The sequence below is a fragment of the Flavobacterium faecale genome (assembly GCF_003076455.1).
Taxonomy (GTDB): Bacteria; Bacteroidota; Bacteroidia; order Flavobacteriales; family Flavobacteriaceae; genus Flavobacterium; species Flavobacterium faecale.
The window spans coordinates 2,517,501-2,575,171 of the sequence record NZ_CP020918.1; the positions used below are offsets into that span (position 1 = coordinate 2,517,501).

The 57,671-nt window shown below is 35.0% G+C and carries 45 protein-coding genes (2 of these 45 cut by a window edge); 15 read left to right on the forward strand and 30 right to left on the reverse strand.

From position 1 onward, the window contains the following. Positions 1-1,355 carry the 3' portion of a MutS-related protein gene (locus FFWV33_RS10875; RefSeq protein WP_108740917.1) on the forward strand. 418 nt of this gene lie to the left of the window's left edge, so 1,355 of the gene's 1,773 nt are visible here — the last part of the coding sequence; its start codon lies beyond the left edge, outside the window; its stop codon occupies positions 1,353-1,355. A 407-nt stretch (positions 1,356-1,762) separates the two neighbouring features. Here FFWV33_RS10875 and FFWV33_RS10880 read toward each other — a convergent pair whose 3' ends face one another. Next, positions 1,763-2,680: a GDSL-type esterase/lipase family protein gene (locus tag FFWV33_RS10880; RefSeq protein WP_108740918.1), complete on the reverse strand. Its 918-nt coding sequence runs from the start codon at positions 2,678-2,680 to the stop codon at positions 1,763-1,765. A 405-nt stretch (positions 2,681-3,085) separates the two neighbouring features. Here FFWV33_RS10880 and FFWV33_RS10885 point away from each other — a divergent pair, with 405 nt between their 5' ends. After that, a complete protein-coding gene (locus FFWV33_RS10885; RefSeq protein WP_108740919.1) occupies positions 3,086-4,570 on the forward strand; it encodes a sulfatase-like hydrolase/transferase in 1,485 nt (494 codons plus the stop codon). 530 nt (positions 4,571-5,100) lie between these two features. On the opposite strand, the gene FFWV33_RS10890 is transcribed toward FFWV33_RS10885, so the two are convergent. The 5 genes from FFWV33_RS10890 to clpB all read right to left on the reverse strand — a co-directional run bounded on the left by FFWV33_RS10890 (position 5,101) and on the right by clpB (position 13,132). Continuing rightward, a complete protein-coding gene (locus FFWV33_RS10890) occupies positions 5,101-5,535 on the reverse strand; it encodes a BLUF domain-containing protein (protein WP_108740920.1) in 435 nt (144 codons plus the stop codon). A gap of 52 nt (positions 5,536-5,587) precedes the next feature. Continuing rightward, positions 5,588-6,142, reverse strand: coding sequence for a toxin-antitoxin system YwqK family antitoxin (locus tag FFWV33_RS10895; RefSeq protein WP_108740921.1), 555 nt, complete (start codon positions 6,140-6,142; stop codon positions 5,588-5,590). 342 nt (positions 6,143-6,484) lie between these two features. Then, complete coding sequence (locus FFWV33_RS10900) at positions 6,485-8,503, reverse strand: tetratricopeptide repeat-containing sensor histidine kinase (RefSeq protein WP_159086008.1); 2,019 nt, start codon at positions 8,501-8,503, stop codon at positions 6,485-6,487. A gap of 1,050 nt (positions 8,504-9,553) precedes the next feature. Further along, positions 9,554-10,093 carry a GNAT family N-acetyltransferase gene (locus FFWV33_RS10905; protein WP_108740923.1) on the reverse strand — a complete coding sequence of 180 codons (540 nt, stop codon included), beginning with the start codon at positions 10,091-10,093 and terminating at the stop codon, positions 9,554-9,556. Between the two features lie 432 nt (positions 10,094-10,525). Then, the gene (gene clpB, locus FFWV33_RS10910; protein WP_108740924.1) at positions 10,526-13,132 is read right to left on the reverse strand and encodes an ATP-dependent chaperone ClpB; all 2,607 of its coding nucleotides are present in this window, start codon (positions 13,130-13,132) and stop codon (positions 10,526-10,528) included. A gap of 151 nt (positions 13,133-13,283) precedes the next feature. Between clpB and ytxJ the strand changes: the two genes are divergently transcribed. Continuing rightward, positions 13,284-13,667 (forward strand): bacillithiol system redox-active protein YtxJ, encoded by a 384-nt coding sequence (gene ytxJ, locus FFWV33_RS10915; RefSeq protein ID WP_108740925.1) that lies wholly within the window; start codon positions 13,284-13,286, stop codon positions 13,665-13,667. Positions 13,668-13,869: 202 nt separating this feature from the next. Here the strand turns inward: ytxJ and FFWV33_RS10920 are convergent, their stop codons facing one another. From FFWV33_RS10920 to FFWV33_RS11010, 18 genes are all read right to left on the reverse strand, one after another. Beyond that, entirely contained in the window at positions 13,870-15,036 is a 1,167-nt protein-coding gene (locus FFWV33_RS10920) for a hypothetical protein (protein WP_108740926.1), read from the reverse strand. Then, entirely contained in the window at positions 15,033-16,022 is a 990-nt protein-coding gene (locus tag FFWV33_RS10925; protein ID WP_108740927.1) for a DUF2157 domain-containing protein, read from the reverse strand. The genes FFWV33_RS10920 and FFWV33_RS10925 overlap by 4 nt, the downstream gene beginning before the upstream one ends. Before the next feature lie 562 nt (positions 16,023-16,584). Next, a complete protein-coding gene (gene argH / locus FFWV33_RS10930; RefSeq protein WP_108740928.1) occupies positions 16,585-17,865 on the reverse strand; it encodes an argininosuccinate lyase in 1,281 nt (426 codons plus the stop codon). A gap of 65 nt (positions 17,866-17,930) precedes the next feature. After that, complete coding sequence (locus tag FFWV33_RS10935) at positions 17,931-18,308, reverse strand: VOC family protein (RefSeq protein ID WP_108740929.1); 378 nt, start codon at positions 18,306-18,308, stop codon at positions 17,931-17,933. A gap of 140 nt (positions 18,309-18,448) precedes the next feature. Continuing rightward, positions 18,449-19,519 (reverse strand): M20 family metallo-hydrolase, encoded by a 1,071-nt coding sequence (locus FFWV33_RS10940; protein ID WP_108740930.1) that lies wholly within the window; start codon positions 19,517-19,519, stop codon positions 18,449-18,451. A gap of 80 nt (positions 19,520-19,599) precedes the next feature. Continuing rightward, the gene (gene argB / locus FFWV33_RS10945; protein WP_108740931.1) at positions 19,600-20,385 is read right to left on the reverse strand and encodes an acetylglutamate kinase; all 786 of its coding nucleotides are present in this window, start codon (positions 20,383-20,385) and stop codon (positions 19,600-19,602) included. Continuing rightward, a complete protein-coding gene (locus tag FFWV33_RS10950; RefSeq protein WP_108740932.1) occupies positions 20,375-21,322 on the reverse strand; it encodes an N-acetylornithine carbamoyltransferase in 948 nt (315 codons plus the stop codon). Before FFWV33_RS10950 ends, argB begins: the two co-directional genes overlap by 11 nt. A 311-nt stretch (positions 21,323-21,633) precedes the next feature. After that, positions 21,634-22,023, reverse strand: coding sequence for a GxxExxY protein (locus tag FFWV33_RS10955; protein WP_108740933.1), 390 nt, complete (start codon positions 22,021-22,023; stop codon positions 21,634-21,636). Positions 22,024-22,210: 187 nt separating this feature from the next. Beyond that, positions 22,211-22,969, reverse strand: a complete 759-nt coding sequence (gene proB, locus FFWV33_RS10960) for a glutamate 5-kinase (protein ID WP_108740934.1) — start codon at positions 22,967-22,969, stop codon at positions 22,211-22,213. A 107-nt stretch (positions 22,970-23,076) separates the two neighbouring features. After that, a complete protein-coding gene (locus FFWV33_RS10965) occupies positions 23,077-24,273 on the reverse strand; it encodes a glutamate-5-semialdehyde dehydrogenase (protein WP_108740935.1) in 1,197 nt (398 codons plus the stop codon). A 33-nt stretch (positions 24,274-24,306) separates the two neighbouring features. Beyond that, positions 24,307-25,320 (reverse strand): PDDEXK nuclease domain-containing protein, encoded by a 1,014-nt coding sequence (locus FFWV33_RS10970; protein ID WP_108740936.1) that lies wholly within the window; start codon positions 25,318-25,320, stop codon positions 24,307-24,309. 260 nt (positions 25,321-25,580) lie between these two features. Continuing rightward, entirely contained in the window at positions 25,581-26,720 is a 1,140-nt protein-coding gene (locus tag FFWV33_RS10975) for an aspartate aminotransferase family protein (RefSeq protein ID WP_108740937.1), read from the reverse strand. Between the two features lie 156 nt (positions 26,721-26,876). Further along, positions 26,877-27,854: an N-acetyl-gamma-glutamyl-phosphate reductase gene (gene argC / locus FFWV33_RS10980; RefSeq protein WP_108740938.1), complete on the reverse strand. Its 978-nt coding sequence runs from the start codon at positions 27,852-27,854 to the stop codon at positions 26,877-26,879. A 287-nt stretch (positions 27,855-28,141) separates the two neighbouring features. Further along, positions 28,142-29,335 (reverse strand): argininosuccinate synthase, encoded by a 1,194-nt coding sequence (locus FFWV33_RS10985; protein WP_108742529.1) that lies wholly within the window; start codon positions 29,333-29,335, stop codon positions 28,142-28,144. A gap of 99 nt (positions 29,336-29,434) precedes the next feature. Further along, entirely contained in the window at positions 29,435-30,064 is a 630-nt protein-coding gene (locus FFWV33_RS10990) for a GNAT family N-acetyltransferase (RefSeq protein ID WP_108740939.1), read from the reverse strand. Between the two features lie 536 nt (positions 30,065-30,600). Further along, positions 30,601-31,782, reverse strand: a complete 1,182-nt coding sequence (locus tag FFWV33_RS11000) for a hypothetical protein (RefSeq protein ID WP_108740941.1) — start codon at positions 31,780-31,782, stop codon at positions 30,601-30,603. A 182-nt stretch (positions 31,783-31,964) separates the two neighbouring features. Beyond that, positions 31,965-35,930 carry a PAS domain-containing sensor histidine kinase gene (locus tag FFWV33_RS11005; protein WP_108740942.1) on the reverse strand — a complete coding sequence of 1,322 codons (3,966 nt, stop codon included), beginning with the start codon at positions 35,928-35,930 and terminating at the stop codon, positions 31,965-31,967. An 18-nt stretch (positions 35,931-35,948) separates the two neighbouring features. Further along, positions 35,949-36,386 carry a response regulator gene (locus FFWV33_RS11010; RefSeq protein WP_108740943.1) on the reverse strand — a complete coding sequence of 146 codons (438 nt, stop codon included), beginning with the start codon at positions 36,384-36,386 and terminating at the stop codon, positions 35,949-35,951. A gap of 402 nt (positions 36,387-36,788) precedes the next feature. Between FFWV33_RS11010 and FFWV33_RS11015 the strand changes: the two genes are divergently transcribed. Continuing rightward, a complete protein-coding gene (locus tag FFWV33_RS11015) occupies positions 36,789-38,567 on the forward strand; it encodes an OmpA family protein (RefSeq protein WP_211316254.1) in 1,779 nt (592 codons plus the stop codon). Positions 38,568-38,648: 81 nt separating this feature from the next. On the opposite strand, the gene FFWV33_RS11020 is transcribed toward FFWV33_RS11015, so the two are convergent. Together FFWV33_RS11020 and FFWV33_RS11025 are read right to left on the reverse strand one after the other, a co-directional pair. After that, on the reverse strand, positions 38,649-40,742 hold the full coding sequence (locus tag FFWV33_RS11020; protein ID WP_108740945.1) for an outer membrane beta-barrel family protein: 2,094 nt from the start codon (positions 40,740-40,742) through the stop codon (positions 38,649-38,651). A 234-nt stretch (positions 40,743-40,976) separates the two neighbouring features. Then, on the reverse strand, positions 40,977-41,189 hold the full coding sequence (locus tag FFWV33_RS11025) for an SdpI family protein (protein ID WP_245891488.1): 213 nt from the start codon (positions 41,187-41,189) through the stop codon (positions 40,977-40,979). A 198-nt stretch (positions 41,190-41,387) separates the two neighbouring features. Between FFWV33_RS11025 and FFWV33_RS11030 the strand changes: the two genes are divergently transcribed. After that, a complete protein-coding gene (locus FFWV33_RS11030; protein ID WP_245891490.1) occupies positions 41,388-42,692 on the forward strand; it encodes a DUF3095 domain-containing protein in 1,305 nt (434 codons plus the stop codon). 235 nt (positions 42,693-42,927) lie between these two features. Here the strand turns inward: FFWV33_RS11030 and FFWV33_RS11035 are convergent, their stop codons facing one another. Continuing rightward, positions 42,928-43,890, reverse strand: a complete 963-nt coding sequence (locus FFWV33_RS11035; RefSeq protein WP_108739654.1) for an IS30 family transposase — start codon at positions 43,888-43,890, stop codon at positions 42,928-42,930. Positions 43,891-44,296: 406 nt separating this feature from the next. On the opposite strand from FFWV33_RS11035, the gene FFWV33_RS11040 reads away from it, so the two are divergent. Then, positions 44,297-45,913 carry an ABC-F family ATP-binding cassette domain-containing protein gene (locus FFWV33_RS11040; protein ID WP_108740947.1) on the forward strand — a complete coding sequence of 539 codons (1,617 nt, stop codon included), beginning with the start codon at positions 44,297-44,299 and terminating at the stop codon, positions 45,911-45,913. Between the two features lie 65 nt (positions 45,914-45,978). Here FFWV33_RS11040 and FFWV33_RS19385 read toward each other — a convergent pair whose 3' ends face one another. Then, a complete protein-coding gene (locus FFWV33_RS19385) occupies positions 45,979-46,152 on the reverse strand; it encodes a hypothetical protein (protein WP_170111548.1) in 174 nt (57 codons plus the stop codon). Positions 46,153-46,349: 197 nt separating this feature from the next. Between FFWV33_RS19385 and pyrR the strand changes: the two genes are divergently transcribed. The 8 genes from pyrR to FFWV33_RS11080 all read left to right on the forward strand — a co-directional run bounded on the left by pyrR (position 46,350) and on the right by FFWV33_RS11080 (position 52,878). Next, on the forward strand, positions 46,350-46,889 hold the full coding sequence (gene pyrR, locus FFWV33_RS11045) for a bifunctional pyr operon transcriptional regulator/uracil phosphoribosyltransferase PyrR (RefSeq protein WP_108740948.1): 540 nt from the start codon (positions 46,350-46,352) through the stop codon (positions 46,887-46,889). 39 nt (positions 46,890-46,928) lie between these two features. After that, the gene (locus FFWV33_RS11050; protein ID WP_108740949.1) at positions 46,929-47,855 is read left to right on the forward strand and encodes an aspartate carbamoyltransferase catalytic subunit; all 927 of its coding nucleotides are present in this window, start codon (positions 46,929-46,931) and stop codon (positions 47,853-47,855) included. 35 nt (positions 47,856-47,890) lie between these two features. Continuing rightward, the gene (locus FFWV33_RS11055; RefSeq protein ID WP_108740950.1) at positions 47,891-48,223 is read left to right on the forward strand and encodes a ribonuclease Z; all 333 of its coding nucleotides are present in this window, start codon (positions 47,891-47,893) and stop codon (positions 48,221-48,223) included. Positions 48,224-48,311: 88 nt separating this feature from the next. Next, on the forward strand, positions 48,312-49,217 hold the full coding sequence (locus FFWV33_RS11060; RefSeq protein ID WP_108740951.1) for a ribonuclease Z: 906 nt from the start codon (positions 48,312-48,314) through the stop codon (positions 49,215-49,217). A 62-nt stretch (positions 49,218-49,279) separates the two neighbouring features. Next, positions 49,280-49,936, forward strand: a complete 657-nt coding sequence (gene pdxH, locus FFWV33_RS11065; protein WP_108740952.1) for a pyridoxamine 5'-phosphate oxidase — start codon at positions 49,280-49,282, stop codon at positions 49,934-49,936. A gap of 288 nt (positions 49,937-50,224) precedes the next feature. Beyond that, a complete protein-coding gene (locus FFWV33_RS11070; protein WP_108740953.1) occupies positions 50,225-50,743 on the forward strand; it encodes a CAP domain-containing protein in 519 nt (172 codons plus the stop codon). A gap of 599 nt (positions 50,744-51,342) precedes the next feature. Continuing rightward, a complete protein-coding gene (locus FFWV33_RS11075) occupies positions 51,343-51,858 on the forward strand; it encodes a CAP domain-containing protein (protein WP_108740954.1) in 516 nt (171 codons plus the stop codon). Between the two features lie 504 nt (positions 51,859-52,362). Then, positions 52,363-52,878: a CAP domain-containing protein gene (locus FFWV33_RS11080; RefSeq protein WP_108740955.1), complete on the forward strand. Its 516-nt coding sequence runs from the start codon at positions 52,363-52,365 to the stop codon at positions 52,876-52,878. A 670-nt stretch (positions 52,879-53,548) separates the two neighbouring features. Here FFWV33_RS11080 and FFWV33_RS11085 read toward each other — a convergent pair. Continuing rightward, the gene (locus FFWV33_RS11085) at positions 53,549-54,694 is read right to left on the reverse strand and encodes an alpha-hydroxy acid oxidase (RefSeq protein ID WP_108740956.1); all 1,146 of its coding nucleotides are present in this window, start codon (positions 54,692-54,694) and stop codon (positions 53,549-53,551) included. A 238-nt stretch (positions 54,695-54,932) separates the two neighbouring features. Beyond that, positions 54,933-55,805 carry an AraC family transcriptional regulator gene (locus FFWV33_RS11090; protein ID WP_108740957.1) on the reverse strand — a complete coding sequence of 291 codons (873 nt, stop codon included), beginning with the start codon at positions 55,803-55,805 and terminating at the stop codon, positions 54,933-54,935. Between the two features lie 760 nt (positions 55,806-56,565). Here FFWV33_RS11090 and bglX point away from each other — a divergent pair. Continuing rightward, a protein-coding gene (gene bglX, locus FFWV33_RS11095; RefSeq protein ID WP_108740958.1) for a beta-glucosidase BglX crosses the window boundary here: on the forward strand, positions 56,566-57,671 show its beginning. Its footprint extends 1,177 nt past the window's final position; only the first 1,106 of its 2,283 coding nucleotides appear in the window; the start codon lies at positions 56,566-56,568; its stop codon lies beyond the right edge, outside the window.

Here is a 57,671-nt window from a genome sequence, read left to right on the forward strand (position 1 = left end):
CTTTAGCCGAAGAGTTGTTAAATGTGAGTTCTATTCGTGAAATTGAAGACAATCAAGAGGCCATTCACGAACTAACTTCTAAATTAGAATGGAGGCAAGATTTTAATGCTTTTGCTAAAATTGCAAATGACAATGAAACTGTATATAAAGAGTTGCTCTATTGGAGTAAATTTAATAGCCGACCATTACCAAAGTGGGCGATTTGGTTTTCCTATTTAAGTCCTATATTTTTTCTTATATGTTTGATTGGGAATATTGTAAGTTCAAATAGTATGTTTGGAAATGCCATGGCATATATAGTGGTATTTAACTTGATGGTTTTGGGAGCATTTATGAAGCGAATTCAGATTGAAGTTGCAAATTCTGGTGCTATTGATAAAATTTGTAAGCAGTATAGTTTTTTATTGCAAAAGATAGAAAATGAAGATTTTAAGTCTTTGAAGTTAAAGGACATGCAGCAAATATTAATTCTACATGGTCAAAACTCTAGTGTGCATTTAGAAAGGTTGTCTGGACTGTTTAGTAACAATGATGCCATTTCAAATTTGTTTACAGCTGTTTTGTTTAATGGAACATTTTTATTTAATCTGCATATTTTGAATAGGTTAATAGCGTGGAAAAAAGAGCATGCACATGCACTCGAAGAATGGTTAGTTACTATAGGTAAATTTGAAGCATTAAGCAGTTTAGCCAATTTTGCATATAATAATCCTGATTTTGTTTATCCACAGCTAAATGATAAGTTCGAGATTCAGTTTAAAGAGTTAAGTCATCCGTTGCTTAATTCAAAGACTAGGGTAGGTAACGATGTTAGTTTCAACCCTCAGTCGTTTATGATTTTGACTGGTTCAAACATGTCGGGTAAAAGTACATTTTTGCGCAGTTTGGGTATTAATATGGTACTATCTGGAGTAGGTTCTGTTGTGTGTGCCTCGGAGGCAAAAGTTCATCCTCTGCCAGTGCTAGTTTCTATGCGATTATCGGATTCTTTAACAGACAGTGAGTCTTATTTTTATGCGGAAATAAAACGTTTGAAACAAATTATGGACGCTCTTGAGGAGCAGCCTGCATTTGTGCTTTTAGACGAAATTTTGAGAGGAACCAATTCTGATGATAAACGTAACGGTACCATCGAGGTTGTGAAAAAAGTAATTGCTCAAAAAGCTGTTGGAGCAATTGCTACGCATGACATTGAAGTTTGCTTAACTACCAATGAGTTTCCGGATACTTTAATTAACAAATGCTTTGAGGTCGAAATTGTAAATGACGATCTACATTTTGATTATAAGTTACGTGATGGTGTTTGCCAAAACAAAAGTGCTTCCTTCTTAATGAAGAAAATGGGAGTGATTTAGAAAGTCGCTTCACAGAGATTTGCTTAGGAATTATAGAGAAGCGTTAAATTCTTTTTATAATAAAGGACATTTTTTTGTCAAGAATAAAATGAAAAGCTGAAGTACTACTGTGTGTTTAGTTGTTAAATTTTATCAGAATTAGAACTTAAAAAGTTTTTTTGCTCAACCAAAATCTCGAAAGTTATTACTACTAATAGTTTGTCCTGACATTCGAGGAAGCTATCAGATCAATACGAGCAAGAATAGTTTATCGCAAGTTATAATTGCAAATTAATTTCTTGTTGTGCGTCGGACCACGTTGAAAATGCTACAATGAGTTTAATACTAATCTGCTATTCATCTTAAATTAGTAACAGATTAGCTTCTTGGTTTGAAGTTTCATTTTTATTGTACAATTTACTCTTTTGTTAGTGATTAAGTTCTAGTAATTTTTTTCTAATTATTGGATCCCAAATTGTATATCCCAATGTATTTAGGTGCATACCATCTTCGATAAAGATATCTGTTCGTAATTTTCCATCTTTTTTTAGCATTGGTGTTGCAAGGTCGATAAATGCTACATTTTTTTCTTTTTCGCTATAATTCAAAAGTTGTTTATTGGCAAGCATTTTATTCATGCGAATATCCTTTCCTATGAAATCATCAATCATAACCGGTTTCATTGAAAGTAGAAGTACAGTGGCTTTTGGGAAATCCTTTTTAATTTTGGTTACTAATTCAGTAAATGCTTGTACTGCTACTTCTGGTGACTTTCCTTGTTCGATATCGATATCACAGTAAATAGCTACAATAGATGGAGTGTATTTTTTAACAAGGTTGTCATAATAATAAAGTATTTCAGGAATATTCATGCCCCCGATTCCTCTGTTGATTATAGGAAATTCAGGGAAAGATAGAGCGGTTTTCCAACCAGCAATACTAGAACTTCCAATGAATAAAATAGACTTTTTTGGAAATGAATTTCGGTCATCAAAATCTTGAAAATTTTCAACGGCTTTGTCCATTCTTTTTTTTCGAATAGTATCTATTTGTTCTTTTTCCTGTTTAAATTTTTGTTGGGTTTCATGGTATAAGGTTATTGCTTTCAAATATTTTTCTGGATGTAAGTTGTAGTCCAGTTTTCTAGCATTCCAATAGACTCTAGATTCCTTTGCAACATTGACTTTAGACTCCTTATTGTTTGGGTTATTTTCTAGTGATCTCTCTAATAGATCAATATATTTTTTATTTGTATTCGTATCAAATTGCTCTTGCGCGTATATAGTGCATGAAACCAATGAAAAGATTGTCACAGCAATTCTAATTTTTTTATTTATATAAATCATCAGTTCTATTTTACATTTTGGTTATGGTCAAATTTATGTCCTTTATCAAAATTAAAGAACTTTTTCTATTTTACTGATTATATTCAAGGTATTTTCTGATAATTCCAAGGAAGACCAAATTACTGCCTAAATCCCGCGTGAGGGATAGAAACGACATCCTTTTATGAAGCGATAGCGGAATAAAAGATATAGTGTATAGCCCGGCCCGTAGTTTTTACGGAGGGACACGCCCAAATAGATATAAATTATATTCTAAGAGTGATTATTTCAGTTAAAATAAATTAACTTAAGGGTAATATTAAGATGTAAAACTGTAGTTTTTGGTTGTTACTTTGTAATAGGACTGTTTAATTTTGATTAAATTGAACTAGGCTAGGAATATCGTTTAATACAAAAGAATAAAAAATGAAAATTAAAATTGCTCTAGGAGGATTTGCGCTTCTACTTGTAACTGCTTGCGGTGCTCAAGTGAAACCTACTTCAAAACCCAATATTTTGGTTATATTATGCGATGATTTAGGTTATGCCGATGTCGGTTTTAATGGGTCGCCAGACATCATTACGCCAGAGTTGGACAAATTGGCCAAGGAAGGTACTATTATGACATCAGCTTATGTTGCACACACCTTTTGTGGGCCTAGTAGAGCTGCTTTACTCACTGGGCGATACCCAGCAGAAATTGGTACACCTTATAACTTGCGTGACGATGGGAGAGCCACTACTAGTGGAGTACCAGTAGAGGAAACCTATATGAGTAATATGATGCACGATGCAGGTTACTATACCTCCTGCATAGGAAAATGGCATTTGGGTGATAATACCCAATTTCAACCAAACAAGCGCGGATTTGATGATTTTTATGGTTTCTTGGGAGGTGGACATAAATACTTTCCCAACCTTTTTCAGCCTTATTATGAAAAACAAAAGAAAGCAGGAGCGTATCCTATTAATGTGTATTTCACTCCTTTGTTGCACAACACAGAAGAGGTTGTTGAAACAGAATATATTACAGATGCTTTTTCTAGAGAAGCAATTCGTGTAATCAAAGAGTCTGATAAAAAGAAAAAGCCTTTCTTTATGTACCTTGCTTACAATGCGCCTCATGTACCCCTGGAAGCTAAGCCAGAAGACATGAAAGTCTTTGCCAATATCAAAGACAAAGACCGTCAAACCTATGCGGCTATGGTTTATGCAGTGGATAGAGGAGTGGGCGAAATTGTAAAAAGTTTAAAAGAAACCAATCAATACGAGAATACATTAATTGTATTTTTGAGTGATAACGGTGGTAATTTTGACCATGGAGCAAACAATTACCCTTTAAAAGGAACCAAAGGAGATACCTTTGAAGGCGGTTTCCGTGTGCCAATGTTCTGGCATTGGCCAAACAAAGTAGCAGCTGGTGCTCGTTTTGACCACCCTGTTTCGGCACTGGATTTATACCCAACTTTTGCGCATCTTGCCAAAACCAATTTGCCTAAAGGGAAAAAAGTGAGTGGAAAAAATATATGGAATGATTTGGCTGCCAATACTAGTCCGCACAAAGACGAAATGATTTTTGCATATCGTTACCGTGAAGGTTATACTGATGTAGCGGCTAGAAAAGAAGATTGGAAATTGGTACGTATGGCCAACGAGCCATGGCAATTATTTAATATCACCAAAGACATAGGCGAAAAGCATGATATGGCAGGTCAATTCCCAGATCGTGTACAAGAAATGATTACCGAAACTCAAAAATGGACTAAGACACATGTTAAACCGCTATGGTTTTATTCTCAAAAAGATGCAGAGTATTGGAAATCGGGTCAATTACCTAATTTTGATGATACATTTGAAGTCGAAAAACTTAGAATGTCTCCTATAGAATGGGAGGAGAAAAACGCAAAATAAATACTATTTGCAATTAATAATAAAAGGTATTCAAGACATTAAGCTGTTTTGAGTACCTTTTTTTATACCAAAATACGAATGTGGGCATACCGTAACCTCTCACTATCGTTCTGGTTTGCGTCGGGTTGTTGGCTATATTTTTTTTTGATTAAAAAAAACTAAAAAAAGGATGCTGCCTGAAAGTTCGGGACTATCCTTCATGCAAATCAAACAGTACTATTAATGATAATGAATTACGTATTGGATTAGAGAATAACTATATATTAACATCAAAGGTGCTTTTATTCCATTATAATTCTTGATTTTGTTACTAATTTGGATAAAAAAACAGCAACTTATACAAAGGCAGTAGAATATTTAACCATAAGAATTTTGGAAATAAAAATCGTGAATCGGACTCTTAATTTTGATGTAGTAATTATCAAAAATTGATTGTATGAGCTTCTTATTGAATTGAAATTATTAGAGTTTACTAATGACCTACAGTAGCTAATTTTAGTAAATAAACCTCTTAGTATTTGAGTAGAAAATTATACTCTTTCTAAAGGAGTCGCCATACCATCATCAAGTATTTTGCGTACCGAAGCCCAAAAGCTCAATAATGTTCCTGTAGATCTGTCTGCAAGAGTTGCGAGATACATAAAATTTGCAACAAACTGTTTCATGTTATTTTCCTCAGGTTGATAGAACGCCATATTCCATTCTTCAAAATGTCTACTATCAACACTGTTTTCCCAAAGTAAAGTGACTGAATGATGTTTTTTATCTTTTTTAATTTTTTCATATAGGTCTAGTACGGCTTGTTTATCACCTTCCAGTATTTGAACGAAATAATTGTTGTGATAAATGAGACAACCAGTAATGTTTTTTACTGCATTGCGTTTAATTGCAGTGTTCAAAATCTCGTTTAGATCCTTTAAATCTGCACCGGAACTTGCAATGGAACAGTAATTTAATTGATACATATCGATTTTTTTAAAGATGATTTAACTAGGTAGATGTTTGCAAATATAGCGCTTATTTTACGTATTCTCCATTTTCATATTGCACTGTTTCTAGTAATTTACCGCTACTGTCATACATTTTCATTGTTCCGTTACCATTCTCGAAAGTTCCTTTGTCCATTTTATTCCCTTTACCATCATAGTAACTAGTTATTTCAGTTAGTTTTCCGCTATTCCATTTTCTTTCAGTTTGAAGTTGACCATTATCATAAAACCATTTCCAAATTCCAATTCTCTTTCCATTATCTAAAGTTCCTATTCCTTGTTGGTTGCCGTTGGAATGAAAAAACAGCCATTCTCCATCTTGCTTTCCATTATTGAATTTTCCAATTTGATGTATTTTTCCGTTTTCATATAATATTTTCCATTCGCCACTTTCTTTCCCTTTGGAATATGATCCAATTTGATATAAAGAACCGTTTTCGAAGAAAATCTTCCATTTGCCAATTTTCTCATTGTTTGTTACTTTTCCTTTGGCTTTAATATTTCCATTTTCATAAAGTTCCTTTTGAGAGTTACATGAGAACAAAGACAAAAAGACTGTTATGATAAATACTATTCTGTACATGATTTGTGGGGTTAATTTCGACCTATATTATCCTGTTCCAAAAATAAAGAAAATAAAAGAACATGCTTAAAGAAAAGTAGAACATATGAATAGTCTGCGTACTTGGGTAATTATTTAAAATAGAAATTCGATGTAGTCAAGAATTAGCATTAAAGGGATACGAGCGAGATGGCAACTGTGCTTTTAGACGAGCAGGAGGCACAGCTTCGCTTTTTTAATTATTATATCGCTTCAATGTAGTTTGTTACTGATGGTTTTCTTTGATTTTATTGTTCTATATTTTCTACTGAGTTCTTATGAATCCTGCATAGAAGTACAGTCGGTAGCTTGATTTTTTTTATCTTATTTAGGAAAGCTGATGATAAATTCACTGCCTTTTCCTAATTCACTTTTTACGGTAATATCTCCACCATTCTTATTGATAAATTCTTTAGAGAGAATGAGACCTAGACCTGTACCTTCTTCATTATTCGTTCCTTTAGTTGATATGTTTTCCTCAATTTTGAACAATTTCCCAATAATTTCTGCGGTCATTCCTATACCTGTATCTTTAATATGTAGCATAATATTATTTTGACCAGTATCGTAATTAAGGTTGATTTTCCCACCATTTGGAGTGAATTTAATTGCATTGTTTACCAAATTTCCAATAGCTATCATAGCAGAATTTCGATCAATTAAAAGATTTACCTCAGATGGAATAGTAGTTATAATTTCTATGTTTTTTGCAGAGGCATTATATTCATAAGGAGCAATACTAGTTTCGACCAGCTCTTCTAAGTTGAGCAGCTTTTTATTAATTTTAATTCTTCCCGTTTGCGATTGTGCCCAAGTAAGTAAGTTTGATAACAAATTAAAAGCAGATTGGGATGATTTATTTAATGCAACTATAATTTCTTTCTTTTGATCATCATCAAAACTATCATAGTCTTCGATTAATAAATCTGTAAAACCTAGAATATTGGTAAATGGACTCTTGAGATCATGAGAAATAATACTAAAAAATTTATCTTTTGTCGAATTGATTTCTTTTAGTTCATCACGTTGATTTGAAATTACTTCGTTTTTAATAATTAACAATTGATTCGCCTTTTTCTTAATAGTGAACCTATTGAAAAGTATAATAATCATTAGTATAACCAATAATGAAATGCCAATAAATGAGTTTCTTAAGTTGGTTTGTTTTGCAATAGCTAAATTTTGAATTTCACTGTTTTTGCGTAATAATTCGTTTTCTTTTTCTTTTTTCTCACTACCGTATTTGGTTTGCATTTCAGAGATTTGCTTTGAGCTATTTGCACTATTGATACTATCTTTGAGTGAAATATAATTTTCTAAATAAAATATTGACTTATCTAATTTACCAGTCGATTTATGAAGATCAGCATAGTTTTTATAAAGTTCTAATTTTTCTGCCTTAGCGCCAGCACCTAGTTCAATTGCCAATTGAAATGCTTTGTTGTAATAGGATAGCGCACTATCATAATGTTGTTGTGCTTTATGAACAAGCCCCATAATTTGATTAGCTAGTAAGATCCCTAATTGATCATGAATAGTGTTACTTAAAGTTAAAGATTCTTCTAAATACTCAATTGCACTAGCGTAATTTTTAAGGCGGTACTCTGTATCTCCAATGTTGTACAAACAAATAGCGGTTCCATAGCTGCTTTTAGTTTCTCTAAATAGTTTTAGAGCTTCTTCATAGCTGCCTTTTGCTTTTTTGTACTCTTTTTGAAGTTTATAAATCTCTCCCATACTATTAAGTTGAGAGGCCAAATTATTTGGTTTGGATTGTTTCCCAGAGACAGCTATAACTTCCTGCAGATACTCTAAGGCTTTTGGATAATTTTTTTGTGCCAAATAAATACTGCTGATATTATTGGTTGCTATGATGTAAGTATCAGTAAATCCATGTTCTTTAGAAATTTTTAAAGACCTATAATTATATTTTAAAGCATTTTCGTAATCATTAATGTCGAGATAGACAGCTCCTAAATTACTACATAGTGCACTTATAGCATCTAAGTCATTGATTTCTTCAAACAGTTTCAATGATTTTTGATAGTTATCAAGAGCAAGGTTAAATTCACTTTTGGCCCAGTAATTTACTCCTCTACTCTGTAGTGATTTTGCAATATCTGCTTTGCTGTTCTCTTCTACAGCTAGTGCATAAGCTATATTTGCATATTGAAGGCCTTTGACGGGAGCGACATTCCAATACGCAAAAGATAATTCGTTTAATAATTTTACTTTTTCAAGTGCTACTGTATTAGGTAGTAGTCTTTCTAAACTATCAATTTTTGTTTGAGAAAACAAAAGTTTAGAGAGTAATAAAAGAATAATTACTAACGAATTTTTCATAGATACTATATTTGAAGATGTTGTAAACCAATTTACACAAATCATCTAAATAGGAGGTTCAAAATTTTTAAAAAACGATACACTATAACTATTCATAGTCTATATTTTACCGCCTGCAATTGTTGTATCGCTAGTTTGATAAACTATATTTGTTACTATATAAAGATAGGACAAAAAATGTTAATTAAGCTAAAAATTTAATAATGTATTCGTCTAAATAGTAGTTATTTATCGAATGCTATGTAATATTTTAAACCATAAAAGATATAGATGTTTTTCTTTGTTGCTAGAGTTCTAACAGCGCTACAATTGGATTAAATAGAAGTTCATATAAGTTTTGGAACGCTCATAGCCAAACCATGCGCAAAGCAAATCCATAAAATTTGTCATTCTGAAAGAATCTCTAGACAAAGACCGGACGTAAACTAAGTCACTGAAACGAAGAGCCTGTCCCGTTTTCGGGAAAGGAATCACGTATAGTATATCATTTTGTTTTTATCGAATGCTTTGCAATTTTTTAAACCATATAAGTCATATAAGTTTTTCTTTGTCGTTAAAGTTATAGCAGTTCTATAATTGGATTAAATAGAAGTTCATATAAGTTTTGGTACGCTCAAGAGCGCCAAACCATGCGCAATGCATATTCAGAAAGTTTGTCATTCTCGAAGAATGTTTTTTCAAAGTATATCCGAAACAAAAGTCATTATGAGGAACGAAGTAATCACGTATAGTATATCATTATGTTCTTTATCGAATGGGTTGCAATTTTTTAAACCATTTAAGAAATATAAGAGCATATAAGTTTTGCTGTGTTAGCTATCTCCACCTAATTTGTCATTCTGAAAGAATCTCTAGACAAACAACGAACGCAAACTAAGGTCATTGCGACGAAGGAAGCAATCACGTACAGTATATCATTTTAATGGTTACTGAATTTACTTAAGGTTATAATTACTTTGACGATAAACTTTGCGGGCACGGAATACAATTCCGCGTTATCGATTTTGTTCAAAACCGCGCCATCGGGTTTTTTAACAGTGATTTATTATTTTAATCGGTTGATAAAATTGCATATCCATAATTATCTGACCAACCTGATTTTAGCGGTAACAGTTTTCTGGTATGCGCTTCTCTCAACATTCCAACTTTTTCTAAAACACTAATTGAGCCAATATTTTCAACTGCGCAACCTGCTTCAATTCTGTGTAGTTTTAAATTTTCAAATCCAAAATTTATTATTCTTTTCAAACTTTCTGTTGCGTAACCTTTGTTCCAATAATTGTAGTCGAACTTAAACCAAACTTCTGCATTTCTATATTTTTCCTTTCTTAAATTTATTCCAATGATTCCAATAAATTTATTTTCCTCTTTTAGTTCAACTGCAAATGAGTAACTTTTTGTAATTTCAGAATTATTTTCGAAAATCCATTTATCAACAATAATTTCTGTTTCAGTTATGTCATTAGGAATTCCTAAAGTATTAAATTTATCTGTTTCGGCTAAACTGTGTAATTTGTGAATATTTTCAATATCCTTTTCTGAAATTGGTTTTAAATTTAATCTTTCCGTTTTTAGATTTAAGTTATTCATCTTAATTTATAGTCGAGTTTTAATTTCTGTTTTTTGGTTTTATAAATTCGATTTTCTTTTTTACACAATATTTTTGTCAGCTGTCGCACAACCAATATGTATACGAATCAAACCTTTGCATATCCTCCCAAATTTGGGTGCTTTTACGAAGGTTCGATTAGCTTTTTTTTACTCCAAATATATCACTTTATTTCCTACAAATCGCAATTAAAGAATCAACTCATTAAATCATAGCCCTGATAGAGGCGATATCCTCGTGTAGCGGAGCGGAACGAGATAAAGCCGTCCCGAAGCGTCGGGAGCAGGACAGAACGTCCTTATGAAACCCCAAACCTTTTGCTCCTAAACAAAAAAAAACACCAATCTTGCGATTGATGTTTTGTAAAGCCCTTTCAGTGTTTGGAATTCTGAAAGGGTTGTTGGGGGAAGAGCTTAATTGCTGACTTCTGTTTGATTTCTGAATACCAATTCGCCGTCGAAGGCATCCAATAAAATGATACTATCGGTTGTGATTTTGCTAGCCAATATTTCCTTGGAGAGTGTGTTGAGTACTTCTCGCTGGATAACTCTTTTAACTGGGCGGGCACCAAATTGCGGGTCGTATCCTTTTTGGGATAGGTACTCGATTGCTTCTGGTGTGGCGTCCATGACGATGCCTTGCAAGGCCAGCATTTTGGTTACCGATTTCAGCTGAATTTCGACAATTCGTTTGATGTTGGCCACGGTAAGCGGCGTAAACAGTACTATTTCGTCGATACGGTTGATGAACTCGGGGCGAACAGTTTGTTTTAATAATCCCAAAACATCTGCTTTTGCCAGTTCAGTGGTTTCTTCAATTGTTCCTTTTAGGTTTTCAAATCGGTCTTGAATGATTTGGCTTCCCATGTTGGAGGTCATGATGATAATCGTGTTTTTGAAATCGGCCAAACGTCCTTTGTTGTCTGTTAAACGTCCTTCGTCTAATACTTGAAGTAGGATGTTAAAAGTATCTGGGTGTGCTTTCTCTATCTCATCAAGTAAAATTACCGAATAGGGGCGACGGCGCACGGCTTCTGTCAACTGACCACCCTCGTCATAACCCACGTATCCTGGAGGTGCACCCACCAAACGGCTCACGCTGTGGCGCTCTTGGTACTCGCTCATGTCGATACGGGTCATGGCGTTTTCGTCATCAAAAAGATACTCGGCCAAGGCTTTTGCCAACTCGGTTTTTCCAACTCCGGTGGTTCCTAAGAATAGAAAGGTTCCCACTGGTTTTTTCATGTCTTGCAAACCAGCACGAGAACGACGCACGGCATCACTCACGGCTTCGATAGCTTCTTCTTGTCCTACCACGCGGCGGTGCAATTCTTCCTCAAGATGCAGGAGTTTTTCACGCTCACCTTGTAGCATTTTCATAACCGGAATTCCGGTCCACTTAGCAACAACTTCGGCAATGTCTTCGCGAGTAACTTCTTCTTTGATTAACGAACTTCCGTCAGATTGATTTTCTACCAACTCTTTGTGTAAGATATCAAGACGTTCTTGGGCCTCTTTGATTTTTCCGTAACGTATTTCGGCTACTTTTCCGTAGTCACCGTCACGTTCGGCACGTTCGGCTTCGTATTTATAATCTTCGATTTCGGTTTTAATGGCCTGAATATTATCCACGACATCTTTTTCCGATTTCCATTTGGTATAAATCTGGTTGCGCTCTTCTTTGAGGTTGGCCAGGTCAAGACCTAATATTTTAATTTTGCTTTCGTCTTTTTCGCGTTTGATAGCTTCGATTTCGATTTCGAGTTGCATTACTTTTCGATCCAAAATATCCAGTTCTTCAGGTTTGGAATTGATTTCCATTCTGATTTTGGATGCCGCTTCGTCCATTAAATCAATGGCTTTGTCTGGCAAAAATCGGTTGGTGATGTAACGTTGCGATAACTCAACAGCGGCAATAATAGCCTCATCTTTAATTTGTACTTTATGGTGCGTTTCGTATTTCTCTTTGATTCCGCGCAGAATCGAAATCGCACTTTCAGTATCGGGTTCTTCGATGATAATTTTTTGGAAACGGCGTTCTAGGGCTTTGTCTTTTTCGAAATACTTTTGGTATTCGTCTAAAGTTGTTGCACCAATAGCACGGAGTTCGCCACGGGCCAAAGCGGGTTTCAAAATGTTGGCGGCATCCATCGCACCTTCGCCACCACCTGCACCTACAAGGGTATGAATTTCGTCAATGAAAAGCACAATGTCTCCTTCGGCTGCAGTAACTTCTTTCACCACCGCTTTTAGACGCTCTTCAAATTCTCCTTTAAATTTTGCTCCAGCAATCAAAGCACCCATATCGAGGGAGAAAACAATTTTGTCTTTTAGGTTATCTGGCACATCTCCGTCTACAATTCTATGTGCCAATCCTTCGGCAATTGCAGTTTTACCCACACCTGGTTCACCCACCAACATGGGGTTGTTTTTGGTTCTACGGGTAAGGATTTGCAACACGCGTCTAATTTCGTCATCACGACCAATAACGGGATCAAGTTTGCCCGATTTGGCTAATTCATTTAAGTTTTTGGCATATTTGTTCAAAGAATTATAGGTTTCTTCTGCCGATGCTGAAGTTACTCGTTCTCCTTTTCGCAATTCGTCAATGGCAGCTTTTAGCCCTTTTTCGGTTACACCTTGGTCTTTCAAGATTTGCGCTACTTTGCTTTTCGAACCAAAAATTGCCAATAGTAAATGCTCGATAGAAACGTATTCATCGTTCATTTTTTGTGCGATGGTTTCGGCTTCGTTCAACGCTTTATTCGCCTCTCTGGAAAGGACAACATCTCCTCCAGATACTTTTGGGAAACTAGCAATGGTGCTGTCTAATATTTGTAAAAATAGCGGTACATTGACATTGAGTTTCTTCAAGATGAAGGGCGCTACGTTTTCGTCCACTTCAAAAATAGCTTTAAAAAGGTGTTCGTTTTCGATTTGTTGCTGACCAGCTCGTTGCGTAAGCTGTTGCGAGAGCTGTATTGCTTCTTGCGATTTTATTGTAAATTTATTTATGTTCATTTTTATTTATGATTTGGATTAGTACTTAATTAACTAACTTTGTATTTCATTCGACAAATTATATTCCATTATAAAATTAAGGACAATTTGACTTATAAAAGCTGATATTTATCAGTTTATAGTGTCAAAAAGTCATAAAACAAGACAAATTATGAGTTTTTTAAAAAATATTTTCGGGGGTGATGACACTCCAAAACAAGAAAATAATAAAATGAATTGGACCGCTTTGAAGGATATTGCCCAATTGAACGAAATTGCAGCTAGTGAAAAACCAGTAGCCATCTTTAAACACAGTACGCGTTGCAGCATTAGCCGTATGGCATTGAAGCAATTCGAAAATAAATTTGATTCGGAAGCAGAAGTAACCCCTTATTTCTTAGATTTATTGGAGCACCGTGATATTTCGAACGAAATCGCTGCTAAGTTTGGTGTGTTTCATCAATCGCCACAGTTGATTGTAATTAAAAACGGTAAAGCGGTTTATGATGCTTCGCACAGTGATATTGATGCTGTGGAGTTGAAAAGTAAAATCTAGTTATTGGTCCGCTGATAAAACGGATTTTAAATTAAGACACGAATTACACGAATGGTCACGAATTTTCTGGTGTGAAATAATAATTGCACGAATTTTTAGCGTTGATTTGCTAAAGATTGAGATTAAAATTCAGACACAAATTTCACAAATTCCCACGAATTAATTTCGTGCAAATTCGTGTCTTTTTCTTTTAAAAATGTTTTTAGAAATTACCTCCTGAACCGCCACCGCTAAAATCGCCTCCTCCAAACTCCATAGGAGAAGCTTCGGGTGCAACTTCTGGTTTTAGGCCAAATTGTGAGGTAAGGAGTAGAGCTTCGGTATGCATAAAGTCGCTTGTATTCATAAAACGATCGGGCTGAAAAGTAATACCCGTTGTTTTGTCTTTTAGTTTTTTGATACTGAAATAGACTATTGCGAAAACGAGTAGACCTCCAATTGTTAACGCTACTGCTGATGGTAGAACATGATAATAATTTCGAATGGTAAAAATCGTAAAACCACCAGTTGCCAATCCAATCCATAACATCGCTCGGTTTTGTTGTTTGAGAGCAGTATTAATATAAAATAGTGGCACTAAAAATGTAAATGCATAAAAGAACCACGCCATGGTAATATCACTATCGGGTGCAATTTCGTTCCCCAATAAAACAACTGATAATTCTCGAACTACAAAATAATTACCGGAAATATAAAAAAAGACAAGGTTGAAGTATTTCAACCAAACCAATCCTTTTCGATAATAAGAAAATGGATTCTTGACAATCACTTTTTTACAAATAAAATAGAGTGTTAGTGAGTATATCATCAAAACAAAAGGTAAAATAGTTTTACCGATACTCCCTAGTTCAAACAGGCCAAAAACGACAATAGCTGTACTTGCTATGGCAAAAAATAATATCGAAATGGTTTTTAAATATCGTAAATAAGTTAAGCAAGCGACAATTGAGGCTACAATGGCAATTAGCAATTCATTACCATCGCTTGTCACACCCACTGCGGCTGCCAAAAGAAGTTGTCCACCTATGATAAAAGTATCGTCATAACCTTGGCCTTTGATATTTTTCTTGGCAAAGAACTCAGTACCTGCAAAGCCAACTGCTGCGAACAAGTAAACGAACACCGTTAAATCCCTCTCAATTGTATTTAGTCCTAACAAGGATATGAAAGCACAAATTGAACCATACGCAAATGAGCCTAGAATGCACAAAGCAATTCTGAGGAATATATTTTTTTGATGTTTGAATTCAAGTAGTTTGCTTTCTACTTCATTCCGTTGCTCCTTCGTAATAAATCCTGCATTTTCTAAGGACTTTGCTTCAGCAATCAACTTTTGATTTTCTAGAAATTGGGTTTCGTACACTATCATTTCTTTATTTCGGTATTAAAATTCTTAATCATTTGAACAAATAACCACAACATTCCAATGGTGTATAGTGGGCTTAGTACCAGTAAGAATTCCCAGAACTCATCTAAATCTATCTTGTCTATAATAGTAAAAAAGCAAATATTAAAGCCAACAAAGCCGTAGATAAGGGTGAATATAAAAAGTGATATAGATTTTAAAGTATAACTTAAATGGTAAAAGTAATAGGTAACGGCTGCAAGAACAGGGATAAATAATAAATAATTTTCCTGATAAATGAGATTATTCAAGCAGGAAATTCCAATAAGGTGCTGTGCAAAAGTGAGGTAGATAAAACTAAAGTGAGTTTTGAAATTGGCCTTTTTACAGTAAAAATTCCAAGCCAAAAGTACTGCTCCCAAAGCTAGTGCGGCAAAGCTCAATGCAGTAGTGGTATAGATTTCGTTTTGAAGTATAGATTGTGGGGTAACGGTTAAGCCAATATAGGCAGCAAGCCCCGTAATTGACAAACTAAGAACATTTTTGTTATCGAAATAAAAGGCGGAGAATAGACCAATTACCGTCGGAATGATAGTGACCAAACCATAATGTGTACCAAATGCAGTGTATTGAACCTGTAAATAACCAATAAAAATGCAAGTCAGTAGATTGGCTGTGAGCACGATGTATTCCATAACCGGACTTTCAAATTCTGTCTTCGTTTTTTCAAATTTTGGTGCTTTTTTAAAGCTGAAATAATAGCAAACAAACATCAAAATTAAAACGAGTCCCAATAAAACGGAATGGCCTATGGTATCAATATAGTCATAAATCAATAAGCCAATACCCGTTGTGAACAGTGTAACTGAAAAATAAAGAAATAATTTTAATTCGGCATTTAAGGAAAAGATGTTCCTTGCGCGATAGCTTTTAATTTCGTTGAGCTGTTCCTCGTTGATGAACCCTTGTTCAAAGAGTGAGGATGATGCTTTTTGGTCTATGTCTTGCATAATGGTTTTGGTTGAAGTTCAAATGTAAGTATTAGTTATATAAATTAGCCGTTTTAAGGATAAGTATTTGGGCATGTCCTATTCAAAAGCTATGGCTGCGCTCCCGAAACTTCGGGACACTATTTCTTTTTTGGGGCAGAAAAAGCCCAAAAACAGATGACTTCCGAGTCTTCGGAACTATCCCTCATGCGCTATACCAAGAAGATAATGTTATTTGATTTTAATATGGTGGTATTATTTTTTAAGGAAGCAAAAAAATAAATATTATTCCGTCAGTAAAGGTGTTTTTGCGGAGCGGAAGAAAAAATGTACCGAGAAGTCGTGTTGTCTTCCACAAAAGTTTTCAATACACTTTTACATCCAAAAGCTATCGCATTTGATTATAAAAGTATTACCATTGATTTATTAATTAAAATAGGGCATCGAAAAGCTCAGCCTGAAAAGGGAAACGTTTTTGTAAATTGGATTTTTTTATAAAATATTATACATCGAACTTATGAATTTGTATAAAAAAACGCATCGTGATTAGCGATGCGTTATATTTAGAAACTATTACCTTAAATTAATAAGCGCGATTCATTTTTGCTTTTATTTCTGCTAAACAAAGGTTGTTGATACTTCCTTCGTGTGTGTGTTGCGTTGCTTTTGGAGATTCGTAAGTTCCGGCTTCCAATTGTTCTGCTACAGCTTTGTAAGCGTCTCTAAAAGGCATTCCAGCCACTACCATTTCGTTTAATGTATCTACTGTAAACAAGTAGTTGTATTTTTTATCCGCTAAGATATTGTCTTTTACGGTAATGTCTTTGATTGAGAAAATTGCAATATCCAAACATGCTTTTAAGTTTTGAATGGCAGGAAACAATCCTTCTTTCAATAACTGTAAATCTCTGTGGTAACCACTTGGAAGGTTGTTGGTGATCAAAGTGATTTCGTATGGTAAAGCTTGAATCTTGTTACATTTTCCGCGAATCAATTCAAAAACATCTGGGTTTTTCTTGTGTGGCATAATGCTAGAACCTGTGGTCAAATGTGCAGGTAAGCCGATGAAATCAAAATTCTGACTCATATACAAGCAAACGTCCATAGAAAATTTTGCCAAAGTTGCTGCAACACTACTCATCGCAAAAGCCACAATTTTTTCCGATTTACCACGACTCATTTGTGCGGCAACCGAATTGTATTTTAGGGTTTCAAAACCTAGTTCTTTTGTAGTGAAGGTTCTGTTGATCGGGAAGGAGCTTCCGTAACCTGCTGCAGAACCTAATGGGTTTTGGTCCACAACTTTCAAAGCGGCATTCAACAAAGTAATGTCATCAATAAAGCTTTCTGCATAAGCCGAAAACCACATTCCGAAGGACGATGGCATGGCGATTTGCAAATGCGTATATCCTGGTAACAATACATTTTGGTACTTATCTGCCATTTCCATAAGTAAGTCAAAAGTTGTTTTGACTTGTTCTTTCATTTCGATCACAACATCTTTTAGGTACAAGTTCACATCGACCATTACTTGGTCGTTACGAGAACGTGCGGTATGGATTTTTTTACCTGCATCTCCTAGTTTTACCGTTAAAAGGTATTCAATTTTGGAGTGTACGTCCTCAAAACTATCTTCGATTTCGAAATTTCCAGCTTCAGCATCGACAATGATTTCGTTTAGTGCTTCGACTAAAGAATCGGTTTCAGTTGCTGTCAATAGTCCTATTTGACCTAGCATTTTTGCATGAGCAATAGAGCCCAAAGCATCGTATTTTGCTAGTACTAAATCCAATTCACGGTCGTTTCCAACAGTAAAGTGTTCTATTTGCTTGTCAGTAGGTATTCCTTTTTCCCAAAGTTTCATGTTTGTGTTTTTTGTTTCGCAAAGATACTCAGAGTTGTCTCAGAGATTCGCAAAGTTTTTATTTTTTATTTAATTTTCCAAGGCGGATTAACTCGATTTTCTCCTGCGTAATACAATAGTAACTGATTGTCATCTAAATCTTTTAATCTAGCTTCTCTCCACAACCAAGGTTTATCATTTGGTAATTCTTCAAAAATAAATCCTTGTTTAATTAGGTCGTCAACCTTTTGGTCTAAATTTTCTATTTCGAAATAAATCCAAATTCCACTACCTTGATTTTTATCATCCGATTGATGTAGTGAAAACGTTGCTTCGCCTTCAGGGCATACAAATCGTGCGTAATGTGATGTGGAATGTACGATCAATTTTAAGCCTAATTTTTGGTAGAACTCAATTGATTTCTCAACATCTAAAACTGGTATTGTAATTTGGTTTAGATTCATTTTATTTCTATCGATTAACTATAAATATACTGCTTTACCCAAAATTCCTAGCCCCGATAGAAGCGGCATCCTTTTTATCCCGATTTTTTTTTTCGGGATAAAAAGATATAGCTGATAGCGGGAAATAGCTCCCCATCATTTTACTGTTTCAAGAAATCCCCCAATATTTTGATGTACAAGTCGATTCCTTCTTCGATTTCGTTTAGATAAATAAATTCATCTGCAGAGTGGGAACGTAGGGTGTCTCCAGGTCCTAGTTTCAATGATTGACAGCTCAAAACTGACTGATCTGAGAGGGTAGGAGAACCATAAGTAGTGCGGCCCAATGCGATTCCGGCTTGTACCAAACCGTGAGCTTCGGGTATTGACGAGGCGTTTAGGTGCATGGAGCGCGGGTTGACCTCTGCGTTTACATGTGCACGAACGGTTTCTAGAATTTCGGTATTGTTATAGCAGTCGTTCACACGGATATCTACCACCAAATCACAGTCAGATGGAACCACGTTATGTTGTTTTCCGGCATTGATTTGAGTTACCGTCATTTTTACAGGGCCCAATTGCTCTGAGATTTTATCGAAAGCATAGGTTTTAAACCATTCGATAATAGGCAGTGTTTTATAAATTGCGCTATCATCATTTTGGTGTGCGGCATGACTTGGTGTTCCTTTGACTTTGACGTCGAGTACCAATAAACCTTTTTCGGCAATAGCCAACTGCATCAAAGTCGGTTCACCCACAATGGCGCAGGATAGCTCAGGTAAATGTTTTAAAACGCTGTTCAATCCATTTTTACCACTGCTTTCTTCTTCTGCAGATGCGACCATAACTAAGTTGTAGGGCAAGTTTTCTTTTTCGTAAAAATGGACAAAAGTAGATAATAAAGAAACTAAGCATCCACCGGCATCATTACTTCCTAATCCGTATAATTTTCCGTCTTTCACAAAGGCATTAAACGGGTCGTTAGTATAGGCTTGATTGGGTCTTACGGTATCGTGATGTGAATTTAAAAGGAGGGTAGGTTTGGTTTCTTCAAAATGTTTGTTGAATGCCCAAACATTATTATTCTCTCTTTTAAAAGGAATATCATTTTGATTGAACCAATTTTCTATTAGAAGTGCAGTCTGGTCTTCTTCGCTAGAAAAGGAGGGAGTCTCAATTAAAGCCTCTAAAAGTGAAATTGCTTCTTGCGTAAGGATTTCTATATTTTTCATTTATATCGGTTTTTAAACACAGTTTTCAGTAGATTTCACATATACTTTTGAAAGTCAAAGTGATTATTAGGTGTTTAATTTTATAATTGTATCGTTGTACATATAGTTTCTGTATTTTTCAACATTTTGTGGTGTCCGATTCGGATTTTTTGTACTCCTTTGTTCAAACTATTAAAACAGTTGTCTAATTTAGGAATCATTCCCGAATGAATCGCTTTTTCGTCTTTTAATTTTGAATACAATTCGGCATTCATATTCGCAATCACAGAACTATCATCTTCTGAATCGAATAAAACACCCGGTTTTTCGAAGCAATAATTTAACGTCACCTCATAAACCTCAGATAAAGCAATTGCCAATTCGCTTGCAATAGTATCAGCATTGGTATTGAGCAGTTGACCTTTTTTGTCGTGGGTGATTGCGCAAAAAACAGGCGTGATTCCGGCTTCGATTAGCGTTTGTAAAAGTGTCGTGTTTACCTTTTTGACATCGCCTACAAATCCGTAATCAATCGTGGGATGATTTCTTTTTTCAGACTGAATTAAATTTCCATCTGCGCCAGAAAATCCGATGGCATTGGTATTGTTTGCTTGCAATTGAGCAACTACTTCTTTGTTGATTTGTCCTGCATAAATCATGACAACTACCTCAAGCATAGCAGCATCTGTAATGCGACGTCCGTCAATCATTTGCGGAACAAGTCCAATGCTTTTGGCCATTTTGGTAGCTGATTTTCCGCCACCGTGAACTAATACTTTATGCCCTTCAATTTTAGAAAAATCGCTCAGAAACTGTTGTAATTCGTTGGCATCATCAATGATGTTTCCGCCAATTTTCACAAGGGTTACTATTTTTTTATTGCTCATTTTTCAATATTTTTTGAAGCACCAATTGTGCCGCATAGGTTCTATTATTTGCTTGTTCGATTACAATGGAGTTTTCGCTATCCAAGACTTCGTCAGCTACAACAACGTTACGACGCACAGGTAAGCAGTGCATGAATTTAGCATTGTTTGTCAAAGCCATTTTTGCTGCATTGACCGTCCAATTTGGGTCAGAATTGGTTATTTTACCGTAGTCGTTGTAATTACTCCAGTTTTTGGTATAGATAAAATCGGCATTCTCAAATGCTTTGTCTTGATCGTATTCTATTTTTGAATCCTTTGTGATTTCAGGATTTAGTTCATATCCTTCGGGATGGGTAATTACAAAATCAGCATCTTGCAACTGCATCATTTCTACAAAAGAGTTGGCTACCGCTTGTGGCAATGCTCTTGGGTGAGGTGCCCATGACAGTACTACTTTTGGTCTGTGTGCGGTTTTGTGCTCTTCCATTGTGATTGCATCTGCAAGGGATTGTAGTGGGTGACCTGTACAACCTTCCATGTTCACGATTGGCACAGTTGCATATTTTAAGAAACCTGCCAAAACGGTTTCGGCGTTGTCTTTTTCTTTGTCTACCAAACCGGCAAAAGCTCTGATGGCAACAATATCGCAGTATTGTGAAACAACTTCTGCTGCTTCTTTGATATGTTCAGATGCCCCTTTGTTCATAATGGCTCCATCTTCAAACTCCAACGTCCATCCCTCATTGGTGAAGTTCATGACCATGACATTCATTCCTAAATTCAAGGCTGCTTTTTGCGTGCTTAAACGCGTACGTAGACTTGGATTAAAAAACAACATTCCGAGGGTTTTATGTTTTCCTAGTTTCTTATTCTTTAAGGGATTTTTTTTGATTTTCAAGGCATCTTTAACCCAGTCTGATAGGTTGTTGATGTTTTGTACTGAGATGTAATTCATTTTTTATGTATTTGAATTGTACTGATTTACTATTGTTGTGTTTTTATGGACGCGGATTGTACTGATTCGCTATCGCGAAAACGCGGATAAAATCTGATTTTTTTCTTTTTGATTAGCACAGATTAGCTAAAGCTAATTTTGATTTGTACTGATTTATTATTGTTGCATTTTTATGGACGCGGATTATACTGATTCGCTATCGCGAAAACGCGGATAAAATCTGATATTCTTCATTTTGATTAGCACAGATTAGCTAAAGCTAATTTTGATTTGTACTGATTTAAGTTGCATGTGATTTAGCTTCTTCTTCTTTATTTTCTTCGCTTTCTATTGTTTTCGAATACTTTTCTTTTAAACTCTGGTTTTGGACCAAAATTCATTAGTAATCCTAATTCACAATCTGTTGCCCGAAGATAATTGAGTATTTGATTTTCATATTGTTCATTTATGTGATCAACTGCTTTTAATTCCAATAATACTTTGTTCTCAACTATTAGGTCAACTACGTAATCACCGACTTGCTGTTCTTTATAATAGACCGCTATTCTTTTTTCAGGTTCTACTACTAAATTTTTATTTCTTAATTCTATACATAAAGCGTTTTGATATACTTTTTCCAAAAAACCATATCCCAACTCATTGTAGACTTCATAAAAGGTCTTGATGATAACATTTGTAAGTTCTTCGTGTAGTAAAGGCATACTTTCTAAATCATAAGCGTTGAAAAAACAATTAAAAGCATCTATAAGTCTATTGAGACACAATATAATAAATCCTTTTTAATTCAAATTAGCTTTAGCTAATCAAAAATAGTCACAATAGAATTAAAAAAAATCGTTTTGATCCTCGGCTTCGCGCAAGCGAATCCGTTTCATCCAAGTCCCAACTCTACACAATCTTAGTAAAAGGTATTGTATTATTTATAGCATTCAAAATAAAGTTGTCATTTAACCCATTCACAATCCAAGTTTCAATATTGGCAGCTTTGGCTATTGCGGCAGCTTCAATCTTAGACTGCATACCACCAGTTCCATGTGATGATTTTGAGTCGCCTACTTCTTGTTGCATTAAATTCAAATCTGTTACAATCGAAATCGTTTCTGGATTTTTATCCTGAAAAGTAGCTTTGGTATAGATTCCGTTGGTATTGGTAGCGATAATTAAAATGTCAACATTCAGCAATACAGCCGTTAATGCTGCTAATTTATCGTTGTCACCAAATTTAATTTCGTCCGTAGCTACCGTATCATTTTCATTGATGATCGGAATATAATTATTTTTAACCAACACATTTATTGTATTGACAATATTGACTTTGGTATTTTCTTTTTCGAAATCAGAATAGGAGAGTAGGCATTGCGATGTGTGTAAACCCAAGTCGCTAAAATTTTCATGGTATATCCGCATCAAATGAGGCTGCCCGATCGAAGCAAGCGCTTGCTTCACAAAAACTTCTTGATCGTTATTGTCCAATTTTACAAATTGCTTGGCCGCTGCAATCGCACCCGAACTCACAATTATAAATTCGTATTCCTCTTTTAACGCAGCAATTTGGACACCAATATCTTCAATCTTTCCTCTCGAAATATGATTGGTTTCTCTGGTGAGTGTGTTGCTTCCTATTTTTAGTAAAATTCTTTTTTTCATTTTATGCTTTTAGCCTTTAGCTTTTAGCTATTGGCATTATGACTTGTACTTTAATTTCAATCCAATACAGCTAAAAGCTAAAAGCCAATAGCCAAATGCTTGAATGTCTATCTTATTTGTCCATCCCCGTAAACGTACCATTTGTTGGTTACCAAATGCTGTAAACCAATTGGTCCACGTTGGTGTAATTTGTCGGTACTGATGGCCAATTCGCCACCTAAACCAAATTGTCCACCATCGGTAAAACGAGTCGAAGCATTGTGATATACAGATGCTGCGTCTACATTCTCCATGAATACTTGCGCATCATCTGCAACCTCTGTAATGATCGAAGCAGAGTGACCGCCACAATATTTATTAATTTTAGCAATCGCTTCTTCATCAGAATTTACGACCCCAATTACAATTTTATAATTCAAAAACTCTTCGTACCAAATTGCTTCATTTTCGATTTCTGGAACCTGAGTCGCTTTTGCAAAGGCGCTATCTCCCAAAACTTCTACATTGAATTTTTGCAATTCGGTCACCAATTCTTTTGCAAAACTTTCCCAATTCGGAACTTTAGTATCTATTACAACCTTGTCAAGAGCATTGCAAACTCCAATATTGGTTGTTTTTCCGTTAATGATGATGTCCATCGCTTTTTTCAAGTCGGCAGATTGATTCACATAAACAAAGTTATTTCCACGACCGCTTACAATTACTGGGCAAGTAGCGAACTTTTTGGTGAATTCAATTAGTTTTTCGCCACCACGAGGAACGATTAAATCGACTTTTTGCGTTGGTTTTTCTAGGAATGCTTGCGTTTGTGCTCTATCATAATTTAGGTATTCAACCCATTCTGTAGCAACGCCATTACTCTCTAATGCTTGGTGCCAAAGGCTCACAATTTTTTGGTTCGAAAGCAATGATTCTTTTCCGCCTTTCAACAAGATTTTGTTTCCCGACTTAAAAGCGATTCCTCCCGCTTCGACAGTGACGTCTGGGCGCGATTCGTATATGATTAAAATAGTTCCAAAAGCGGCAGTTTTATTGCTGATTTTCATTCCGTTCTCGTGTGTAAACGTGAACCGAACTTGTCCAACAGGGTCTTCCTGACTAGCCAATTGTTGCATTGAAAGGATCATGCCGTCCACTTTGGCATCATCAACCAATAAACGTTTCTCCATAGCCAAATCTTCACCGTTGTAGTTGGCTAAATCTTGCTGGTTAATCGCTTTTAGGTTTTCTCTTTCTGGCTCTAATAAAGCCGCCATTGTAGTTAAAACAGCATTTCTTTTTTCGATTGGAAGTATTTTGTTCATTGTGTTTTATTTTTTACAATTTATAAAATAATTTTATAAATCATTCAATTCTAATTCTATTTGTTCAACTGTTGGCAATTTGCTTTGATAATTTTTAGGCAATGCCTGTGTTAGTTGATATTCGCTTATTCCGATTGGTTTTTGAATATCACGAATTGAGTACTCCGCTTCAATTTTATCTTTATGTTTGCAAAGAATCAATCCAATAGACGGATTGTCTTGTGGATGTTTTAATTGACTATCAATTGCAGATAAATAAAAATTTAGTTTACCTGCATATTCAGGTTTAAATTTTCCTGATTTTAACTCTAAAACAATGTAACAACGCAATTCTAAATGATAAAAAAGCAAATCAATTGCGTAATTATTTTCTCCAACTTGAATTGCATATTGTCTACCCACAAAAGCAAAACCTTTACCAAGCTCCAATAAAAAGCTTGTGATATGCTGCATCATTGCAGATTCAATCTCTCTTTCTAATGCGTCATTTTCTAATCCTAAAAAATCAAAGTTATAAGGGTTTTTCAAAGTTTCAATTGCTAATTGAGACTCGAACTCTGGTAAAGTATTCTTGAAATTAGTTACTGCTTTTCCTTTTGATAGAAAAAAGTTGTTTTTTATTTGAATTTCGAGTTGTTCTCTGCTCCAACCGTTTTGTACAGTTGCATTTGCATAAAAAATAGCTTCATCAGTATTTTTTATTTTCGAAATAATTAACCTATTATGTCCCCAAGGAATTTGTGCCACAGCCTGTGGCACAATTGAATCGATAGACTCATAAAATAAGTACCATTGGCGAATAGCATATAAATTTCGTCTCGAAAAACCACTAATATCAGGAAAACTCAACTTTAAATCTATCGATAATTGTTCTAAAACTGAATCTCCCCAGTTTGCTTCTTTTTGCTTGCTGACAATGTCTTTCGCCAAATCCCAATACAATTCCATGAGCTGAGAGTTTACCTTAACCGCAACCGTCAATTGAGCAAATTTTATTTTTTGCTTAATTGATTTGAGCCATGGTTTATAGGTGTTTTCTAAATTCATTAAAAGGGTGCACTGTTATATTACTTACTTTATCGTTTTGCAAAATAATTGTATGGGCGTGTCCCTATCGGGTCGGGCTATTCGCTACAATCTTTTTTATTCATTTCCGCTAACGCTACAATCAATAAAAAAGGATTTTCGCTGCTATCCCTCACGCAAAACATAATGGAATTCTTTTTAATTTATGATTAACGATTTTAGAAGTAGATGAAAAAATATCAGTTCCATATCTAAAATCGTTATTCTTCAATCGTTAATTTTCACCCTTTCAATTCCGCCAACGATTCCTGCAATGCTATAATGAATGTATCAATAGCATCAGTCGTAATTGTCAAAGGAGGCAAGATTCTCAATAAGTTTTTATTGTTTGCTCCTCCGGTAAAAATGTGTTTTTCAATAATCATTTTCTTTCTCAAGGCACTTACATCGAAATCAAATTCAACTCCAAGCATTAGTCCTCTACCTTTTACTTTGATGATTTCCGGAACTGCCTTGATCGCTTCCAAAAAGTAGGCTTCAACTTTGGTAGCGTTTGCCATCAAGTTTTCTTTTTCCATCACTTCTAGCACAGCAATACTTGCAGCACAGGCCAAATGACTACCACCAAAAGTAGTTCCTAGCAATCCGTAGCTTGCTTTGAAATGAGGAGCAATTAAAATTCCGCCAATCGGGAAACCATTCCCCATACCTTTTGCCATGCAAATAATATCTGGTGTGATGCCGTGAAATTGGTGTGCAAAGAATTTTCCGCTTCTTCCAAATCCGGATTGTACTTCGTCCATGATTAGAACTACGTCATGCGCTTTACAAACTTTTTCTAAAGCCTGAAAAAATTCCGTTGTTCCTTGGTCTAAACCACCAACACCTTGAATAGGCTCGATGATTACACAAGCAACATCTCCTTTTTTCAATTCGGCTTCTACCAAATCAATTTCATTGAGGGGTAAAAAAGTAACTACTTGTTGCGCATTAATCGGTGCAACAATTTTCGGATTATCTGTTGTAGCAACAGCTGCCGATGTACGTCCGTGAAAAGCGTTGTTAAAAGATATAACTCTTGCTTTATTGGTGTGAAAAGAAGCCATTTTCAAAGCATTCTCATTCGCTTCTGCTCCAGAAGAGCACAAAAACAAGCTGTAATCGGTATAACCGGAAAGTTTTCCAAGCTTGTCCGCCAATTCCACTTGCAATGGATTTTGAATCGCATTGGAGTAAAAACTCAAATTATCCAATTGTGCTTTTACTTTTGCAACATAATACGGTTGCGTATGTCCAATAGAAATTACTCCGTGACCAGAGTATAAATCTAAATATTCGATTCCTTTGTCGTCTGTAATGGTGCAATCTAATGCTTTTACAGGAGTGATAGGGTATAATGGGTAAACGTCAAATAAGTTCATTTTTTTCCTCCCCCTAGCCCCCTCCGAAGGAGGGGGTATAAATGACAACGGGGGGTGTTGCTTTTAAATCAGTAATTAATTGTAAAAAGTAATATTTATTTAAATTCTGCTTTGTCGATAATTTTGCTCAGTTCCCCCTTCGGGGGCTAGGGGGATTTAAAATCCACTCGGTTTCAAATGCAATCCTGTAGTTTCATCCAATCCAAACATTAAATTCATGTTTTGAACGGCTTGACCAGAGGCGCCTTTGAGTAAATTGTCAATCACCGAAGTGATTAAAATCCGGTTTCCTTTTTTTAATAAACTAATGATGCATTTGTTGGTTTGTACTACTTGCTTCATGTTGATGTTTTCGGTAGTAATTGTTACAAACGGTTGGTCTTTATAGAAGGCTGTGTATTTGGCAACCAAATCGTCCAAAGTTTCTTCTGATTTTGTGTACAAAGTGGCGAAGATTCCTCTTGGGAAATCACCTCTATTAGGTACAAAAATCAATTCATCTGAATAAGACGCTTGTAATTGATTGATACTTTGATTTATTTCGCCCAAATGTTGGTGTTCGAATGCTTTGTAGTGTGAGAAGTTGTTGTTTCTCCAACTAAAATGTGAGGTTGCTGATAAACTTACACCTGCACCTGTACTACCCGTAGTTGCGTTGATGTGCACATCTTCGCTCAACAATCCGTCAGCTGCTAGTGGCAATAATGCCAATTGAATAGCGGTTGCAAAACAACCTGGATTAGCAATATAACTAGCGGTTTTTATGTCTGCTTTGTTCAATTCGGGTAAACCGTATACAAAAGATTTTCCGTCGAATTGATTGTCTTTGGTCAAACGGAAGTCGTTTCCTAAATCGATGATTTTGGTTGCGTCAGAGAATTTGTTGCCTTCTAGAAACGAAATTGATTTTCCGTGTCCTAAACACAAGAAAAGCACGTCTACATTTGGATTAACCGTATCGGTGAAATTCATTTCGATATCGCCCATCAAATCTTGGTGCGCAGTAGTTAATGGTTTTCCAGCGTTTGTGGTGCTGTAGACAAAATCTAGTTTTGCATTAGGGTGAAACATCAGAATTCTAATTAATTCTCCTGCTGTATATCCTGAACCTCCAATTATTCCGATTGAAATCATAACTCTTTGTTTTTAAACATTTTTATTGTTTTACCAGTAAGAACTTAAGTTTCATTTAGTTGAAATTTTCATAATTACTTACTGGTTTAAAATAGAGTTAAAGCCTTTTACATCACTTCAACTTTATAGTGTGAAAAATATCCTGAAAAATCAAAACGTTTCTCTGTAGCCCCGATAGCAGTAAAAATCCTTTTTGGGCTGGGGTTCAGCCCAAAAAGATTGTAACGAATAGCGGGACGGAATTTCCTGAAAAGCAAAATGTTTCTGCTCCTTAGAAAAACTTTTATTTATTCGTAAGTTTCGTTGTTTACTGCCGAAAATATGTTTTGAGCGTTACCCAAAATTTTGATAAACCCTTTGGCATCGTCAGACGTCCAAGCGTTGTTCATTTCGCCATATTGACCAAAACTGTTTGTCATCAAGTCATTGTCAGACTCGATTCCGTCCAACACAAAATGGTATGGTCTCAAAGTTACAAATACTTTTCCGTTTACATTTTTTTGCGTGTCTTCAAGGAAAGCCTCGATGTTACGCATTACTGGATCTAGAAATTGCCCTTCGTGGAAAAGCATTCCGTACCAATTTCCTAGTTGCTCTTTCCAGTATTGTTGCCATTTTCCTAGCGTGTGTTTCTCTAGCAAATGGTGTCCTTTGATGATGATTAAGGGAGCAGCAGCTTCAAAACCAACTCTTCCTTTGATTCCGATAATGGTATCTCCAACGTGCGTATCTCTACCAATTGCATACGCATTACCCAATTTTTCTAAAGTTACAATGTTGTTTGAAGGTTTGTCTTTTTTGCCATTTACAGCAATTAATTCTCCTTCTTTGAACTCAAGAGTTACTTTTTCTTCTCCTTCTTTTACCAATTGCGAAGGGTAAGCTTCATTAGGTAACGATTTGTGCGAAGTCAAAGTTTCTTTTCCTCCAACAGATGTTCCCCAAAGACCTTTGTTGATGGAGTATTGTGCTTTTTCCCAAGAGTAGTGTACGCCGTTTTGAGCTAAATAATCAACTTCTTCTTGTCTTGATAATTTCAAGTCACGAATAGGAGTGATGATTTCGATCTCTGGAGCGATGGTGTGGAAAATAAGATCAAAACGAATTTGGTCATTACCTGCACCTGTACTACCATGTGCGATAGCAGTTGCTCCAATTGATTTTGCGTATTTGATCGCTTCAATCGCTTGAAAAACTCTTTCGGCACTTACAGAAAGTGGGTAAGTGTTGTTTTTTAAGACATTACCATAAATCAAAAATTTGATGGCTTGATCGTAGTATTTGTCTACAATAGTAAGGTTGGCGTGTTTGGCACTACCTAACTCATATGCACGCTCTTCAATATCGTTAAGTTCTTGGTCATCAAATCCACCTGTGTTGATTAATACTGTGTGTACTTCGAATCCTTTTTCGTTTTTTAAATATTTAAGGCAATATGAGGTATCAAGACCTCCACTGTATGCTAGTACTACTTTTTTCATCATTTTTTACTTTTGGCCAGGTCCGTTTGGTACCTAGTTGATTATTATTGAATGTTGCTTTATTGTTGTTCATCATTATTAACAAATGATGCTTGTTTTTTATTTTTTTTCTGTGATAGTCAAAAGAATGGCTTGCTTTATGGCTTTTAATCGGTTTAATACCTTGACATTAAAAGGATGTTTGGGCGGATCTTTCGGTTTTTCTTTCGGGTCGAAAAGCATTCCGGTACACAAACAAAGTTTGTTTTCTTTGCTTTTCAAAATCTCGTAATTAGTACAGGTTTGGCATCCTTTCCAAAAACTTGGATCAGTCGTCAACTCTGAAAACGGAACAGGTTTGTACCCCAAATCCGAATTGATTTTCATTACTGCTAATCCAGTTGTGATACCGAAAACCTTAGCTTCTGGGTATTTCTTTTGTGAATAATCAAATACAAACGATTTGATTTTCTTAGCCAAACCTAGATTCCGGAAGTCAGGATGCACAATCAACCCCGAATGCGCTACAAATTTTCCGTGTTCCCACACTTCGATATAGCAAAACCCAGCAAATTTACCGTCTGCCAAAGCGATGACAGCATCTTGAGTGGTCATTTTTTTGTGAATGTATTCAGGAGTTCGTTTAGCAATTCCTGTACCTCTCAACTTGGCAGAAGTCTCTATGGTATCACAAATTTCTTGTGCGTATTTGAAATGCTCTTCTCGAGCTATTACGATATCAATATTCATTTAAGAGTTGATTTATTGCGTTGTGAAACAAATTTTAAATGATTGGGTACAATACAATTGCATACAATAGCAGTCAAGATCCATGGGTAGGAATTTGAAAGTAACTTGTAAATATGGTTTTTAGGATTTGTTAATCCACTACTAGATAACAGTTGCAATACCAAAGCAAAAAAAATGAGAAATGAATAATTATTGTTTAAACCAAACATAATGAATACTAAACCAATAGTATTCTTACCTCGGGTGAGGTTGCGGGTTGTTCCATCCGTGAATTGGAGATAATATGTACACGTGTGTTATTCATAGCACAAAAGTACATTAATTTTTGAAAATGAAGGGTATGGTTTACTGTTATATAACAATTTTTTAAAGAATTGTTGTTTATTGAAATTATGTTCTTTTTTTAGAATTTTGTTCAACAAAAACAGATTTAAAAGCGTGGATTTTATTTATTCTGTATAAAAAAAATACCATTAAGGATTGAAGATTGTAGAATCAACGTTCTTAATGGTACTGTAATGCTATTCAATTGGTTTCTAATTGAAACGATTTTGAGTAATAATAGCTTTTATTTTTTGTTTTAAATCCTCTCCAGTATCATATATCATTTGTTGACTGTCTGGAAAAGGGACTACTCGATTATTAAAATAAGTAAGGTAATTATCGTCGGCAGCACGACGGTCTCCTTTATAATTTGAATAAATATTTTCGAAAATATATTGGCTACTGATCGGGAAGCTTTGTAATAATTGTTTATTTCGAGTATCATAAAAGTCCACTTTAGCTGCAATTGCACTGCTTTTAAACTGGCGAACCTCAAAAATTCGTACGGTGGCTTTTACTATATTATCGACCCAAACTTCTTTCCCTTTATCATCAATCACTACTTTTCCTTTTGCATCTAGAAGTTTTCGCTGTCCATCTTTTATTTGACGTTCTTTTATAAACTCACGCTCTTTGATTTGTTCTGGCGAAATTTGAATGTCTCTAAAGTTGATAGCCATTTCATAATCATAATTAGTACCAATTGTTTTTTTACTGTGATATACGGTCCATTTATCATTTAATCCATAGGTATTAAAATCTAATAATTCATTTTGCAAGCGAGCAGGAATAATCATATTGGTTTCATTGCGAGTGTAAACCAATACAAAATCGGTTCCTTTGAACTGCGCTTCCTCTCGTAATCGAAGGACATCTTTGTAATTTGGACTCAATTGATTGATGTAGTCAAAATCATCATAGGCTTTGCGATAGTCCATTTTATTTTTTGAATTCATCAAATTTTTACTCGAAATATATAAGTACGTCGTTAAGGCGTTTTTGCTTTCGATCAATTCAGTATTATAATTATCGAATGGGAAAATAGCATTTCGACCGAGTTTCAATATTTTCAAAGGTAGAATAGGAGTGATGGCTTGCTGACGATTATCCAATGCTAGATAGGTGTTGTATATGCGCTCAAGGTTAGCAACATTGCCTTCTTTTTTCATCAGGTTGATACTGTTTAGATCTCTTGATTTCGCTTTTGCAAAAGCTTCTTCGAGTAAATAAACATAATCTTGTTTTCCTTTTTTGTCTTTGTTGGAACGCAGGTTCGAGATAGCATTCTCTATCGCTTGATCATAGTTTCCAGAGGTCAGTAAGTTGCGTGTTGTGCGAACTCCACAACTAGTTAAAATGATAGAAAGTAAAATGAGTAAGGTAGTTTTTTGCATGGGTGATGATTTTAGCAAATGCCATAAATATAAATAAAGGTCAAATGCGATTGTGATTGGCGTATTCAAATAGCGTGCCTTTTTGTTTTCGCTCTTTATTATTTTGGTCTAAATGCTGTAATTTGGGTAATAAACTTTATAAGAAACCGTCGCAGAGACAATTGCATCTGCGACGGTTATTTTTATTTTTTAATAGGTAAATAAATATCAAAGGTGGCTCCTTGGTTTGGAAGTCCGTGTGCTGTAATTTGTCCGTTGTGATTTTCGACAATCTTCTTTACAATGGCAAGCCCGATTCCGGTACCGTGAAACTTTTCTTTTCCGTGAAGACGCTGAAAGACTTCAAATATCTTTTCGTTGTATTCTTCCTCAAAACCTATTCCGTTATCTTTTACTTGAATATGACAGTATTTAGTCTGTTTATTAAGTTCAGGATAAGAGATTGTTTCTCCTGAAATCACTTCGCAATGAATAGCAATTTGTGGAGCAACATTTTCTCGTGTAAATTTGATTGCATTGCTAATCAAATTAAAAAGTAGTTGCCTAAACTGAAAGTGAATAACGGTAAAGTCAATATCATTATCAACGGTTATGATGGCTTCTTTTTGTAAAAGTTCTTCGTTCAAATCTTCTTTTACCTCATCAATAATAATAGAAAGTTTTGTTTTTTCGAATTTTATTTCTTGAATGCTCGTTCTAGAATAGGCCAAAAGATCCTGAATTAGATTCTGCATCCTGTTGGCTGCATTTTGCATCCTTCTAAATTTGTCTTTTCCGTTTTCAGACAAATTATGGGCTTCTCTTTCATTGATCAAGGTTGCAAAAATTTGAATTTTGCGCAATGGTTCTTGTAGATCATGACTAGAAATATACGCGAAAGATTGCAACTCTTTGTTCATTTTCTCTAATGCGTCATTCTTCAAATTAAGTTCTTTGGTACGTTGCAAAACTTGTTTTTCCAATTCATTGGTAAACATTTTTTGATCTTGAATATCCGTACTTGTTCCTACCCACATGGTAATCTTTCCATCTGCATCTCGTTGCGGGATTGCTCTACTTAATTGCCAACGATAAGTACCATCACTTTTGCGGAAGCGGTGTTCAATTAAAAAGTCTTTTTGATTGTTGATAGAGTCTAACCACTTGCGTACGTTCTCTTCTCGATCATCTAAATGTACGATGTCTAACCAACCTTTTGTAAATAAATCGTCTACACTATGTCCTGAAAAATCATAAACCGATTGATTGAAGTAGTTTAGATTACCTTCAGGATCTGCTGTCCAAATAAACTGTGGCATAGAATCAGCCAAGAGTCTAAACTTCTGTTCTCTTTCTAGTAATTGATTTTGAAAATCACGCTCCTCTGTGATATCGCGTAGTGTTCCTAGCATACGCACAGGAGTAGCATTCTCATCATAGAAAACTCTTCCTTTGGCTTCAAGCCAATATATTTTATTATTAATTATCGATCTTACTTCATATTGAAGAATACCTGTTTTAAATGCCGTTACAAATGCGGCTTCACGCTTTGCTCGATCTTCAGGGTGCATGTATTTTAATAATTCTTCGCGATCAACATATGTTTTTCCTTTAAAGCCTAAAATTTCTAAGGCTCTAGGCGATATTATGGTTTCATTTGTAAGCACGTCTAATTCCCATACTCCAAGTTCACTAGCCTCGATAATAACATTAAGTTTTTGTTCGTTATCCTGCATCTCTTTTTTGGCGACTACAGTGGCGGTTACTTCTGTTGCAACGGTAATAATCCCTGTAACTACATTGTTTTCAATCAGAGGATGGTATACAAAATTGAAATAGCTCACCTCTTTTTTTCCGAAACGTGTAAGTGTTACTGGGAATTCATAGCCATAAAATGGTTCTCCTGTTTTATAAATATCTTTTGTAATTGCACCAACGGTTTCTTCCGCATCTGGGAGGGAATCAAACAATGGCTTTCCAATAAAATCCTCTGCTTTTTGATCTACTAGTTCAAGATAAGAAGTATTGGCCATTTCGACAATATTATCCTTCCCTTTAAAAATAACCATTGCAGTAGGAGCTTGCTGTACAGCATCTCTAAATCGTTTTTCGATTTCTTCTCCTTTTTGTTTGGCTTCGTGCAGTTCTGTTACTTCTGCGGCGGTATTCATTACACCATAAATCTGGCCGTTTGGATTTCGAACGGGAGTAAAACTATAGTTGAAGTAGTGTGCTTTCAAAATACCATCTTTTTCAAGGTCTACTCTTTGGTTCTTGGCATGATGCGCAATACCGGTCATGAAAACATCATCTAGTTGCTGGTAGATTCCTGTGTTTGCAAGCTCAGGTAGTACATCTTTATATAATTTTCCAATTATATCAAATCCTTTGCCCCAAGTTTCAATAATAGATTGGTTCGCAAGAGTAACTCTCATTTCGCGGCCTTCATAAACTCCAATAGGAAAAGGGGCACTTTCGACAAGACTACGAAGATTTTCTTCACTTTTCTCTATCTTTTGACGGGCCAAAAATTGTTCGGTAACATCGTACCCAATAGCCATGATACCGTTTGTATTTCCGTTGATATCTAGCAAGGGCTCGTATGAGAAATTGATATATACAATCTCAGGTTTTCCAAATCGAATAAAATTCAGTGGTAATTCAGTAGTCGCAAAGCGTTCGCCTGTGCGTACAACAGTATCTAATAAATCTTTAATTCCTTGCGATAGCAGTTCGGGCATAACTTGAAGAATCGACTTGTTCATGATTTCATCTTCTGTTTTCCCCCACAATTCTAGAGCGTTTTTATTTGCAATCTCTACAACATAGTCAGGACCACGCATGATGGCAATTGCTATTGGCGCCTGCACAATCATTAGTCTAAGGTTGCTTTCACTTTCTTCAAGGAGCTTTCTAGCAACTGTTTGTTCAGTAATATCTTCGACGGTTCCGTTAAAACGGTATGCTATTTTTTCATCATTAAACCATGCTCTTCCTTTGGCATGTAAAGTGATTTCTTCTCCGGTAGTTGGGTTTATTATGTTGTATGCAATATTATAGTCACCACCAGATTGATAATCAAATGCTTTTTCTATCGCAGCAATAACCTTAGGTCTGTCACTATCAATAATGGCATTGGTTGCTTCATCTAATTCGTAGTTTGCTTTAAGTGGCAATCCAAACCATTGACGAAGTCGTTCGTTAACGGCCAGGTTATTATTGAAAGGATTAAATTCGAAAGTTCCTAATCGAGCTGCATCTAGCGCAAAATCCAATTGATTTTGATTGTCTTTTAAGGCTGCCTTAACTGCTTTCTGCTCTGTAATATCGGTATTAGTTCCAAACCAGTTGACGATGTTACCCTCTTCATTACGCACTGGTAAAGCTCGGGTAAGGAATTGTCTAAATTTTCCATCGGTACCTTTAAGCTCGCTAATCATTTCAAAGGGTTTACCTTTTTCTAACGAATTTTGCCATTGACTTATAACATCTGGTAAAGTTTCTTCTTTATAAATTTCTTTCCAGCCCCAACCTTGCATTTGTTCCAAGTTGGTTCCTGTATATTCATACCATTTTTTATTATACCAATATACAGATCCGTCTGGATTTGCCATCCAAGCCAAGTTAGGAATGTTGTCTGCCATGGCTTTAAAACGTTCTTCGCTTGCTCGCAATTGGTCAAAGGCGATCACTTGATCAGTTGTTTCGGTACAAATAGTTAATATACCAGCAATTTCTTCTGCCTCATCATAAACGGGGCTGTAACTGTAGGTCCAGTAAATATCTTCGATTCTGTTATTTCGAAAAAAAGGAATCAGCTGATTTTCATTCCAAGTTGCACCTCTTCCTTCCTTTACTTGTTGCAGTAGTGGACTGATTATATGCCAAATTTCTGCCCAGGCTACATCTGCTCGTTCACCAAGTATGTGCGGATGTTTACCCTCGTTTCCTAAACTAGGACGATAAGCATCATTGTAGAAACTAATAAGTTCTGGTCCCCACCAAAGAAACATAGGGAATTTGGAATTTAATACGATACTAAGAGTGGTTCTAAGACTTTGTGGCCAAGTATCTAGGGTTCCTAAGGGGTTTGTACTCCAGTCTTTTGAGCGTATAAGCTCGCCCATTTCACCGCCTCCATGCAAGAAAGTATTATGATCATTTAACATACGTAAAGGGTAATAATTTTAAGGTTGAATTATAAAATTGGAACGTTCAGGTTGTTGTGTTTTATTATCTGATAATCGGGTAGTGGCTTCTTGAATTACTTGTTTCAAAAGTGCAAAATCACCTGGTTTTCTGATGTAGTAATGTGCTCCATCAAGGTACAATTTGTTTATAACGTCAGTATCCATTGAGGTTGAGATGATTACGATTGGAAGTTGTTTCAAGCAATTGTCAAGTTTAATTTCTGTCAAACATTCCATACCCGATTTGCGTGGCATATTTAGGTCCAAGAAAATAATATCCGGAAGTTGATTTTTATTCGAAGATAAAAAATTCATCAATTGCACCCCGTCATTCACTGTAGTTAGCTGCATAGTCGTACTGATCTCTTCCATTGCTTCTTGAAAAAATAAGCAATCGTCCATATCATCATCTGCGAGTAAAAGGTTATGCATCATTTTATTGGTTTTAATGACTATGGATAGCCATGGTAAAGTTATTAGGAAAACTATAGCTAAATCTGCTACTACAAGACCTCAAATGTAGTTAAAATTAAACAGACTCTCTTTTTGCTAAGATAATTATAAAATGAATGCAGTAAGAGATTAATATCTGCTGCCATTAGATTCCTATTATCGTTTATGATATTTTTTATTTACAGTTTTTTGTATTTTATTTTAGGTGTTAATCTATTTGTTTATAGGTGTTTAAGTGTAGTTGTGGATTTTTTTTAATTTTTTTTATAAAATAGGGGTAACAATAGGGAACAAGAAGTGATATAAAGATGTAAACCACTAAGAACAACATCAAACAGTACAACAGTGGTTCTTTATTAAACATAAATTTAAAACTCAAACATTATGAAAAATTTAAATCTCTTCAAATTAATTTCGTTACTACTTGTAAGCATGTTCTATCAACTTGGAACCGCACAAACAGCAAAAGCATTGGTGAAAAAAGAAGTACTAAAAAATGAAAATTATTTTCAAATTAGTGCAAGAGCAGGTTATGATAATCCATTCTATTCGAATGATACTCCATATATCGACTACAACGGTGGACTGGAAGTGGGAATGTCAATAGATTACTACTGGAAATGGTTCGGAATAGGTGCAGATGTTGATTACATCTCAAACACACCAGAGAGTACCTATCCAACACAAGGTTTGATTGATGGAAATAGAATACCTCTAACCACCTTTGATTTATCTGAAAAAGGAATAAAACGATTCTTTTATGGTATTGGACCCGATTTTAAACAGCAAAGTAAAAATGGAAAATGGGTTTATGAGCTTAATACCAGAGTAGGACTTAGTTCTATCAAAGGTGGCCGTACCGAGTTGAGAGAAACTACAACCGCTATTGCTCCTCTAGGTCAATTATTAAATTTTCATGCAGGTTATGATGCGAAAAATGTGGTTACTGGTAAAGCGCAAGTACGTGTTAACTACTTTTTTAATGAGTACATAGGTGTGCATGCTGGTGCGTATTACATGAGACATTTTAATGTATCTGAATTGACTGATCCAAGTTTAGGAATTTCATCAAGTTATTATCCTTTTACAACTGGAACAAATACTGTTGGCCAAACAATTGCAAGTTTAAATCCAAAAAACGGACCTGTAGTTCGTATGGAACCTGATAAAGGAGATATTTCATCTCTAGGTGTTTTTGCAGGACTAAGTTTAAAATTGGCTTCGAATAAAAAAGAGAAAACTTGTAACGATTGTCCCGCCTATGCACTAGCAGTTACCGCAAGAGATAAATATACCAAAGAAGTTTTGCCAGATACCGATGTGGTTTTAAAAAACATCAAGGGCGAAGTGGTACAGTCAGGTAAAACTAATAATTTTGGAGTGGTTGTTTTTAACGAAATCAAACCAGATAATTATACGATTGAAGGAATGTTGTACAACACCAAAATGGAAAGTAGTACTACGGTTACCAATGAATTTAAAGCTAAAGAAACCTTGCAAAAAGTTATTTTGTACACTGATTTGAATTTTATCTTAAAAGGAAAAGTAGTAGTTTGTAACAGTGCTCAACCACTGGCTAATGTGTCTGTGAAACTTAAAAATTTATTGATTGCTGAACAAAAGAATACAGTAACAAATGATAATGGTGAATTCATTTTTAATGTTGCAAAAAATAGCATGTATGAAGTGTACGGGAAAAAAGACAGTTATTTTTCGCAAACAGAAACTATTGCAACCAAAGAATACGACAGAAATACTACCTTATTTGTAAAACTTGAAGTTTGTATGGAAGAGGCAGATTGTGGAAAAGCAATTGGATTGAAAAACATTCTTTATGATTTGGATAAGTTCGAAATTAAAGAAGAAGCTAAAAAAGAATTGAATCGTTTGGTGCAGTTCATGTTGGATAATCCTTCATTAAAAGTAGAGGTATTATCACATACTGATTCAAGATCATCAAACGAATACAATTTGACTTTATCTCAAAACAGAGCCAATGCGGCAGTTGATTATGTAGTTTCGCAAGGGATAGCTAGAAACAGAATCTCTGGAAAAGGATATGGTGAGACACAATTATTAAACAAATGCGCCGATGGAGTATCATGCTCTGAAGCTCAGCACCAATTGAACAGACGCACAGAAATGAAAGTAATTTGTAACTAAAACGATTAACTTAGATTAAAAAAAGGCTGCAGTCCAATGGATTTGCAGCCTTTTTATGGTTTGTAAAAAACGAATACTAACTTATTTTTTCAACAAGCTGTCCTCTTCATTTTTGTCATTGTTAAGCATGTTCTCTTGCACTTTTGCCAGTTTATTTCGGGTCGGGATTTTGTAGTTCATTGACAGACCTATGCGTCTTGTGTCATTTTTACTATCGTACAATAAGTTGGTACCTATAGCACCGAGCTCTTGCCTATTGGTATTAAAAATATCATTGGCATAGATAGAAATTGATAAGTCATTGTCCATAAACTTTTTCGAAAAAGTAAGGTCAAATTGTTTGCTAAATGGTTTTATCATTTTATAATATTGGTAGTTTCCACCTGTTGTAGCGGTATTGTAGTTTGCAGTAAATTTAATTTTGTGAGGTAATTGGATTTGCGACATGAAATTGAAATTCCAAAACCCTTTTGATTCTACGCCTTCCAACAAGTGTTTTTGATTGCCTACATATACGTATAGAAAGTTGAGCTCATCTGGATTTACATTAAATTTCAAAGTTTCTTTTATCCCTTTCGAAAATAACATATACGGTATCGGTAATCCGAGGCTAAAATTGCGTACCGTTAGTTTCGGAATGTTGGTAGAAATACTTGCTGCTCCATTATTATTGGATACAATTCTATTGACCACTGCATTGCTAGCATCACTTATAGAGTATTTGATAAACATGTAATCAAAGGCACTAATCTTAACCTCATAATTATCATAAATAGTGGGTGACAAATTAGGGTTTCCAAAGAAAGAAACATTTGGATTTTGATAGTTAGTGTTGTTTGGATTCAATGCTGAGGTGTTGGGCAAGCTTATTTTCTTATTGTAATTGGCATTCATAAAAACCTTTGACATGATATTGTATTGCAGCGTAGCATTAGGAAAGAACTTTGTCAAGCTAAAAGGCGTTAGATCACTGCTTACAGTTTTGCCTTCGATGGTATACGATTCCAAACGACCGCCGACTATAAATTCAAATTTCTTTAAACTTGTACTCAATTGGGTGTAAGCTGCAGTAGTGTTTCGCTTATATTCTAAGTTGTTAATGTCAAAACTAGTGGTTTTAAAGTCAAGTTTATCCGCCAAAAATCCAGCGCTCCATTTTCCTTCGTCTAATAGTTTTATCTCTTTCGAATAATCTGTTTTGAACTGATAAAAATTTTGGTTGAAACTATTTTGCAACGAAACGTTACCTGATGGAATTCCTGCCAATTGAAAATCATTTTGGTTTTGGTTGTAATTCAATCGAAAATCAAGTTTGGTAGCCGGATTTGCAAAACGCTTTTGGTAGGTAACCACAGCTTCATTGCGCACTTGTTTGGTGTCACTATCATCCAAGCTTACAAATCCCAAACCGTTGGCGCCAATAGTAGCAGCGTTATTACTAGTATTGTAATCATAATTTACTAATAAGCGATCTTTGTCAAAATCAAATGTAAGTCCCGATTTAATAAAGTAAAACCGATTGATTCGGTCGGTTTCATTTTGCGATAGCACATCTGTCGGATTGTAAAATTTGGTACGTTGGTATCCGTCGCTGTAGTTTTGTCCTGCTTGCAATTGCCATCCAAACAAACTGTTTTTGGCATTAAGAAGGATACTATTATTAAAACGGTGACGAGATTTATCATAATTGGTGTAGCTATAACCATTTGAGTAGGTAGCCGATATATATCTTTTGGCTGTTCTAGACGAGATGATGTTGATGATTGCACCACCAGAGGTAGCGGGAAACTCCGCTCCGGGTTGTGTGATAATTTCGATTTTTTCTACAGAGTTTGCTGGTAAGCTTTCTAGGTATGAATTCAATTCGTTGGAATATATATTTAAAGGTCGCCCGTCCATGTATACCTCGAGCTGCTTGCCTTGGTAAGTCATCCCTGCTACGTCAGAGATAATTAATCCTGGTAATTTCTTCAACCCTTCGAGTAAGGAACCCGAATTAAGCTGTGGTTGATCAGAAAAGTTAATAATCGTTCGATCAGATTTTTGTTCAATGGCTTTCTTTTTAACCACGAGAACAACCTCTTTTAGGTTGGTGGTTTGAACAGAATCTTTTTTGGTGGTGTTTTGAGAATAAAGTGCGCCTGAAATAAAAAATACGAGTAAAAGTTTTTTCATATTGTTATAATTGCTTCAAATGATATAAACGAACTATCCGACAGCCTTTTAAAAGACCATTGAAAGGCTTCGCGAGCAAATATAGGAAAAGATTTACTACGATTTTTACTGTAGTTTTTTAATTTAAAGCCGATAGTGTGTTCTCAATCTGATTTTTAGCCAAAATAGATCAAACAAAGTAACAAGATGAAAATGCTACATGCTAACTTTTATTGAAAATACCATCAGCTCATTCTAATTAAATTTTTGTTTGATGGCGCTTTCTACTCGAATAAATAACAGAATTACGATCAAAATCAGCAAGCTTAAACCAATTGTTAAGTTGGTTTCATTTGAAAAAGTCGCAACCAAATTCAATGATGAACAAGTGACAAGTACCGATCCTAGTTTTATCAATTCTTTGGACGAATACAATTGAGCAAACGTCCATCTTTCTTGGTTTTTCATGGAGCTACTTGTTCGATAACCATACATGGAATTGATTTTTTTTGGAGGAAAAACCAAAGTAATGATTCCAATTAAAACAAGTAGTGTCCACCGCCAAAAATGGTGATATTAAGTAATGGATTATCAAACATAAGGGAATGAATTTTGATTGTTGTTTTTTATATAAAAGTATACATTTTTTGGTTACGATTAAAAAGTATGCCTTCTGTAAATAGCGCGGGTAAGATTGAAATGCATTGGACTTTTTTTTCGAAAGAGAAAGAAGAAGCACAATGCAGTAGTTTATATTGTGCGTATAACTTACCTTTAAAAACAAAAAAGCAACGTAGTCAGGTTTATATGGAAGAGGATTTGAATTTTTATAAACGAATTTCGAAAAGTAATATTCCGTTAACGGAATTGTTAAAGAACGATAAGTTGTTTTATGACGTACCTGCAAATTGGTCTGTTGTGGTTACGGATATCGAAAATTCGACGCAGGCTGTCGCTAGTGGTCTTCATAATGATGTAAACCGAACAGCAACAGGAAGCATTATTACTGTTTTGAACACCTTGAAAGGGATGGGGTTAGGGATTAAAATTCCATACTTTTTTGGAGGTGATGGGTCCACTTTTTTGATGCCAAATGCGGTTTTAGAACCCGTTTTGGCGGCTTTGACCATTTATAGTCAACATATTTTTAAAACCATTGACTTACAGCTGCGCGTAGGGAAGATGGGTGTTGGTCAAATTTACAAGAACGGAATAACTTTAAAAATTACCAAACTCAAACAAAATGATTTATTAACGACTCCCGTTATTTTGGGAAATGGTTTGAAGTATGCCGAAAGTGTAATTAAAAACCAATTTCATACTTCAGTTCTTCGTGGTAATGAAGATGCAAAACTAAATTTGGAAGGAATGCAATGCCGTTGGGATGAAATATACCCCAACACAGTTGACAAAAAAGTAGTGTGCTTGTTGGTCGATTGCCTCGAAGAAAGCAATCAGGCGCAGGTGTACGGAACGATCATGCGAGAGATAGACTTTATTTTTGGTTCATTGGACAAACGAAACCCAATTTCGACCCTGAAATTAAAATTAAATACCTCCCTAGAAAATATCAAACGCGAAATGCGAATTAAGATAGGCAACTATCAATTGAGCTACATGATTAGTAATTGGCTCATGACCTTGTTTGGGAGTTTTTATTTTAAATATTTCGAATCGGGCAAATTGTATAAATTCCGTGTCACGCAATTATCGGATACCATTATGCTCGACGGTTTTTTGAACACTGTAATTTCGGGCACAGAAGAACAAGTTAGTCGCTTGCAAATGCTTTTGGATAATTTAGAATCTAAAAACAAAATTATCTACGGCATACATATTACACATGCTTCCATCATGTCGTGCTATATTGAAGACAAAGAGAAAAAACATATTCATTTTGTTGATGGTACCGAAGGCGGCTACACTAGTGCCGCCGTTATGTTTAAAGAAAAAATGAAGAACTTGAAATAAAGATTCTACTAAATAATACTACTTGAAGGAAGCTTAGAAGGTTATTTTCGGCAATGTATTTAATTTTGTGATGGTTAAGTAATTTGTGAAAGGATTAAATGGAAGTCTTCACATTTGATCCATAGCACATCCTAATCTGAAAATTGATTTAGTTTGGTTTTACATTGCTACTAATATGCATTCAATTTCCTTAAATGATTATTTTCTAAGGTGGATTCAATTAACAAATGCAACCTTATGCACATTGTTTAAGTTTTTGCTCAAAAATTTCATTTGGACTTTTAAAACCAAATCTTTTTCTGGGTCTGTTATTTAATTTATTTGTTACTCTTAAAACCTCTTCTTCTGTTATTAAATCAAAGTTATATTTTTTTGGAAAATATTGTCTTACTAAACCATTTAAATTTTCATTAGCACCTCTTTCCCAACTACAATATGGGTTGGCAAAGAAGTATGAGATTTCTAATATTTCAGATACTTTTTTATGGTTAGCGAACTCTTTCCCATTATCAGATGTAATGGTGTGCAAAATGGGCTTCCAATCCATTAATAATTCAATTAATTTCTCCTGAATTTCTTGTGATTCCTTACTGTTTATTTTAGCCATTTTAAGCACACCTGATGCTCTGTCATTTATTGTTAACAAAGCTCCTTTGTGATTTTTACCTATTACCAAATCAATTTCTAAATCCCCAATTCTTTGCTTTTCTTCTACAACCAACGGCCTGTTTTCAATACCAACTCTATCTTTAATAATACCTCTTGAGCCTTTTAAAGCCCCTCTTTTAGCATATCGCTTTCCTTTTGTGCGTAGGTGCTTATAATGTTGTCCGCCTTTCTTTTTGTCGCTCCAAATGAATTGATAAATTGTTTCAATCGAAACACATTCAAAGTTTTTATCACTGCAATATCCTACTATTTGTTCAGGACTGAAATCTTCTTCTAAAAGATGAATAACACGTGCTTTTATCTGTTCAGTAAAGCGTATTTTCTTAGCTTTTTCATGCTGTCGAATACTGGCCTTACTTTGGGCTAATTTAGCTTTATAAACATTATTTCTTTGATCGGAATTTCTGGATAGCTCTCTTGAAATTACAGATTTATCTCTACCTATAAACCCTCCAATTTTACTCATTGAAAATCCTTGTGAACGAAGTGTAGCAATTTCGTATCTTTGTTCAATCGTTAAATGTGACATCTTTTTTTTGTGCTTAGTAACCCAAAAATAAGAGAAATTTTTTTCGTAGCCTACTGATAAGTCTTGAAGATCTAGATCTTCAAGACTTATCAGTAGGCTTTATTTAAACAAATAAGGAGTGTTGCATTTATCACTTGAATCTAAGTAATTTAAAATACCCACCTCTTCGCAATCTCTTGCGTGAGGGATAGAGGTAAGCTACCGAAGTAGCACCGAAAGCCCGACAGGAATAAGGAAAGGGGCTTTGTGAAGCCAAAGTGAAATAAGCCACTTTTCTTATTGCTGGCACGCCCAAAGTAGTAATCATGTTTTTGGTAAAAAGTTGTTCTTAAATCCTTTGTGGTTGATTCTGAGATGTCGGGAAAATTTTGTACTTTTGCCGAAATTTTATAAATAAAGAACATTCATGTTAACAGTTAATAATTTATCGGTTCAGTTTGGAAAACGTATTTTGTTTGATGAGGTGAACACCACTTTTACACACGGTAATATTTATGGGGTGATTGGTGCCAATGGTGCTGGAAAATCTACTTTTTTGAAAATTATTGCAGGCGAAATGGACCCTACTTCTGGTCACGTTCATTTGGAACCAGGGAAAAGGATGTCGGTTTTGAACCAAAATCACAATATGTTTGATGAACATACAGTACTGGATACGGTATTGATGGGAAACAAGATTTTGTATGCTGTTAAAAAAGAAATGGATGAGTTGTACCTAGATTACAACGACAAAAATGCCGATAGAATAGGGGAGTTGCAAGTTCAATTTGAAGAGATGAACGGTTGGAATGCCGACTCTGATGCTGCTGCAATGTTGTCTAACCTTGGGATAACTGAGGATAATCACTATACATTGATGGGTGACTTGGAAGGAAAAATTAAAGTACGTGTACTTTTGGCGCAGGCTTTGTTTGGAAATCCTGATTTACTTATTATGGATGAGCCGACCAATGATTTGGATTTTGAGACCATTTCGTGGTTAGAGAATTTTTTGGCAAACTATGAGAATACTGTAATTGTAGTATCGCATGACCGTCACTTTTTGGATGCGGTTTGTACACATATATCTGATATTGATTTTAGTAAAATCAATCATTACTCTGGAAACTATACATTTTGGTACGAGTCTAGCCAACTAGCGGCTAAGCAACGTGCGCAACAAAACAAAAAAGCAGAGGAGAAGAAACAAGAATTGGAAGAGTTTATTCGTCGTTTTAGTGCGAATGTGGCGAAGTCTAAGCAAGCGACTTCTCGTAAAAAAATGATTTCGAAATTGAATATTTCTGAAATTAAACCTTCTAGCCGTCGTTATCCTGCGATTATTTTTGACCAAGACCGTGAGGCCGGTGATCAAATTTTGAACGTGCAAGGATTGAAAGCAGTTGTAGATGGAGACATACTTTTTGAAGGTATAGATTTGAATATGGCTAAGGGAGACAAGGTGGTTGTTTTCTCGAAAGACTCGAGAGCGACTACTGCTTTTTACCAAATTTTGAACAACAATCAAAAAGCAGATGCAGGAACTTATGATTGGGGTGTAACAACGAACCAAGCGTATTTACCGGGTGAGAATCACGAATTTTTTGAGAATGATTATACTCTTGTAGATTGGTTGCGCCAATGGGCAAAAACAGAAGAAGAGCGTGATGAGGTGTATATTAGAGGATTTTTGGGGAAAATGATTTTCTCTGGAGAAGAAGCTTTGAAAACAAGTCGTGTATTGTCTGGAGGAGAGAAAGTACGTTGTATGCTATCACGTATGATGATGGAGCGTGCCAATGTATTGATGCTTGATGAACCTACAAACCATTTGGATTTGGAGTCGATTACAGCATTTAATAACTCGTTGAAAAACTACAAAGGTTCGATTTTGTTTACAACTCATGACCACGAGTTTGCACAAACGGTTGGAAATAGAATTGTAGAATTGACTCCAAAAGGAGCAATTGATCGCTACATGACGTTTGACGAATACCTTGACGATGAAAAAGTACAAGAATTGAGAGTGAAGATGTACTCTTAATTTTAAATATTATTTTACACTATATAGCCCTAAGCAACTAGCTTAGGGCTTTTTTGTGCGATGGATTATTTTTTACCGAACATTTTACTCACCAACCAAAGGCCTAAAATGATTACAGCAACGACTAGAAAGATTCCGAAGCCCATTCCGGCTTTAAATATACTACCGATTGCTTCACAGCTTGTGAAAAGAGAAAGGATTACAAAAAGAGTTGCGATTTTTACTGGAAAATTTTTCATGATATGTGTTTTTTGAGGTTTTTATTTTTTTATAAAAGTACTCCCATCATCCGCATTTGCGGTTACAGAATTTTTGTTGAAAGTTATGAGATTACAAGTTTTGCCCAATGTGCAAAAGATTTATGAGCCGATGAGTTGTTTAATGTTTCTACCTAAATCCTATTTTGTATATTTGCGTTACAAACACTACTATTACTATGACTCAAAAAGTATTGCTCACTTCGAAGGAAGTCAATATCATTCTGCATCGTTTGGCTTGTCAACTCATTGAAAATCATTTGGATTTTTCGGATACTATATTGGTCGGTATTCAGCCTAGAGGTACTTATTTGGCTGAACGTCTAAAAACATTGTTAGAAAAAGAATACCATACGCCAGAGATTCAGTTGGGGTATTTGGATATTACGTTTTTTAGAGATGATTTTCGAAGAACAGATAAACCGCTAGAAGCCAATAAAACCAAAATCAATTTTATAGTCGAAAACAAAAAAGTCATCTTTATTGATGATGTTTTGTACTCAGGCAGGAGCATACGTGCAGCACTGACTGCGATTCAGAGTTTTGGGCGTCCATCAGAAATTGAATTGTTGGTACTTATTGATAGACGTTTTAGTCGTAATCTGCCTATTCAACCCGATTACCGTGGGCGACAAGTAGATGCTATAAATGAAGAAAGAGTAAAAGTAAACTGGGAGGAAAATGATGGTGAAGACTCTGTTTGTTTGATTACAAACTAAGTCATAACGATTATAAACTCATAATTTAAGCAAATCAAAATGAAAGAATTAAGCGTAAATCATTTATTAGGCATCAAGTACATTACTAAGAATGATATTGATCTAATATTTGAAACAGCCGATCATTTTAAAGAAGTTATCAATCGTCCAATTAAGAAGGTACCTTCATTAAGAGACATAACGATTGCCAATATATTTTTTGAAAACAGTACACGAACCAAACTTTCATTTGAGTTAGCACAAAAGCGTTTGTCTGCCGATGTAATTAGTTTTTCGGCGGCACAATCCTCTGTAAAAAAAGGAGAAACACTTATTGATACCGTAAACAACATATTGTCTATGAAGGTAGATATGGTTGTAATGCGACACGCTACACCTGGAGCGGCTTACTTTTTGTCCAAAAACGTAAAGGCGAGTATCGTAAATGCAGGTGATGGCGCACACGAGCATCCTACACAAGCCTTGCTTGATAGTTACTCTATACGAGAAAAACTTGGCGACGTAGCTGGTAAAAAAGTGGTCATAGTGGGTGATATTTTGCACTCACGCGTAGCATTGTCAAATATATATGCTTTGCAAATGCAAGGTGCAGAAGTAAAAGTTTGTGGGCCAAAGACCTTAATTCCTAAACATATTGAATCACTAGGCGTAACGGTTGAGCCCAATTTGAGAAAAGCCCTAGAATGGTGTGATGTTGCTAATATGCTACGCGTACAAAATGAGCGTATGGATGTGAACTTTTTTCCGTCAACGCGCGAATATGCGCAGCAGTACGGAGTAGACAAAGCCTTGCTAGACTCACTAGACAAAGAAATTGTAATCATGCATCCTGGTCCAATTAATAGAGGTGTAGAGATTACCTCAGACGTAGCGGACTCACAGCAATCGGTGATTTTGAATCAGGTTGAAAATGGTGTTGCTGTTCGAATGGCAGTCATTTATTTACTTGCGTCAAAAATTCAATAATAAATAGCGTTTCTATAAACCAAAAAACCAATAAGATGAAAGTAGATCAAAAAGGAAATACTATTACTATAAAAGATACTCAAGGCGATTTTAACTCATTTTTGACCAAAGTAACAAACCAATACAAGAGTTATGAAGATCACAACCTTATTATTGATCTTTTGCCAAATAAAGCAGTTAACATTGACGACGTGAAACAATTATTACCATTATCTACGCAGCACAAAAAAGCAAAAAAATCGTTTGTAATCGTAGCTGATGCCGTTGATTATAATGCCGTTTCGACTAAACTGACTGTAGTTCCTACCCTGCTAGAGGCAAACGATATTATAAGTATGGAAGAGATCGAAAGAGATTTAGGATTTTAAAAAGTTTAATTGTTTATTGGTTTAAAAGTATAATCGCTTGGTTTTCTTTAGCATATTTTAAACACATAACTACTTAATCAAACACAGTTTGAAACTAACGATATTAGGGTGTTATGCAGCTACACCCCGCACATTTACCAATCCAACTGCGCAGGTTCTAGAGATTAAAAACCGACTTTTTTTAATTGATTGCGGAGAGGGTACGCAGGTACAATTGCGAAAGAATAAAATAAAGTTTTCAAAAATCAATCATGTTTTTATTTCCCATTTGCATGGTGATCATTTTTTTGGCTTAATTGGCTTAATTTCGACCTTTAGTCTTTTGGGTAGGACCACAGACCTACATGTACACGGGCCAAAAGGAATTAAAGAAATTTCGTTACTACAATTAAAGTTGTCCAATTCGTACACCAATTACAATTTGTATTTTCATGAATTGGAGTCACTAGAGAGCGAAATTATTTTTGAGGACGACAAGGTTATTGTCAAAACGATTCCGTTACAACATCGTGTGTATACCAACGGTTTTCTATTCGAAGAAAAAATAGAGAGTCGCAAGTTAAACTTATCGATTGTGGAGCGGTACGGAATTGAAAAATGTTATTATCAAAATATAAAAAACGGAAAAGATATCACCTTGGATTCGGGAGAAGTGGTTTCGAATGACAAACTAACTTTCGACCCTGATCCAACCATGCAATATGCTTTTTGTTCGGACACACGCTATAATGAAGCGATTCTTCCGATTATTGAAGGCGTAGATGTATTGTATCATGAAGCCACATTTTTGGAATCAGAGAAAGCATTGGCTCAAAAAACGATGCATTCTACAGCAATAGAAGCGGCGACCATAGCGAAAAAAGCAAATGTAAAGAAATTGATTCTAGGACATTATTCCACCCGATATGAGTCTATAGATCTTTTTCAAAAAGAAGCAAAAACTGTTTTTGATAACGTAGTTTTGGGTGATGATGGCAAACAATTTGAATTTTAATCAATCATACAATCAAATTCGATTTTTAAGAAATTCGATTGTAAATTATAAAAGTAGCACTTATGAATGATTTAAGTAATTACAGAAAGTCTTATGAGAAGAGTGAATTATTAGAAACTTCTATACCGGAGGATCCTATCAATTTATTCAACAAATGGTTTCATGAGACCGAAGATTTTGAAGGTAGCAAAGCTGCAGGAGTTGAGGTTAACGCTATGACAGTTTCCACTTATGGTCTGGATGGTTTCCCGAAATCTAGAGTGGTACTTTTGAAAAAGTTTTCAGAAGAAGGATTTGTTTTCTATACCAATTACAACTCAGAAAAAGGAAAAGCAATACTAGAACATCCAAAAGTTTGTTTGTCTTTCTTTTGGCATGCTATGGAGCGTCAGGTAATTATAAAAGGGATTGCGAGTAAAGTAAGCGCGCAAGTTTCTGATAATTATTTTGACTCACGACCAGATGGCAGTAAATTGGGCGCTATGGTATCCAACCAAAGTGAAGTGATTCCGTCACGAGCTTTTTTAGAATCAGCATTAGAAAGTTTAGAATCAGCATTTGAAGGAAAAGAGATACCGCGTCCCGAACACTGGGGAGGATTTATAGTTACACCTGTTGAGGTAGAGTTTTGGCAAGGTAGACCCAATCGTTTGCACGACCGTATACGCTATAGCATTCAGGACGATTTCAATTGGAAAGTTGAACGTATGGCACCCTAAAATAGGTGCTTCGTAATTTTTATAAAATGGCTATTTCAATTTTTTGAAATAGCTTTTTTTTGCTGTAAAAGGTATGACCATGTAATCTAAGGTTGTAAGTGTTTTTTTTACTATTTTCTGGTAAAAATTACTCATGTGTAAGAAATAACGTTTTTTATTATTTATTTAACGTATTTAATCGAGTAAATTAGGTTTTTAAACGTTGTTTTATGTAAGTTTGAAATAACAAAAACAAAAACATTTTAAAGGATTTGCCCCACATCTGCTTTAAACTTAAACTACTAGATTATGAAATTAAATTTACTTAGAGTTGCCCTACTAGCAACAGTACTTTTTTCAATGAATTCCTGCTCCTCAGATACTGCAGAGGTAGCAAACTCAAACAACACATCAACAGTTTCATTAACAGCAAAAGATGTAACCTACAATTACAGCGATACTGAGTTGGCAACAATGGCCTTAATCAACGACTACCGTTTAAGCGTAGGGTTGAATGCTTTAGAAAAAATTAATCATATTTCGGTAAAATCAGAAGAGCATGATGAGTACATGATCACTAATAATGTTGTGAATCATAATAACTTTGTCGAAAGATCAGAAGACATTATTAAAGTTTTAGGAGCGAGAAGAGTAGGTGAAAACATTGCATACAATTTTGTTACTCCTGAATCAGTAGTTAAGGCTTGGCTAAATAGTCCTACACATAAAGAAAACATCGAAGGTGATTTTACACATTTCGGTATAGCAATAAAAGCAGATCCTGTTACAGGTAAAAAGTATTTTACTAATATTTTTGCAAAGATATAAACAATCGGGTTTATTAATTGAAGTGTATTTTTTAGATTCTGGATAAAGGTTGATAAGGTCGTAAGACTTTGTCAACCTTTTATCGTTTCTACAAAGTTTCAATAGTAACCGTTCTTATACCACTTAGGAATAGCACATATAAAGAGGGTGGAAGATTAACTTTGTATAGGCCAAAGAGACCTTTCGTTAGCGATAAATTAATAAACGCTGCTTATCATATGTTGAATGGCTACTGTTGTAAAATTATAAGACGCTACTTATTCTACAAGCTCTAGATAGTCTTTTACAGCTATAAGGTAAAGAATTAATTGCGACACCTGTCACTATTAATAAACATGATTGTAGTTATTTTCAAATTATTGAGATGCTAACTATTAGGTTTCCTGTTAAGTAACCTTCTGCATTATCATATTTACCTTAAAAATGACAATAACTAGGTTTTAAAATAAGAAATAGATTATTGATAAATAAAAAACATGTAGTTTATCGATAAAATAGTGTTTTTAGTCGTGTTTATGTGTATCTTTGATATATCAAAAAAGGAACACTAATCATTAAAGTTTTTGCCCCACATCTACTTTAAACTTAAACTACTTATTATGAAAAATTCTATACTTCGCATCGCATTATTAGCCACAGCCGTTTTCACAATGAACTCTTGTTCGTCTGATAATTCAGAGATAGTGGATTCTGCTATCACAACAAATGCAGCAGCAGCTAAAACAGTTAACTATACCTATAGTGATACTGAGTTGGCAACTATGGCTTTGATAAACGAATATCGTGTAAGTGTAGGATTGAATACTTTAGAAAAAATAAATTATATCTCGGTAAAATCAGAAGAGCATGATGAGTATATGATCGAATATAATGTAGTTAATCATAATGATTTTGCTGCTCGTTGCGAAAGTATTATAGATGCGTACAATGCAAAGAAAGTGGGAGAGAATGTAGCGTATAACTTTAACACACCAGAATCAGTTGTACAAGCGTGGATTAATAGTCCAGCGCACAAAGAAAATATAGTTGGCGATTATACACATTTCGGAATCGCAATAAAAGCAGATCCTGTGACGGGGAAAAAATATTTCACAAATATTTTTGCTAAAATATAATGGAGTTTAATTAATTGGTAATAAAGTTGTTTTTGTTTAAAAGGTTGACAAAGTAGTTTGATTTGTCAACCTTTTTTTATGCGTTATCGTTAACTCGATACATAGTATTTTTGATAGAATCAAATTTTACTTTCCGAAAATAGGATTACTAACAACATTCCTTACTCTTTATAAATAAGGAAGATTGCGGTATAGCCAACCTCTCTTATAGTTTCGATTACATTCAGTCAAATAAAGAGGTTCCAGTGTTAGAACCTTTTTCTGTTTTATGTCGATAGATAAAAATGGAGGTATAACCACCTGTAGACAACCAGAAAATTTAATTTCCGAATGCAATCACCTATTTTTAAATAAGAAATATACTAACATAAAGAAAAAAACATGTAGTTTATCTATAAAATAGTGTTTTTAGTCGTGTTTGTGTATATCTTTTATATATCAAAAAAGGAACATTAATCATTAAAGTTTTTGCCCCACATCTACTTTAAACTTAAACTACTTATTATGAAAAATTCTATCCTTCGCATCGCATTATTAGCCGCAGCCGTTTTCACAATGAACTCTTGTTCGTCTGATAATTCAGAGATAGTAGATTCTGCTATCACAACGCCTGCAGCAACAGCCAAAGTAGTTAATTATACGTATAATGATACTGAGTTGGCAACAATGGCTTTGATAAACGAATATCGTGTAAGTGTAGGATTGAATCCTTTAGAAAAAATAAATCATATCTCAGTAAAATCAGAGGAGCATGATGATTATATGATCGAAAATAATGTAGTTAATCATAATAATTTTGTAGCTCGTTCAGAAGATATCGTAAAAGTTTTGAGTGCTAAAAGAGTAGGGGAAAATGTAGCTTATAATTTTAACACACCAGAAGCAGTAGTAAAAGCTTGGATCAATAGTCCAGGGCATAAAGAAAATATCGTTGGAGATTTCACTCATTTCGGAATCGCTATAAAAGCAGATCCTGTAACGGGGAAAAAATATTTCACAAATATTTTTGCTAAAATATAATGGAGTTTAATTAATTGGTAATAAAGTTGTTTTTGTTTAAAAGGTTGACAAAGTAGTTTGATTTGTCAACCTTTTTTTATGCTTTATAGTCAACTCGATACATATTATTTTTGATAGAATCTAATTCTACTTTACGAAAATAGGACTACTTGAAATTTCATACATAGATTAGACAATAAAAACTATTTCCAATTACTGTAGGTAGTAACGATAAATCATTTAATCAACGTAGACTAGCTCCTATATCAGTTGAACCAATATGTGTTATGACATATCAACCAAATTAAATTGTCACTTTCGAAAAAAGCAAAACAAAATTCTATAGTTAAAAGTAAACAGCCTGATCAAGTTCGGGGTTCTGACATACTTTACATTATAAAATAAAAAAAGCCTGCAAATCGTTGGATTTGCAGGCTTAACTTTTTATGTGGGGAGAGTAGGATTTGAACCTAATCGGCTGAACCCTTATCTTTACTGCATTTTTCTTTAGTGTTTCAAATTATCTTTTCTGCATTTATAAATTAGCATGATATTTTTGATTTAAAAGTTCGATTGTAAATAATTTAAAGGTAGTCCATATATTGAAATTAAGTTATTATGAACAATTCAAGGTGTTGAGAAAGAGGCTCCGTAACCTTTATGAAAATGCCATAAATATATAAGAGGCACACTATATCAAGTGATCTTTAAAATCTTCTACAGTAGCACAGTTTAGTTGCTCCATTACTTGTTGTAATTCCGTTTTCAATAAGGACATAGTGTGATTCCCACCTTTTTTACCAAGCGCGGCTACACCGTACATGAAAGAACGCCCCATGAAGGTAAACTTAGCACCACACGCCATAGCTCTTGCTACGTCTGGTCCAGAGCGTACACCACTATCCATCATGATTTCGATTTGGTCACCATATTTGGCTACCAATCTTTTTAATGAATTAATAGAGGATTCTCCTGCATCCAGTTGACGACCACCGTGATTAGAAACAATAACCCCGTCTATACCTAAACGAATAGCTTCTTCGATATCTTCTTCAGATGCAACACCTTTAAGAACCAATTTACCTTTCCACATATCTCTAATCGGCTTAATTTTAGCCTCATTAAGACGTCCAGAAAAAGTATCGTTCATAAACTTCCCTAATTGTTTTAAATCTAAACCTTTAGGCATATAAGGCAATAGATTTGCAAAACCAGGTTGGCCATGGATCAAGGTCTGAATGGCCCATTCTGGTTTACCCATAACTTGCAGAATGTTTGCTACCGACATTTTTGGAGGCATAGCCAATCCATTTCTCACATCTCTTGGTCTACAACCAAAGGTTGGAACATCACACAAAATCACTAAAACGGGACATTCTGCGGCTGCTGCTCTTTTTATTAGATCATCTCGTAAAGCATCTTTGGCAGGATGATATAGTTGAAACCAAGACTTTCCTTCGGTGATTTCGCTAATACGTTCTATATTACTAGTTGTTACCGTACTTAATACAAAAGGGACATTGTGTTCAAATGCTGCTTTTGCTAATATTTCGGTAGCATTTGGCCACATCAATCCTTGCAATCCTACAGGTGCGATTCCAAACGGAGCATCGTATTCAATTCCAAACAATTTGGTTTTCATACTTGACCCATTATGATTTCTAAGGTAATTAGGTTTTAATTGAACATCTCTTAATTCAGAAGTGTTTCTGTGTAAGTTGACGTCTTCATTACATCCACCGTCAAGGTATTCGAAAGCAAATCTAGGAATCTTTTTTTGCGCCTTATTTCTTAAATCGTCTATAGATGGGTATCTAGAATCTAATTGTGCTGCCATACTAGTTATTTTGGTTGTTATATTGGATTGGTCTTTTTCGAAAAGGAAACTATTCGTTAGAAAGCGTCATTACTTTTCAATTAGATTACAATATTACAAGGAATAACAAAGCAATACTTCCTAATACTTGACTAAAACCAATACTATTTTTGCTTTAATTGAAATTAGTGTGTTTTAATTGCAATTTAATAGGTGTTTTTAATCGGAAATGGATTTGTTTACCATTATTTATGAGTAGCTAAACACTATCCTTTTTATGTTCTTTTACGTAAATCGAAGGAGTGCAATTCATGATTAATTTGAATTGTCTATTGAAATTTGATATGTTATTAAAGCCACATTCGTAACAAATAGTAGTGATGTTCGATTTATCTTCAAGTAACAATTTACAAGCATAGCCAATACGAATTTCGGATAGATATCTGGAGAAATTTTTACGGTTCAGTCGTTTAAAGAACCGACTAAATGCCGAGGTATTCATGTGGGCTATTTGCGCAACTTCTTCAAGCGTGATAGGCTTATTAAAATTCTTGAAAATATAAGCTTGTACTTTGTCCTGGGTTTCGTTTTTTGTTTCTTTAAATGAATTGACAAAACCATGACTAGCTAAACTCTTTGTTTCTTGGTGCTTTGCAAGGTCGTTAAGAATGTTGATAAACGACATTGTTTTTTCAAAACCTTTTTTGTCCAACATGTTTTGGATGTCTACAATAAGATTCTGATTTACGTTTAAAAACTTCAAACCCAATTTTGCTCTATTAAATAAATCTAAAATGTGATTCATCTCAGGCGTTTCAAAAAACGAACTTCCTAAATAATCTTTCTTAAAATGGATGGCAATTGCTTTTGCTGATTCATCAGGATTTTGCTGAAAATAATCTTCATCATTCAGCCACATATGTGGTAGATTTTCACCGATTAAAATAATATCTGCTACTTCAAATTTTTCGATACTATCACCCACAAAGCAGCTTCCTTCACTTTTTAATATGACTACCAGCTCTAGTTCTGGATGGTAGTGCCATATTTTTAAAAAATAGGGGTAGTCATTCAGTTTAGTGGTAAAGGAACTATCGTTGAGGTTGCTTCGGTCTAATAAATGAAGTTTCATACTGGGTTTTAAATAATAATATGCAGCAATTTACAATTATTGTTTAATTACAGCAAAAATAGTATCGGAATAAGGCATTTTTAAGAAAGTCGAAAATTTAAAAGTCGAAAATTTAAAAGTCGTAAAGTCAAAAGTACAAATCAAATGGATAACTGTTACAAATCAATTCACTCTATTGCTTTATCAACTTTCAAAATGCGATCTTTCCCCATATTTAGTACTTATAATGCAATCAATTGGGAAAAATTATAATTTAGGTCTGTTAGACTTTTATCTTTTTTTATGTTCAAACGCGTCATCTTTAAGGGCTAATTTTCTTTGGGAGTAGTATGTTCTTTATCGATTCAAAGTACATCGCTGATCGTCAAACTAATTTTTATCTTTTCGAACCGAATATATCTATTACCTTTTTTTATTTCAAAATATAGAAATAGACGCTAAATACATCAATTGTTGCTGAATATGCTTCAAATGTTGTTGTTGTTGTGCGCTTGGCTGAGGTATATTTACAATCCGGTTATTATGTAATTCCTATGTATTGGGTTTTAAAATTGTTGTATTCTAAAATTTAGATATAAAATAATGTAAAAACTGCTATCTGGAAGAAGACAAGAGGCTTTTCAGGATTTGCGAATACTGCAAAGGCATACAAATGTTGCATCTTGGAGCCTTTCTAATTGAATGACTTAAATAATTGTGGGCAGACGATCAAAACGGTCGGAGATAATATATAAAAATTAAATAATTAAACTATAAACTAATGAATAAGCAACTTCATACCCTTTCGTTTGCTTTGCTCTTTGTCGTAACAAGCGGAATTGCGCAAACAAAAAAACATCTGGACACCTCTAAACCTGTAGAAGAACGCATTACTCTTTTAATGAAAGAAATGACATTGGAAGAAAAGGTAGGTCAGATGAATCAATATAATGGTTCGTGGGATTTTACAGGTCCTAAACCAGTAGGAGGATCTGAAGAGGAGAAATACGAGCACATCAAAAAAGGATGGGTAGGTTCTTTATTAAGTGTTCGCGGAGTAAAAGAAGTTCGAGCGGTACAAAAAATTGCTGTAGAGCAAACGCGATTAGGTATTCCGTTGATTTTTGGTTTTGATGTGATTCATGGATACAAAACATTAAGTCCGATTCCGCTTGCCGAAGCTGCAAGTTGGGATTTATTGGCGATAAAAAACTCGGCTCGTGTTGCTGCTGACGAAGCGGCGTCGTCTGGATTGAACTGGACTTTTGGTCCTAATGTAGATATTGCAAACGATGCAAGATGGGGACGTGTTATGGAAGGCGCTGGTGAAGATCCTTATTTAGGAAGCAAAATTGCCAGTGCCAGAGTAAAAGGTTTTCAAGGTGATCGATTGGACGATTTTACAACCATTGCCGCTTGTGCAAAACACTTTGCAGGTTACGGATTTGTAGAAGCTGGAAAAGAGTACAACATTGTTGATATGAGTAACTCTAAATTATACAATTCAGTTTTGCCTCCTTTTAAAGCTGCTGTAGATGCAGGAGTACGTACGTTTATGAATTCGTTTAATACCCTGAACGGGGTTCCAGCAACTGGAAATAGCTTTTTGCAAAGAGATATTTTGAAAGGTGCTTGGGGATTTAATGGCTTTGTGGTTTCTGACTGGGCTTCTATCGCTGAAATGATTACTCATGGTTATGCTGCAGACGGTGCAGATGCTGCAAAAAAAGCGGCGATCGCAGGATCTGATATGGATATGGAATCACATATTTATGTAGCTGAATTAGTTTCATTAGTAAAAAAAGGAGTAGTAAAAGAGTCGGTAATTGATGATGCTACACGCAGAATTCTACGTGTAAAATTTGAATTAGGTTTATTTGATGATCC

Excerpts from the sequence above, each read along its gene's own strand:
- FFWV33_RS10880 (WP_108740918.1), bottom strand. The coding sequence starts at position 2,680 with ATGATTTATATAAATAAAAAAATTAGAATTGCTGTGACAATCTTTTCA.
- FFWV33_RS10885 (WP_108740919.1), top strand. The coding sequence starts at position 3,086 with ATGAAAATTAAAATTGCTCTAGGAGGATTTGCGCTTCTACTTGTAACT.
- FFWV33_RS10890 (WP_108740920.1), bottom strand. The coding sequence starts at position 5,535 with ATGTATCAATTAAATTACTGTTCCATTGCAAGTTCCGGTGCAGATTTA.
- FFWV33_RS10895 (WP_108740921.1), bottom strand. The coding sequence starts at position 6,142 with ATGTACAGAATAGTATTTATCATAACAGTCTTTTTGTCTTTGTTCTCA.
- FFWV33_RS10900 (WP_159086008.1), bottom strand. The coding sequence starts at position 8,503 with ATGAAAAATTCGTTAGTAATTATTCTTTTATTACTCTCTAAACTTTTG.
- FFWV33_RS10905 (WP_108740923.1), bottom strand. The coding sequence starts at position 10,093 with ATGAATAACTTAAATCTAAAAACGGAAAGATTAAATTTAAAACCAATT.
- clpB (WP_108740924.1), bottom strand. The coding sequence starts at position 13,132 with ATGAACATAAATAAATTTACAATAAAATCGCAAGAAGCAATACAGCTC.
- ytxJ (WP_108740925.1), top strand. The coding sequence starts at position 13,284 with ATGAGTTTTTTAAAAAATATTTTCGGGGGTGATGACACTCCAAAACAA.
- FFWV33_RS10920 (WP_108740926.1), bottom strand. The coding sequence starts at position 15,036 with ATGATAGTGTACGAAACCCAATTTCTAGAAAATCAAAAGTTGATTGCT.
- FFWV33_RS10925 (WP_108740927.1), bottom strand. The coding sequence starts at position 16,022 with ATGCAAGACATAGACCAAAAAGCATCATCCTCACTCTTTGAACAAGGG.
- argH (WP_108740928.1), bottom strand. The coding sequence starts at position 17,865 with ATGAAACTTTGGGAAAAAGGAATACCTACTGACAAGCAAATAGAACAC.
- FFWV33_RS10935 (WP_108740929.1), bottom strand. The coding sequence starts at position 18,308 with ATGAATCTAAACCAAATTACAATACCAGTTTTAGATGTTGAGAAATCA.
- FFWV33_RS10940 (WP_108740930.1), bottom strand. The coding sequence starts at position 19,519 with ATGAAAAATATAGAAATCCTTACGCAAGAAGCAATTTCACTTTTAGAG.
- argB (WP_108740931.1), bottom strand. The coding sequence starts at position 20,385 with ATGAGCAATAAAAAAATAGTAACCCTTGTGAAAATTGGCGGAAACATC.
- FFWV33_RS10950 (WP_108740932.1), bottom strand. The coding sequence starts at position 21,322 with ATGAATTACATCTCAGTACAAAACATCAACAACCTATCAGACTGGGTT.
- FFWV33_RS10955 (WP_108740933.1), bottom strand. The coding sequence starts at position 22,023 with ATGCCTTTACTACACGAAGAACTTACAAATGTTATCATCAAGACCTTT.
- proB (WP_108740934.1), bottom strand. The coding sequence starts at position 22,969 with ATGAAAAAAAGAATTTTACTAAAAATAGGAAGCAACACACTCACCAGA.
- FFWV33_RS10965 (WP_108740935.1), bottom strand. The coding sequence starts at position 24,273 with ATGAACAAAATACTTCCAATCGAAAAAAGAAATGCTGTTTTAACTACA.
- FFWV33_RS10970 (WP_108740936.1), bottom strand. The coding sequence starts at position 25,320 with ATGAATTTAGAAAACACCTATAAACCATGGCTCAAATCAATTAAGCAA.
- FFWV33_RS10975 (WP_108740937.1), bottom strand. The coding sequence starts at position 26,720 with ATGAACTTATTTGACGTTTACCCATTATACCCTATCACTCCTGTAAAA.
- argC (WP_108740938.1), bottom strand. The coding sequence starts at position 27,854 with ATGATTTCAATCGGAATAATTGGAGGTTCAGGATATACAGCAGGAGAA.
- FFWV33_RS10985 (WP_108742529.1), bottom strand. The coding sequence starts at position 29,335 with ATGAAAAAAGTAGTACTAGCATACAGTGGAGGTCTTGATACCTCATAT.
- FFWV33_RS10990 (WP_108740939.1), bottom strand. The coding sequence starts at position 30,064 with ATGAATATTGATATCGTAATAGCTCGAGAAGAGCATTTCAAATACGCA.
- FFWV33_RS11000 (WP_108740941.1), bottom strand. The coding sequence starts at position 31,782 with ATGCAAAAAACTACCTTACTCATTTTACTTTCTATCATTTTAACTAGT.
- FFWV33_RS11005 (WP_108740942.1), bottom strand. The coding sequence starts at position 35,930 with ATGTTAAATGATCATAATACTTTCTTGCATGGAGGCGGTGAAATGGGC.
- FFWV33_RS11010 (WP_108740943.1), bottom strand. The coding sequence starts at position 36,386 with ATGATGCATAACCTTTTACTCGCAGATGATGATATGGACGATTGCTTA.
- FFWV33_RS11015 (WP_211316254.1), top strand. The coding sequence starts at position 36,789 with ATGAAAAATTTAAATCTCTTCAAATTAATTTCGTTACTACTTGTAAGC.
- FFWV33_RS11020 (WP_108740945.1), bottom strand. The coding sequence starts at position 40,742 with ATGAAAAAACTTTTACTCGTATTTTTTATTTCAGGCGCACTTTATTCT.
- FFWV33_RS11025 (WP_245891488.1), bottom strand. The coding sequence starts at position 41,189 with ATGAAAAACCAAGAAAGATGGACGTTTGCTCAATTGTATTCGTCCAAA.
- FFWV33_RS11030 (WP_245891490.1), top strand. The coding sequence starts at position 41,388 with ATGCCTTCTGTAAATAGCGCGGGTAAGATTGAAATGCATTGGACTTTT.
- FFWV33_RS11035 (WP_108739654.1), bottom strand. The coding sequence starts at position 43,890 with ATGTCACATTTAACGATTGAACAAAGATACGAAATTGCTACACTTCGT.
- FFWV33_RS11040 (WP_108740947.1), top strand. The coding sequence starts at position 44,297 with ATGTTAACAGTTAATAATTTATCGGTTCAGTTTGGAAAACGTATTTTG.
- FFWV33_RS19385 (WP_170111548.1), bottom strand. The coding sequence starts at position 46,152 with ATGAAAAATTTTCCAGTAAAAATCGCAACTCTTTTTGTAATCCTTTCT.
- pyrR (WP_108740948.1), top strand. The coding sequence starts at position 46,350 with ATGACTCAAAAAGTATTGCTCACTTCGAAGGAAGTCAATATCATTCTG.
- FFWV33_RS11050 (WP_108740949.1), top strand. The coding sequence starts at position 46,929 with ATGAAAGAATTAAGCGTAAATCATTTATTAGGCATCAAGTACATTACT.
- FFWV33_RS11055 (WP_108740950.1), top strand. The coding sequence starts at position 47,891 with ATGAAAGTAGATCAAAAAGGAAATACTATTACTATAAAAGATACTCAA.
- pdxH (WP_108740952.1), top strand. The coding sequence starts at position 49,280 with ATGAATGATTTAAGTAATTACAGAAAGTCTTATGAGAAGAGTGAATTA.
- FFWV33_RS11070 (WP_108740953.1), top strand. The coding sequence starts at position 50,225 with ATGAAATTAAATTTACTTAGAGTTGCCCTACTAGCAACAGTACTTTTT.
- FFWV33_RS11075 (WP_108740954.1), top strand. The coding sequence starts at position 51,343 with ATGAAAAATTCTATACTTCGCATCGCATTATTAGCCACAGCCGTTTTC.
- FFWV33_RS11080 (WP_108740955.1), top strand. The coding sequence starts at position 52,363 with ATGAAAAATTCTATCCTTCGCATCGCATTATTAGCCGCAGCCGTTTTC.
- FFWV33_RS11085 (WP_108740956.1), bottom strand. The coding sequence starts at position 54,694 with ATGGCAGCACAATTAGATTCTAGATACCCATCTATAGACGATTTAAGA.
- FFWV33_RS11090 (WP_108740957.1), bottom strand. The coding sequence starts at position 55,805 with ATGAAACTTCATTTATTAGACCGAAGCAACCTCAACGATAGTTCCTTT.